Origin of the sequence: Aestuariibius violaceus (genome assembly GCF_040779325.2) — a bacterium.
Classification (GTDB): Bacteria; Pseudomonadota; Alphaproteobacteria; order Rhodobacterales; family Rhodobacteraceae; genus Aestuariibius; species Aestuariibius violaceus.
Genome location: NZ_JBFONT020000001.1, coordinates 110,173 through 165,358, shown reverse-complemented (window position 1 = coordinate 165,358; position 55,186 = coordinate 110,173). Strand labels below are relative to the sequence as shown.

The 55,186-nt window shown below is 65.7% G+C and carries 56 protein-coding genes (2 of these 56 running past the window's edge); 30 read left to right on the top strand and 26 right to left on the bottom strand.

What is annotated here, in order from left to right:
• The 6 genes from addB to regB form a co-directional block, all read right to left on the bottom strand.
• Positions 1–132 carry the beginning of a double-strand break repair protein AddB gene (gene addB / locus AADZ90_RS00845; protein WP_367311364.1) on the bottom strand. 2,805 nt of this gene lie to the left of the window's left edge, so the window shows 132 of its 2,937 coding nt (coding positions 1–132); it begins with the start codon at positions 130–132; the stop codon falls past the left edge of the window.
• Positions 132–815, bottom strand: coding sequence for a nucleotidyltransferase family protein (locus AADZ90_RS00840; RefSeq protein ID WP_367311365.1), 684 nt, complete (start codon positions 813–815; stop codon positions 132–134). Before AADZ90_RS00840 ends, addB begins: the two co-directional genes overlap by 1 nt.
• Positions 812–1,792, bottom strand: a complete 981-nt coding sequence (locus tag AADZ90_RS00835) for an aminoglycoside phosphotransferase family protein (RefSeq protein ID WP_367311366.1) — start codon at positions 1,790–1,792, stop codon at positions 812–814. Before AADZ90_RS00835 ends, AADZ90_RS00840 begins: the two co-directional genes overlap by 4 nt.
• Positions 1,779–2,249 (bottom strand): tRNA (adenosine(37)-N6)-threonylcarbamoyltransferase complex ATPase subunit type 1 TsaE, encoded by a 471-nt coding sequence (gene tsaE, locus AADZ90_RS00830; protein WP_367311367.1) that lies wholly within the window; start codon positions 2,247–2,249, stop codon positions 1,779–1,781. The genes AADZ90_RS00835 and tsaE overlap by 14 nt, the downstream gene beginning before the upstream one ends.
• A 40-nt stretch (positions 2,250–2,289) precedes the next feature.
• Positions 2,290–3,870 (bottom strand): PAS-domain containing protein, encoded by a 1,581-nt coding sequence (locus tag AADZ90_RS00825; RefSeq protein ID WP_367311368.1) that lies wholly within the window; start codon positions 3,868–3,870, stop codon positions 2,290–2,292.
• A gap of 103 nt (positions 3,871–3,973) precedes the next feature.
• Positions 3,974–5,332 (bottom strand): sensor histidine kinase RegB, encoded by a 1,359-nt coding sequence (regB, locus tag AADZ90_RS00820; protein ID WP_367311369.1) that lies wholly within the window; start codon positions 5,330–5,332, stop codon positions 3,974–3,976.
• Between the two features lie 140 nt (positions 5,333–5,472).
• Between regB and AADZ90_RS00815 the strand changes: the two genes are divergently transcribed.
• Entirely contained in the window at positions 5,473–6,021 is a 549-nt protein-coding gene (locus AADZ90_RS00815; RefSeq protein ID WP_367311370.1) for an ActR/PrrA/RegA family redox response regulator transcription factor, read from the top strand.
• Positions 6,022–6,315: 294 nt separating this feature from the next.
• On the opposite strand, the gene AADZ90_RS00810 is transcribed toward AADZ90_RS00815, so the two are convergent.
• The 7 genes from AADZ90_RS00810 to crtA all read right to left on the bottom strand — a co-directional run bounded on the left by AADZ90_RS00810 (position 6,316) and on the right by crtA (position 13,548).
• Positions 6,316–6,792: a GNAT family N-acetyltransferase gene (locus AADZ90_RS00810; protein ID WP_367311371.1), complete on the bottom strand. Its 477-nt coding sequence runs from the start codon at positions 6,790–6,792 to the stop codon at positions 6,316–6,318.
• A 293-nt stretch (positions 6,793–7,085) separates the two neighbouring features.
• Positions 7,086–7,688, bottom strand: a complete 603-nt coding sequence (locus AADZ90_RS00805) for an HD domain-containing protein (protein ID WP_367311372.1) — start codon at positions 7,686–7,688, stop codon at positions 7,086–7,088.
• A gap of 23 nt (positions 7,689–7,711) precedes the next feature.
• On the bottom strand, positions 7,712–8,650 hold the full coding sequence (locus AADZ90_RS00800) for a DUF5996 family protein (protein WP_367311373.1): 939 nt from the start codon (positions 8,648–8,650) through the stop codon (positions 7,712–7,714).
• Between the two features lie 27 nt (positions 8,651–8,677).
• Positions 8,678–9,547, bottom strand: coding sequence for an alpha/beta fold hydrolase BchO (bchO, locus tag AADZ90_RS00795; protein ID WP_367311374.1), 870 nt, complete (start codon positions 9,545–9,547; stop codon positions 8,678–8,680).
• Positions 9,548–11,155, bottom strand: coding sequence for a magnesium chelatase subunit D (locus AADZ90_RS00790; protein ID WP_367311375.1), 1,608 nt, complete (start codon positions 11,153–11,155; stop codon positions 9,548–9,550).
• A gap of 630 nt (positions 11,156–11,785) precedes the next feature.
• On the bottom strand, positions 11,786–12,790 hold the full coding sequence (bchI, locus tag AADZ90_RS00785) for a magnesium chelatase ATPase subunit I (RefSeq protein ID WP_367311376.1): 1,005 nt from the start codon (positions 12,788–12,790) through the stop codon (positions 11,786–11,788).
• Positions 12,787–13,548 carry a spheroidene monooxygenase gene (gene crtA, locus AADZ90_RS00780; protein ID WP_367311377.1) on the bottom strand — a complete coding sequence of 254 codons (762 nt, stop codon included), beginning with the start codon at positions 13,546–13,548 and terminating at the stop codon, positions 12,787–12,789. Before crtA ends, bchI begins: the two co-directional genes overlap by 4 nt.
• A gap of 169 nt (positions 13,549–13,717) precedes the next feature.
• On the opposite strand from crtA, the gene AADZ90_RS00775 reads away from it, so the two are divergent.
• Positions 13,718–14,566, top strand: coding sequence for a hypothetical protein (locus AADZ90_RS00775; RefSeq protein ID WP_367311378.1), 849 nt, complete (start codon positions 13,718–13,720; stop codon positions 14,564–14,566).
• Positions 14,567–14,587: 21 nt separating this feature from the next.
• On the opposite strand, the gene AADZ90_RS00770 is transcribed toward AADZ90_RS00775, so the two are convergent.
• A complete protein-coding gene (locus AADZ90_RS00770) occupies positions 14,588–15,640 on the bottom strand; it encodes an aldo/keto reductase (protein ID WP_367311379.1) in 1,053 nt (350 codons plus the stop codon).
• 208 nt (positions 15,641–15,848) lie between these two features.
• Between AADZ90_RS00770 and AADZ90_RS00765 the strand changes: the two genes are divergently transcribed.
• Genes AADZ90_RS00765 through AADZ90_RS00755 form a run of 3 tightly spaced genes read left to right on the top strand, consistent with a single transcriptional unit; the run spans position 15,849 to position 17,001 of the window.
• A complete protein-coding gene (locus tag AADZ90_RS00765; RefSeq protein ID WP_367311380.1) occupies positions 15,849–16,274 on the top strand; it encodes a cupin domain-containing protein in 426 nt (141 codons plus the stop codon).
• Positions 16,271–16,591 carry an ArsR/SmtB family transcription factor gene (locus AADZ90_RS00760; protein ID WP_367311382.1) on the top strand — a complete coding sequence of 107 codons (321 nt, stop codon included), beginning with the start codon at positions 16,271–16,273 and terminating at the stop codon, positions 16,589–16,591. Before AADZ90_RS00765 ends, AADZ90_RS00760 begins: the two co-directional genes overlap by 4 nt.
• Positions 16,588–17,001, top strand: a complete 414-nt coding sequence (locus AADZ90_RS00755; protein ID WP_367311383.1) for an SRPBCC family protein — start codon at positions 16,588–16,590, stop codon at positions 16,999–17,001. Before AADZ90_RS00760 ends, AADZ90_RS00755 begins: the two co-directional genes overlap by 4 nt.
• Here the strand turns inward: AADZ90_RS00755 and AADZ90_RS00750 are convergent.
• The 5 genes from AADZ90_RS00750 to AADZ90_RS00730 form a co-directional block, all read right to left on the bottom strand.
• On the bottom strand, positions 16,998–18,110 hold the full coding sequence (locus AADZ90_RS00750; RefSeq protein ID WP_367311384.1) for a Gfo/Idh/MocA family protein: 1,113 nt from the start codon (positions 18,108–18,110) through the stop codon (positions 16,998–17,000). The genes AADZ90_RS00755 and AADZ90_RS00750 overlap by 4 nt on opposite strands.
• The gene (locus AADZ90_RS00745; RefSeq protein WP_367311385.1) at positions 18,107–19,168 is read right to left on the bottom strand and encodes a sugar phosphate isomerase/epimerase family protein; all 1,062 of its coding nucleotides are present in this window, start codon (positions 19,166–19,168) and stop codon (positions 18,107–18,109) included. Before AADZ90_RS00745 ends, AADZ90_RS00750 begins: the two co-directional genes overlap by 4 nt.
• Positions 19,169–19,359: 191 nt before the next feature.
• Positions 19,360–20,298: a substrate-binding domain-containing protein gene (locus AADZ90_RS00740; protein WP_367311386.1), complete on the bottom strand. Its 939-nt coding sequence runs from the start codon at positions 20,296–20,298 to the stop codon at positions 19,360–19,362.
• 23 nt (positions 20,299–20,321) lie between these two features.
• Positions 20,322–21,323 carry an ABC transporter permease gene (locus AADZ90_RS00735; protein ID WP_367311387.1) on the bottom strand — a complete coding sequence of 334 codons (1,002 nt, stop codon included), beginning with the start codon at positions 21,321–21,323 and terminating at the stop codon, positions 20,322–20,324.
• An 11-nt stretch (positions 21,324–21,334) separates the two neighbouring features.
• On the bottom strand, positions 21,335–22,846 hold the full coding sequence (locus AADZ90_RS00730; protein ID WP_367311388.1) for a sugar ABC transporter ATP-binding protein: 1,512 nt from the start codon (positions 22,844–22,846) through the stop codon (positions 21,335–21,337).
• Positions 22,847–22,981: 135 nt separating this feature from the next.
• Between AADZ90_RS00730 and AADZ90_RS00725 the strand changes: the two genes are divergently transcribed.
• On the top strand, positions 22,982–23,992 hold the full coding sequence (locus tag AADZ90_RS00725) for a LacI family DNA-binding transcriptional regulator (protein ID WP_367311389.1): 1,011 nt from the start codon (positions 22,982–22,984) through the stop codon (positions 23,990–23,992).
• A gap of 200 nt (positions 23,993–24,192) precedes the next feature.
• Here the strand turns inward: AADZ90_RS00725 and AADZ90_RS00720 are convergent, their stop codons facing one another.
• Entirely contained in the window at positions 24,193–24,759 is a 567-nt protein-coding gene (locus tag AADZ90_RS00720; RefSeq protein ID WP_367311390.1) for a TetR/AcrR family transcriptional regulator, read from the bottom strand.
• A 75-nt stretch (positions 24,760–24,834) separates the two neighbouring features.
• Here AADZ90_RS00720 and AADZ90_RS00715 point away from each other — a divergent pair, with 75 nt between their 5' ends.
• Positions 24,835–25,242, top strand: a complete 408-nt coding sequence (locus AADZ90_RS00715; RefSeq protein WP_367311391.1) for a RidA family protein — start codon at positions 24,835–24,837, stop codon at positions 25,240–25,242.
• A gap of 338 nt (positions 25,243–25,580) precedes the next feature.
• Here the strand turns inward: AADZ90_RS00715 and AADZ90_RS00710 are convergent, their stop codons facing one another.
• From AADZ90_RS00710 to AADZ90_RS00690, 5 genes are all read right to left on the bottom strand, one after another.
• Positions 25,581–26,117 carry an isopentenyl-diphosphate Delta-isomerase gene (locus AADZ90_RS00710; protein ID WP_367311392.1) on the bottom strand — a complete coding sequence of 179 codons (537 nt, stop codon included), beginning with the start codon at positions 26,115–26,117 and terminating at the stop codon, positions 25,581–25,583.
• Positions 26,114–27,304, bottom strand: a complete 1,191-nt coding sequence (locus AADZ90_RS00705; RefSeq protein ID WP_367311393.1) for a geranylgeranyl diphosphate reductase — start codon at positions 27,302–27,304, stop codon at positions 26,114–26,116. The genes AADZ90_RS00710 and AADZ90_RS00705 overlap by 4 nt, the downstream gene beginning before the upstream one ends.
• 4 nt (positions 27,305–27,308) lie before the next feature.
• A complete protein-coding gene (locus tag AADZ90_RS00700) occupies positions 27,309–28,610 on the bottom strand; it encodes a BCD family MFS transporter (RefSeq protein WP_367311394.1) in 1,302 nt (433 codons plus the stop codon).
• A complete protein-coding gene (gene chlG / locus AADZ90_RS00695) occupies positions 28,607–29,506 on the bottom strand; it encodes a chlorophyll synthase ChlG (RefSeq protein ID WP_367311395.1) in 900 nt (299 codons plus the stop codon). The genes AADZ90_RS00700 and chlG overlap by 4 nt, the downstream gene beginning before the upstream one ends.
• Positions 29,507–29,626: 120 nt before the next feature.
• Complete coding sequence (locus AADZ90_RS00690; RefSeq protein ID WP_367311396.1) at positions 29,627–30,160, bottom strand: SH3 domain-containing protein; 534 nt, start codon at positions 30,158–30,160, stop codon at positions 29,627–29,629.
• 252 nt (positions 30,161–30,412) lie between these two features.
• Here AADZ90_RS00690 and AADZ90_RS00685 point away from each other — a divergent pair, with 252 nt between their 5' ends.
• From AADZ90_RS00685 to AADZ90_RS00620, 14 genes are all read left to right on the top strand, one after another.
• Positions 30,413–31,270 carry a hypothetical protein gene (locus AADZ90_RS00685; RefSeq protein ID WP_367311397.1) on the top strand — a complete coding sequence of 286 codons (858 nt, stop codon included), beginning with the start codon at positions 30,413–30,415 and terminating at the stop codon, positions 31,268–31,270.
• Positions 31,271–31,648: 378 nt separating this feature from the next.
• Complete coding sequence (locus AADZ90_RS00680) at positions 31,649–33,946, top strand: DNA topoisomerase IV subunit A (RefSeq protein WP_367311398.1); 2,298 nt, start codon at positions 31,649–31,651, stop codon at positions 33,944–33,946.
• A complete protein-coding gene (locus AADZ90_RS00675) occupies positions 33,834–35,138 on the top strand; it encodes a DUF898 family protein (RefSeq protein ID WP_411996962.1) in 1,305 nt (434 codons plus the stop codon). The genes AADZ90_RS00680 and AADZ90_RS00675 overlap by 113 nt, the downstream gene beginning before the upstream one ends.
• A complete protein-coding gene (locus tag AADZ90_RS00670) occupies positions 35,135–36,274 on the top strand; it encodes a M48 family metallopeptidase (protein WP_367311399.1) in 1,140 nt (379 codons plus the stop codon). The genes AADZ90_RS00675 and AADZ90_RS00670 overlap by 4 nt, the downstream gene beginning before the upstream one ends.
• 157 nt (positions 36,275–36,431) lie before the next feature.
• Entirely contained in the window at positions 36,432–36,557 is a 126-nt protein-coding gene (locus AADZ90_RS00665) for a hypothetical protein (RefSeq protein ID WP_367311400.1), read from the top strand.
• 45 nt (positions 36,558–36,602) lie between these two features.
• Complete coding sequence (locus AADZ90_RS00660) at positions 36,603–37,997, top strand: mechanosensitive ion channel family protein (protein WP_367311401.1); 1,395 nt, start codon at positions 36,603–36,605, stop codon at positions 37,995–37,997.
• Between the two features lie 201 nt (positions 37,998–38,198).
• Complete coding sequence (gene rsfS / locus AADZ90_RS00655) at positions 38,199–38,540, top strand: ribosome silencing factor (protein ID WP_367311557.1); 342 nt, start codon at positions 38,199–38,201, stop codon at positions 38,538–38,540.
• A gap of 7 nt (positions 38,541–38,547) precedes the next feature.
• Positions 38,548–39,018, top strand: coding sequence for a 23S rRNA (pseudouridine(1915)-N(3))-methyltransferase RlmH (gene rlmH, locus AADZ90_RS00650; protein WP_367311402.1), 471 nt, complete (start codon positions 38,548–38,550; stop codon positions 39,016–39,018).
• A gap of 60 nt (positions 39,019–39,078) precedes the next feature.
• A complete protein-coding gene (gene gpmI / locus AADZ90_RS00645) occupies positions 39,079–40,593 on the top strand; it encodes a 2,3-bisphosphoglycerate-independent phosphoglycerate mutase (RefSeq protein ID WP_367311403.1) in 1,515 nt (504 codons plus the stop codon).
• The gene (locus AADZ90_RS00640; RefSeq protein ID WP_367311404.1) at positions 40,590–41,711 is read left to right on the top strand and encodes a murein hydrolase activator EnvC family protein; all 1,122 of its coding nucleotides are present in this window, start codon (positions 40,590–40,592) and stop codon (positions 41,709–41,711) included. Before gpmI ends, AADZ90_RS00640 begins: the two co-directional genes overlap by 4 nt.
• A gap of 1 nt (position 41,712) precedes the next feature.
• Complete coding sequence (locus AADZ90_RS00635; RefSeq protein WP_367311405.1) at positions 41,713–43,047, top strand: S41 family peptidase; 1,335 nt, start codon at positions 41,713–41,715, stop codon at positions 43,045–43,047.
• A complete protein-coding gene (locus tag AADZ90_RS00630) occupies positions 43,044–43,556 on the top strand; it encodes an RNA pyrophosphohydrolase (RefSeq protein WP_367311406.1) in 513 nt (170 codons plus the stop codon). Before AADZ90_RS00635 ends, AADZ90_RS00630 begins: the two co-directional genes overlap by 4 nt.
• A 96-nt stretch (positions 43,557–43,652) precedes the next feature.
• Complete coding sequence (locus AADZ90_RS00625) at positions 43,653–44,147, top strand: hypothetical protein (RefSeq protein ID WP_367311407.1); 495 nt, start codon at positions 43,653–43,655, stop codon at positions 44,145–44,147.
• Positions 44,148–44,185: 38 nt separating this feature from the next.
• Positions 44,186–45,040, top strand: a complete 855-nt coding sequence (locus AADZ90_RS00620) for a class I SAM-dependent methyltransferase (protein WP_367311408.1) — start codon at positions 44,186–44,188, stop codon at positions 45,038–45,040.
• Between the two features lie 33 nt (positions 45,041–45,073).
• Here the strand turns inward: AADZ90_RS00620 and AADZ90_RS00615 are convergent, their stop codons facing one another.
• Positions 45,074–46,390, bottom strand: a complete 1,317-nt coding sequence (locus AADZ90_RS00615) for a lytic murein transglycosylase (protein ID WP_411996961.1) — start codon at positions 46,388–46,390, stop codon at positions 45,074–45,076.
• A gap of 170 nt (positions 46,391–46,560) precedes the next feature.
• On the opposite strand from AADZ90_RS00615, the gene hmgA reads away from it, so the two are divergent.
• The 9 genes from hmgA to AADZ90_RS00570 form a co-directional block, all read left to right on the top strand.
• Positions 46,561–47,916: a homogentisate 1,2-dioxygenase gene (hmgA, locus tag AADZ90_RS00610; RefSeq protein WP_367311410.1), complete on the top strand. Its 1,356-nt coding sequence runs from the start codon at positions 46,561–46,563 to the stop codon at positions 47,914–47,916.
• Between the two features lie 42 nt (positions 47,917–47,958).
• Positions 47,959–48,819: an MBL fold metallo-hydrolase gene (locus tag AADZ90_RS00605; RefSeq protein ID WP_367311411.1), complete on the top strand. Its 861-nt coding sequence runs from the start codon at positions 47,959–47,961 to the stop codon at positions 48,817–48,819.
• On the top strand, positions 48,816–49,772 hold the full coding sequence (locus tag AADZ90_RS00600; protein WP_367311412.1) for a fumarylacetoacetate hydrolase family protein: 957 nt from the start codon (positions 48,816–48,818) through the stop codon (positions 49,770–49,772). The genes AADZ90_RS00605 and AADZ90_RS00600 overlap by 4 nt, the downstream gene beginning before the upstream one ends.
• Positions 49,769–50,116: a VOC family protein gene (locus tag AADZ90_RS00595; RefSeq protein ID WP_367311413.1), complete on the top strand. Its 348-nt coding sequence runs from the start codon at positions 49,769–49,771 to the stop codon at positions 50,114–50,116. Before AADZ90_RS00600 ends, AADZ90_RS00595 begins: the two co-directional genes overlap by 4 nt.
• Complete coding sequence (locus AADZ90_RS00590; protein ID WP_367311414.1) at positions 50,113–51,063, top strand: MBL fold metallo-hydrolase; 951 nt, start codon at positions 50,113–50,115, stop codon at positions 51,061–51,063. Before AADZ90_RS00595 ends, AADZ90_RS00590 begins: the two co-directional genes overlap by 4 nt.
• A gap of 123 nt (positions 51,064–51,186) precedes the next feature.
• Positions 51,187–52,743: an FAD-dependent monooxygenase gene (locus tag AADZ90_RS00585; RefSeq protein WP_367311415.1), complete on the top strand. Its 1,557-nt coding sequence runs from the start codon at positions 51,187–51,189 to the stop codon at positions 52,741–52,743.
• Positions 52,740–52,940, top strand: a complete 201-nt coding sequence (locus AADZ90_RS00580) for a DUF2783 domain-containing protein (protein WP_367311416.1) — start codon at positions 52,740–52,742, stop codon at positions 52,938–52,940. The genes AADZ90_RS00585 and AADZ90_RS00580 overlap by 4 nt, the downstream gene beginning before the upstream one ends.
• A gap of 135 nt (positions 52,941–53,075) precedes the next feature.
• The gene (locus tag AADZ90_RS00575; protein WP_367311417.1) at positions 53,076–53,678 is read left to right on the top strand and encodes an NAD(P)H-dependent oxidoreductase; all 603 of its coding nucleotides are present in this window, start codon (positions 53,076–53,078) and stop codon (positions 53,676–53,678) included.
• Positions 53,675–55,186 carry the 5' portion of a cation:proton antiporter domain-containing protein gene (locus AADZ90_RS00570; RefSeq protein ID WP_367311418.1) on the top strand. The gene runs 456 nt beyond the window's last position, so 1,512 of the gene's 1,968 nt are visible here — the first part of the coding sequence; it begins with the start codon at positions 53,675–53,677; the stop codon falls past the right edge of the window. Before AADZ90_RS00575 ends, AADZ90_RS00570 begins: the two co-directional genes overlap by 4 nt.

Genomic DNA, 55,186 nt, shown 5'->3' with positions numbered 1-55,186 from the left:
CAGCTCGACGCGGCCCATCGCGTCTGGCCTTTGGCCACTCAGCCGGTGGCGGAGGCCCGCGATCAGCTCGACCGGGAAATCGACGCCCGGTGGCAGGCCGAAGACGCGCGGGCCCTCTTGCGGGGGGAACATCACCCGGCGGCCAGCATCGCCTCGGCCTCGGCAATGCCCGCAGGGCGGCCGACATCGCACCAGTGGCCGTCATAAATCAGCCCATGGACGCGCCCGGCCTCGATCATCGGCTGCCAGACTTCGCGCAGGGAGAAGGCGGATTTGCCAACGGCGGCGAGCGTGTCGGTCCGGAGGATCTGCAGGCCGGTATAGACGAGGTCCGGGTGCCAGGAGATGCGGTTCTCAGTGTCGAGCGTGAAGCTGCCCTTGCCCGCATGGCCATGCGCCCGGTCGCGCGGGACGAGGAGAAGGAGCGCGTCCATCTGGTCAGGATCCCAGGCGCTGCACAGGGGGCCGATCGGGTTGGGGCCGTGCCAGACCGCATCGGAATTCATCGTCAGGACGGGATCGGGGCCGAGGAGTGGCAGGGCGTTGAGCAGCCCGCCCCCGGTTTCGAGGATCTCCGGGTGTTCGGTGATCGTCGTGATCCCGCGTCCCTCCAGGTGCAGACGCAGGACATCGGGGCGGTAGTGCAGATTGGCGATGACGTTGGGGATTTCGGCAGAGAGGATCGGGTCGATCGCGTGGTCGATCAGGGGACGGCCGGCGACCTCGATCATGGCCTTGGGGCTATGTTCGGTCAGCGCCCCCATCCGCGTGCCGAAGCCTGCGGCGAAGACCATGGCAGAGCGGGGTTTGGTCACTTTTGCGCCTCCTTGATCGCGGGGAAGGCGGCATGGATCGGCGCGGCGATCTCGGCCAGCGCCGGGTCGGCAAGTGCGTCGCGTAGGCGGGCGTGGAGGCGCGGCAGGAAGCGCAGATAGCCGGTGCGGCCATCGCGCTGGGCGAGGCGGTGAAAGACACCGAGGATCCGCAGATTGCGCTGGAGCGAGAGGGCGGCGATCGCGGCCGAGAGCGCCTCAGGCGGAGTGCCGGTTTCGCGGCTGAGGCGGTGAGCGAGGGCCACGCGCACGGCGGGCGAGACGTCACGGCGGATGTCTGTGATGAGCGAGACGAAATCATAGAGCGGATGCGCGATGACCGCGTCCTGGAAGTCGAGGAGGCCGGCACGAGCCAGGCCGGTTTGACCGGGGCGGAGGACGATGTTCTCCACGTGGAAATCGCGCAGGGCGGCGACGGAGGCTTCGGGCGCGTGAGTGGAGAGCGCGATGCGGACGGCGCTGAGAACGTCGTCTCGCAGCACTGCCGCCTTGGGCCCACCGGCCCAATCGACGGCGACGTCACAGATGCCGGCGGCGCTGTCGGGATCAAAAGTGGCGCGGCCGGGCATAGGGGGCTGGGCGCGTAGGTGGAGGAGCACGTCGAGCGCGATGCCGTAGAGGGCCCCCTCCTGATCCGGGGCCGCTGCGATTTCGCGTGCGAAGAGGGCATCGCCGAAATCCTCGATGAGAAGAAAGGCGTGATCCGTGTCGCTTTCGTAGATTTCCGGCGGTGACAGGCCAGCAGAGCGGAGATAGGCCGCGACATCGAGGAAGCTGCGCAGTTGCGCCGGATCCTCGGCGCGGGCATCCATCAGCAGCGCGGTGCGCCCGTCGCCACGGACAACCCGGACGTAGGACCGGCGCGAGGCGTCGCCCGCGATGCGCTGCGACCGGGCGGCGGTCCAGCCTGCGCGGGTCAGGAACTCGGCAAGATCGGGGTCGAGGTCATCCAAGGGCATCGGCAAGGCGCCCTTTCCAGGTGTCGTTCTGGGATTGGAACTGCGCCTCGCGCCCGTCACCCGCCATCGCGAGGTGGAGCGTCAGGGCGTCGGCCGGGGCCATGTCGCCCAGCCGGTCGGGCCATTCGATAAGGCAGATCGCGTCTTCCATCGCGTCCTCCAACCCGAGCTCCAGCACCTCGTCCGGGCCGGACAGGCGGTAGAGGTCGCAATGCCAGATCTCGGTCCCGTCCCGCCCTTCGTAGGTTTGAACCAGCGTGAAGGTGGGCGAGGGAATATCCTCGTCCTGCGCAAGCCGGGCGCGGATGGCGGCGCGGGCAAAATGGGTCTTTCCGGCGCCGAGCGGCCCGTCGAGGCAGAGCGTATCCCCCGCCTTCAAAACGGGGGCGACGCGGCGGGCCAGATCGGTCGTGGCCGCATCATCGGGTAGGAACCGGGGGGGAGAACACCAAGACATGGTGGGAGCATACGCTTGCGCGCCTGCCCCGCAAGATCAATCACGCATGTGCCGCGACGGTATCCAGCGATGGCGCGTGGGGCAGCGCGGTGCCTTCGATGCCGAGCCGTTCGAAGGTGCACAGCGTCGCCCCGCCCGCGATGGGAGAGCAGCGAAGCTCGAAAATGCGGCCGTCTTTCAGATGGATCGGGGCGGTCCATTCGCTGCGCTCACCGAAAGTCCCGACGAAATCCCGCAGGTCTCCCCAAGCCGGTGTCGGCAGGCAGCGGATCTGCATGTCACGGGTTGCCTCGATCGCCGTGACCTCAGCCACCGTTTCGCTGTCGGCGATATCCCAGAGCTCGGCAAAGGCGCTGTTGGAGAGCGTCATCACGCCGGTCGGAGAGAAGACGGCGATCGCATCCCGCTGGGCGTCGATGACGGACTGCCCCATGTCGATCTGCGAGCGGAAACGCCGGGTGAGCGAGATATCGGCGGAGATATCCTCGATCAGGAAGGCGACCGCGCCGTCTGGATGGGGTCGGCCGGTGACCTTGTAGGTCTGGCCTTCGGGCAGGGTCCAGTTTTCCTCGTAAGTACCCGAGCTTGCGGCGTGTTCCATGGAGGTCACAGCCTCACGCCAGCTTTTGTAATCCTTGGGCTCCGGCAGGACGCGCGCCTCGCGCAGCCGGTCGAGAAAGCCGTGAAGCGAAGGGCGGGTCGCGAGGAAACTAACCGGCAGCCCGGTAAGGTCGTGGAGCGCCGGGTTGAAGAGCACCAGCCGACGGTTCCTGTCGAAGACGGCAAGGCCCGTGGGCAGGTGGGCGAATGTCTTGGAAAGGGTCTGGATGAAATTCTGTTGCGCCGTCTCGGCCTTGACAAGTGGGCCTGCATCTTCGGCGACGAACAGCACCTCCGATCCACGATCAAGCGCCACGACGTCAAACCAGAGCGGGTCGCCCCCGTCCGGCAGGTCGACAGACAGACGCTTGCGAGACACGGCACTGGCCGTGCCGATGGCGGACAGCGCCTTGAAGAGGCGAGGCGGCGGCCAGGCGCCCAGGTGTCCATCCAGACGGTCTGCGATATCGAGATAGGACGCGTTGGCCCAGGTAATGTTGCCGCGCTTGTCTTCCTTCCAGATGAGCTGCGGGGCGTCTTCGGCGATACCGCGCAGGATTTCGACCTCTTTCTGTGCGGTTGCATGCTGGAGCGACATGTCGGTGGCGGTATGACTCTCTGGCAGCACCTCAATCCGGAGTGTGCCGCGGCAGTTTTCGGCAAGGATCCCACTGGACAGCGCGCGGTCGGTGCAGTCGACGCGGACGCGGTTCGAGGTATCGAGATCGCTGAGTGCGTCGCGGAGCCCGGGGAAATGCCCCGCCATCGCTTCAAGAAACCGGTCAAGATCGCTGCGGCCGGCGCGGGGTGGTCCGAGGAGCGCGCGGGCCTGGGGGGTGGCGTCGGCGAGGGCGTCGCCATCGAACAGAAGCACGATTGCGTCGGGGGGCGGCCGCTTGATGGTGCCGATCCGGGGCATGCGCCGTTTGTCGATGACGAGCACCGCGATAACCAGGCAAAGACTGAAAAAAGACGCGCCAGCGATCGTCAGCCCGATGGTGAGCGGTGTGAGATCAAGCATTTCGGCACTCCCGTCAGACACGGCATGGTTGTATCTGGCGAGTCACAGTCCGGGAATATGGTTAAACAGACGTTAACCGAAAAGCCTTAAATGGTTGGTGCGGTTAGGCAACGATTAGCCGGTTTTCTCCAAGGGCATCGTCGACGCCGTCGGACAATGCTTCAATCTTTTCGCGGGGCCAGGCGACGTCGACTTCCGCGCCGCCGAGGCCGTCACCCTTGGTTGAGTTTGCGAAATGCAGCGTGGCGCCCGAGCGTTCCAGCAGCGTCTTGGCGATGAACAGGCCCAGCCCCATTCCGTCATATCCCGGACGCGCGCCGGTCCGCCGCCGCCCGACGAAAGGGTCGCCGATCCGCGACAGTACCTGAGAGGGAAAGCCCGTGCCGTCATCGCTGATCCGGATGGTGATCTGAGATGCGTCCCAGACAACCTCGATGCGGACCGCCTCGGCGGCGAAATCGACCGCGTTCTGAATCAGGTTGCGCAGGCCGTGGATGATCTCTGGCCGCCTTTCGATGGTCGGCTGGCGCGCCTCGTCATTGTCGGACCAGGCGGCGATCCAGACGGATTTCCCGCGGCTCAGGTGAGGTTCCGCCGCTTCGCGCACCACAGTTTCCAGGGGGGCGCGGTGCAGGTGCAGATCGTCCTTTCCGGCCCGCCCCATGGACCGCAGGATGTCGCGGCAACGGTCGGCCTGCTGGCGGATCAGGGCGGCGTCCTCCTTGAGGTCGGGACGATCCTCAAGCTCTTCAATCAGTTCGGAGCTGACGAGTTTGATCGTGGCGAGCGGTGTGCCGAGTTCGTGGGCGGCCGCAGCGACGACACCGCCCAGATCGGTGAGCTTCTGTTCGCGGGCGAGGGCCAGCTGGGTGGCGGTCAGCGCCTCGGACATGTTGCGCATCTCGGAGGTGATGCGGTGGGCATAAAGGCCAAGGAAAACAACGCCGATCACGAGGGCCAGCCAGAAGCCGAAGACAGAGAGCGGCGGGATTTCGAGAGGCGCACCATTTGCCCTTACGATGGGCAGATTGATCTGCGCGACAAGGGTCAGGAGCAAGATCGCGACGAGGCCGAGGAGGATCGTCTGGCGCAACCGCAAGAAGGTTGCGGCGATGGTCACGGGGGCGAGCATCAGGACGGCGAACGGATTGTGCAGGCCGCCGGTGAGGAAAAGCAGGATCGCCAGTTGCACGATATCGAAAAGCAGGAGCGACACCGCCTCGCGCCCCGACAGGCGTTTGTTGTCGGGATAAACAACCATGACGGCGAGGTTCGCCACAGCGCCGAGACCCACGGCCGCGAGGCAGAGCCCGATATGGATATCGAGGTCGTAGAGCCCCCAAGCCACTAATATCGCTGCCATTTGTCCGCCGATCGCGAACCAGCGCAGGATGATCAGGGTGTGGAGGCGGATCCATCTTGCTGGCAGGCCGCCACTGGGGAGGTCGAGTGCTGCGCTCATGGGATCATTCGGTTCTTTTGCGACGATTTGACGTGATAACCATAGGGCGGGCTCACGAGAATGCGACATGGTGCCAGAGGTGGACGGAGGGACAGTGCGGCCTAAATGTTGCTCAGAAAACAGATGTATGAGGTTCTGAGATGGTTGAGCTTGCAGAGATCGGGGAAGACAGGTCCCTGCTGCTCGTCGACGATGACGAGCCGTTTGTGAAACGCCTGGCAAAGGCGATGGAAAAGCGCGGGTTCGAGGTGGAAACCGCGGAAAGCGTCGCCGCCGGAAAGGCGGTATCGACCGCGCGGCCCCCGGCCTATGCCGTGGTGGATTTGCGTTTGGGCGACGGAAACGGCCTGGACGTGGTGGAAACTTTGCGTGACCGGCGGCCGGACAGTCGCGTCGTTGTGCTGACCGGGTATGGCGCCATCACGACTGCGGTGGCTGCCGTCAAGATGGGGGCCACGGATTATCTGGCAAAGCCTGCCGATGCCTCCGACGTCATGAATGCGCTGCTGGCGCCGGGGGGAGAGCTGCCGCCGCCGCCGGAAAATCCGATGAGTGCCGACCGGGTGCGGTGGGAGCATATCCAGCGGGTCTATGAGCTGTGCGACCGGAACGTGTCGGAGACGGCGCGGCGGTTGAACATGCACAGGCGGACGCTGCAGCGGATCCTGGCGAAGCGGTCTCCACGGTAAATCGGCCTGTCGGCATTTGGTCGGCTTTCCGTCAGCTTATTGTCGGACATCGCTTCCGGGCGGGATTCTGCGGACGGCCTTGTTTTGCAGGGGTACCGGCCATCTTGTGAGCATCCAGAGGGGGCCAACGCATCGGTCTTCGCTTATGGGTCGCACGGATCCATAGGTCCGGGCTTATATCTTCCCGGAAATATCAGGTTGGCGGCGAGGTCAGCGGCCCCGGGCCGACGCAGCGCAGATCGGGGCGGGCCACGGTGACATCGTCGTAGAGCCTGACCATCCGGTCGGCGAAGGTCATGTCAGCGGAAGGGTCTTGACGACGCGATCCATCGGGGTGCCGTCCTTCAGCGGCATGGCGGGGAGGAGGTCGGTATCCGCGAAACCCATCTTGGAATAATAGGCAAGGCCCGGGACGTTGTCGGCGCGGATCTGAGCCAGGATGGTGTGGCCGCCGGCCTCTTTCGCGGCGTCGCGTGTGGCGGCGAAAAGGGCGGCACCGGCACCGCGGACGGGGTCGCGCTGGTCGGTGAAGCTGCCGATGGAGTAGAGGCCGGGTTCGCGCTGGAAGAGCGCCTGGAAACCGACGGGGCGGTCGCCTTGGAGGACTGTGTAGGCGATGTCGGGATCTTCGAAATAGTGGGCACGGAACTCGGCCTCGTCCATCTCGTCCTCGTGGGCGGTGGTGCCGCCGAGGCGGACGGTATGGTTGAAGAGATCGAGGAGCGCGGGGAGGTCTTCGGCTTGCATCGGGCGGACAGTGAGATCGGTCATGGAGCGGCTCGTCTGGGTGATTTGGGGGGACGGTAGCGTGGGGTCGCGTGGGGCGCCAGACGGTGCTGATGGGTTCAGCGGGCCATTCTTTCGCGGGAACTGGGCGGTGAGGGCCGCGCCCGACCCTGGGTGGGCGCAACCCCGATATGGTCGACGCGGTCGCCCCAAAGCATCCATGTCGGGCGAGCTGCGAATGACATCGCCATGCGCCCTCCCGGGGGGAGGGTCGGGCGCGGCCCGGCGGTGCCGCCGGGCCTGACAGGTGGACGATGTTGCGCGAGATGGCCTGGAGACTAGCAGGCCGCAAGCAGCTTTTCGTGCCGGTCTGTATAGGCGGCGCGGACCTCGGCCGGGGGGCGGAGGACGATGGAGAGGCCCTCGATATGTTTCGGGTCGGGCTTGCCGAAGAACTTGTCGGCCTCGCGCGCGGTGAAGCCCGCGATCTGGGTGGCCTCGAGCCAGGCGGAGATGCGGTCGGCCCGCTTGATGCCGCGCTTGATCTGCTGGGGCAATTTCGCGGGCAGGCCGAAGCGGATGTGTATCGCGGCCGTCAGCCGGTCGTCGAGCGCGCCGTAATCGGGGCCGACGGCGGCTTTGACCGGCGAGATCATGTCGCCGATCACGTATTCCGGCGCGTCGTGAAGCAGCGCGGCGAGCTGCCATTTGGCCGGGATCGCGGGGTAGAGGCGCCGGTAGAGCGCCTCGACCAGCAAGGAGTGTTCGGCCACGGAATAAGGGTGATCGCCGTGGGTCTGGCCGTTCCAGCGGGCGACGAAGGCGAGGCCGTGGGCGATATCTTCGATCTCGATGTCCACCGGCGTTGGGTCGAGGAGGTCGAGGCGGCGGCCGGAGAGCATTCGTTGCCAGGCACGGGGCGGTTTGGTCGAGGCGGGCATGGCGCCCGACTAGACGGTTCGGATCAGTTTGTCACTGGCCGCGGCGCGCCCGGGCTGCCGAGGGAACAGTCGAGCGCGGCGCGGTCCCATTTGCCCAGATCGGCGGCGGCGTCATAGGTCGATTGCAGGAAGGCGAGGAGCGTTTCGCGGGGGCTCGAGGCCGTCCGGACGGCGTCGTAGGGAAGGAGGAATTCACCGAGGTTCTGATCGAAGAACGCGGCGTCGGGGGCGACCGTGGCGTCGGCGAAGCCGTCGGGGGTGGGATAGGCGTAGGCGTAGAACATCGCCTCGTCCGCGCCGTTGCCGCCGGGCCAGAACCCGGCGGAGTGAACCTCGTGCGAATAGGCCTCGCGCGTGATCTCGTCCGGCAGCGCGGGGAAGCCGCCGGGATGGGTGGGCGCGGGGCGGCCGGAGAAGCGGGTGACGGCGAAGTCGAAGCTGCCCCAGAAGAGATGCGGCAGGGTGGATTTGCCGAGGAACCCGGTGCGGAATTCGCCGAAGACGGCGTCGATGGCGACGAGGGCCTGCCAGAAGTCGTGGGCGGCGTCGGGGTCGTAGGTGAGCGTGTCGGTCTGGTCCTTGAACGGGACGGGATCGGGGATTTCGTTCGGGGCGTGGTGCAGGTTTGTCGGGGCGCCGAGGCTACCCAAGGCCGCGAGGAACTGTGCGTGGAAATCGGCGACGGACATGGTCTTGAGTGCGATCGTGCGGCGGGATCCGTCGGTGCAGTCGATATGGAGCGCGTGGTCGCGGAAGTCGAACTGGGTTTCGAAGCTCTTGGTCTCTCCGTGCATCAGCGAGGACGTGAGGCCGCGGCCGTTGACGTAGAAGGTCGCGTGCCAGGAATGGTTGAGCCACGGCGTGAGGCGGATGCGGAGCTTGCCGACGATCTGGCTCCACATATGAAGCGCTTTGCCGGTCTCGGCGAAACGGGGATAGGGGATGTCGGGCCAGTGGGGCATTTGCGGCTCCTGCGCTGCGGATGACCCTTAGGTAGGGGCCGCAGGGTCAGGCGCTAGGGCGTCGCGGATAAGTTTGGCGATGGTCGCGGCGTCTTCCTCATGCGCGAGGTGGCCGAGATGTTCGAGGATGTGGAGCGTGGCGTGCGGCAGCTGGGCCGCGGCACGTTCCGAGATGGCCGGCGGCACGGTACGGTCGTTGGCGCCCGCGATCAGGGTGACGTGGGCCGGGTGGCTGGGGAGGGCTGCGAGGAGATCGTCAAGCTCCCACTGGGACATCATGGCGAGCGTCGCGTCGACATGGTCGCGGTCGGTGATGAGGCGCTTGTAGAGGGCGATGCCGGTGTCGCCGATCTGCGACCCGGTGCCTTCGATCAGGCGGCGGACGGTGCCGGGTGTGCCTGCGGTTGCGGCGAAAAGGTCGGGGACGAAGGGGGTGAGCGCCAGCATCTTGGCCATCGCGGGGAAGAGCCAGCCCGCGACGCCGTCGAACTTGCCGAGGGCGGCGTTGATGCCGATCACCCTGGCCTCGGGGTTAAGGAGCGTCAGTTGCAGGGCAAGGACGGCCCCGGCGGAGTGGCCGATATAGGCCGCAGGTTCCCACCCTTCATGGGCGCAGAGCGTGGCGATGTCTTGCGCCATGGGGGGGAGCCCGCAGCGTTGGCGCGCGCCGAGCTGGGTGAAGCCCTGGCCCGGCAGGTCAATGGCGACGACGCGGTGGGTTTCGGCCAGCAGCGGGAAGAGATTGCGCCAGCTTTGGGTCGCGCCGCCCGCGCCGTGGAGCAGGAGGAGGAGGGGGCCTGTGCCCGCCTCTTGCACGTGCCAGCGGTGGGGCGGGCTTTGGACGATGCGGGAATGGTCGGTGAGCGGCCAGTCGGTCGCGTCCTTGGGCCAGCGCATTCAGCTGTCCATCGCGCTGGTGATCGCGTCGGACAGGCGTTTCGCGTCAGCGCGGGGCAGCGGCAGGTAGGGCGCGTCCATCATCTGCGCGAGCGTCTTGAGCGCGGGTTCCGGGCGGTTGCCGGTGTCGATGACGAGGGCGTCGAGGCCGTCTGCCCGGCAGGCGCGGGCCAGGCGCTGGGCATCCTCGGCCGCTTGGGTGCGGTCGGCGGTGCCGTCGAGGGCGATGTTCGCGCGACCGTCGGTCAGCAGGATCAGGCTGGGGGTGAGGCCGCGGCCCTTGGTTTGTCTGGCGAGCGTGAGGGCGGCCTCGAGGCCTGAGGCCAGCGGCGTGCCGCCGCCACCGGGGAGCGCGGCGAGGCGGCGCTTGGTCTGGACGAGCGACCGTGTGGGGGGCAGCAGGAGCTCGGCGGTGTCGCGGCGGAAGGCGATCAGGGCGACGTGGTCGCGGCGGGCATAGGCCTCGCCCAGGAGCAGTTCGATGGCGCCTTTCGCCTCGGCCAGGCGGGCCAGCGCGGCGGAGCCGGAGGCGTCGACGGCGAAGAGGAGGAGGCGGTCGGATTTCGACTCGTAGCGTTTGAGGCGGAGGTCCGAGGGGCGGATCTGGAGCCCGTCACCGGGGCGGAGCTTTTGCCACGGGGCGGCGGCGGTGAGGGTGGCGGTGACGTCGATCCGGGAGCGGCCGTCGGGACGGCCCCGGCGCGGGGGCAGCGGACGGCCGCGGCGGTTGCCTTTGCTGCGCGCGCCGGAACCGGTGCCCTTGGCGCGCTTGGTCTTGGGGGATTGCAGGCGGGCGAGCAGGTCGGGCGGGAGCGTCGCGCGGATGGCCTCGAGCAAGAGCTCCTGCGGGAGGTCGAGCGGGGTGCTGTCGCTGGGGGGCGTCGGGTCCTGCTGGTCCTGTTCCGGTTCAGGTTGTGGTGGCTCGGGCAGGCGCGTGATCCGGTGGGTGAGGGTCAGGCGGATGGCCTCGGCCAGATCGTCTTCGTCGATTTCCGGACGGCCTTGCGACATGGCGAGGGCGCGGGCCGTGCGGAGCGCGAAGAGCGGCGCGCGGAGGCTGTCGATCCCGAGGTCGAGACAGAGCTGGGACAGGGTGGTGATCGCCTCGGGCGGGATCTTTGGTTGGTTGGCCTTGGGGGGCTTGGCCGGGTCGGGGAGCGGGTCCAGACGGGTGTCGGTGAGGTCGATACGGAAGGCGAGCCGGTCGGTGAGGGCCGAGGGCGGTCCGTCCTCGTCGGGCAGGCTTTCGTCGATGGCGATGAGAAGCGGGGCGTCGTCGGTATCGAGGCGCTGGGCGATGCGCACGGCGCGGCCGGGGGTGAGGCGCTCGGCGCCCGGGAGGAGGAGGGCGGGCGCGGATGCGAGGAGCCCCGCGCTGTGCGCGATGGTGCCGGTGGCGAGGGTCTGGGACAGGTCGAGACCGCCGAATAGCGCGGTGTCGTCAGCCTCGGGCAGGAGGCGGCGGATACTGGGGAAGCGGGTTTGGATGGCCGCTTCGGCTGCGTCGCGGGCCGGGCCGGGGCGGGCAATCAGGTGGAGGCCGCCGAGGCCCTTGGGATCGAGGGCGAGGAGGTCGAGGGCGAGGGAGAGGTCGGTGGCGGGGGTCATGGGCTAGGCCCCGCCTTGCGTCTCTCTGTGCGACGCGATGAGGGCAGCGCCCGACCCGACGGGGCGGGGTCGTGCTTGGCACCACCACACCCTCTCTTCCCAACGAATGTGCTGCTTGCGCCGTTGCAGAAGCGCCCGTCCCGTGGGGTTCGGGGTGACCGTCGCGCCAGTGGCGCGGCGAAAGCGCCCCGAGCGGTCGGGCGTTGCCCGGCGTAAACGCCGGGCGGGACGTTTGATCGGAGGGCAGGCGTGGATGGTTGGGGGCTGAGTATGCCTCTGTGCAGAACGAGCTCTCTGTCCGGCTGAGCTGCAGGAGTAGGGGAGCGCTCGACCCGACGGGGCGGCTCGGGACTATGATGCTCGTTTGGAGCGATCCTGACTGCTGAGCTAGGTTGCACCGTTGCAAAAGCGCCCGCCCCGTGGGGGGCGGGTCGGGCGCTGCCCGGCGTTGCCGCCGGGCGGAACTCTTGGGCTAAGCGCGTCTCAGGATGATAAATCGGCTGATTGCCTGGCCCGGGAAGCTCCGCTCGTTCGCGCCGGAAGCCGTCCACTGGAGCGTTTCCGGGACGGCTTGGGGCTCCGCCCGTTCGGCGCTGAAAATCCTCCACGGGAGGATTTTCCGGGCGCGCCTCACCCCAATACATCTTCCACCACCCTCTCGACCCGTGTCGTGCTGCCCGCCTCGTCCAGCGGGTCGCGGCGGAGGCGGTGGCGGAGCGCCATCGGGGCGACGGTGCGGATGTGGGTACGGGCGATCGCCGTGTCGTCGCGCCAGGCGGCGAAGGCGCGGGCGGCCTTGAGAAGCGTGAGCTCTCCCCTCAGGCCGTCGGAGCCGAGGGCGAGGCACAGCTCGGCGACGTCGCGCAGGGTGTCCTCGGAGGGCGTCAGGTCGCGGAGCGTCTTGCGCGCGGTTTCGATGCGGTCGCGGATCGCCGCATCCTCGGCCTGCCAGCGCAGCATGAAGGCGGCGTGGTCGGTGTCGAAGGCGTCGCGGCGGCGGATGACCTCGACCCGTGCGTCGATATCGGTGGGCGAGGCGACCTCGACCGAGAGGCCGAAGCGGTCGAGGAGCTGGGGGCGCAACTCGCCCTCCTCCGGGTTGCCGGAGCCGACCAGCACGAAGCGGGCGGCGTGGCGGATCGAGAGGCCATCACGTTCCACCACGTTCTCGCCCGATTGCGCGACATCGAGGAGGAGGTCAACGATGTGGTCCTCGAGCAGGTTGACCTCGTCGATATAGAGATAGCCGCGATTGGCCTGGGCGAGGAGGCCGGGCTGGAACGCCTTTTCGCCGAGCGTCAGCGCGCGTTCGATGTCAAGCGCGCCGGTCACGCGGTCCTCGGTCACGCCGAGGGGCAGGTCGACCACGGGGGTGGGCCGGGTCGTGACCTTGCGCGACTTCACCTCGGCCCAGTCGGGGATCTCGGCCTCGCGGGCGGAGTGGACGGGGCAGCCGTCGACCGCCTTGATGGGCGGCAGGAGGGCGGCCAGAGCGCGGACGGCGGTGGATTTTCCGGTGCCGCGGTCGCCGAAGACCAGCACGCCGCCCAGCGACGGGTCGATCGCGGTGAGGATGAGGGCGCGCTTCATCTCTTCCTGGCCGACGATGGCGGAGAAGGGGTAGGGCTGTCTCATGAGCGGAGCCTTTCGAGGGGGGAGGAGCCGTTCCATGTCCCGGTGTCGGAGAGGATTGCGAAGCGGGCGTAGAGTTCTTCGCGGAACCAGCCTTCGTCGCGGACGGCGCGGATGGCGGCGGCATGGGGCCCGGTGCGGGCGAAGGCGGCCATGGTGGCGGTGTCGGGCCAGATCGAGAAGGTGACCTGGTGCAGCCACGGCACCTCGCCGATCCCGATCTTGAAGGCGACGTTGGGATCGGCGCCGATCATGGCGGAGATATCGGGGACACGGCCCCAGAAGCGGGTGAGGATGCGGGGCTTGATCGTGGCCCGGGTGAGCGCGGCGACGGGGCCTTTGCCCGGCTCGGGCGCAGGGTCGGTCGGCTTGTCGGGCATCGATCCGGGGCGCGGCCGGTCGGGCGGGAGGCCCGCGGGTTTGAACGGGGTCTGGCCAGACCACTGGCCGCGGACGGATTGGGTGGAGAGGAAGACGGTCCAGTGTTCGAACGCCCGGCGGCGGTAGCGGTGGAAAAGCGGATGCGTCGCGATCCGGTCGCGGGCGGTGGCCTCATCCGGCCAGGTGGCGAGGATGGCGTAGACGGCGGTGTTGGGCACGGGCGTGAACCCTTCGCCGATCCCGGAGCCGCAGAGCTTCCAGAAGCCGATATCCGGGATCTTCGGCAGGGAGAGGCGGGCCGCCCCCATCATCCCGAGCGCCCAGAGCCGCGCAGAGAGCGGCCCGAACCGAAAGAAGCTGAGGCTGACGGTCTGCGCCATGGGCGACTCCGCATGTGTCAACTTATGTTGACACACGGGAAAGGGTTGGGGAAGGGGGTTGGCTGTTGGCTTGTGTTTGCGCTGGGAGGTAAGGGCAGGCTCGGATGCTTTGCTGTCCGGTGGCTGGGATGACGTTATAGGATAGTGGGTCAGAAGGGCTGGCAGCGAGATGAGGAAACCGTACTCCAAGGCTGATTGGCGGAAGATCAATGCGAGGAAAGCCGCGGCGATCGAGGAGGACAGGGGCGCGCGGGCAGCACGGTTGATCCCCGAGATCGTCGAGCTCTGGACGGAGATCATCAAACAGGCGTTGCCAAATGTCTCGCCTGGGGACAGGCCGTGCAGCTATCGGCCGTGGGCCGAGGCGCTGGGAGCGGGATCCAAGGACTACCGCTGGGCCGGTGCGGTCGTGACGCAGCCGGTTGGACGGGCGGAAAGCCTGATGTGGATCGCAACAGACATCGCCCAGCCGGGCTGGCCTGAGCCGCGGCGGGATCTGATCGAATTTGCACTGGTGTTTCTGGAAGCGGACGTGATGCTTTTTCGCTCTGGTTACACCAAGCGGCATCTTATCCGGCGTTTGCAGCAATCGCCTTTGTCTGAGGCGGATGTTCGGCGTGCTAAGTTTCTTCTGAAGCGCGCCGTCGTCGTAGGAACGGGCTTGGAGGAGCAGAGAGCTTACCGCAAGCTGGCAGCGCATCTGGTGTGCCAGGGGCATCTTCAGGACCTCTCCGGTTGGCTTCGGGACGCTGCCTCGGGGGCGGTCATCACGGTCAACGGGGCGGAAGGGTCGGATTACTTCAAGATGCTTATGAACCCCGAGCTTTCGGATCGGGATCTGGATCGGCTTGTGGTCTTCGACTCCTATGGCCGTCCGAAGTCGGGGTTTCTGTATCCCGAGATGTCGAGTGTGGTGCGGGCAGGGGAAAACCTTGTGCGGACCGACCAGCGGATCAAGCGCAATGCCTACCGGATGCTGCGGGCGATCGAGGCGCGCGAGCGGTCGCGGCCGAAGTGATAGCGGAGCTGCGGAATGGGCTCAGGTCCCGAACCGCCTCCAAAAGTCCATTCCGCACCAGTCTTGGAGGAAGTTGTAGGGATAGGGCAGGGTTCCGAGGGCGGAGGCCTTGGTGAGGGCGTTCAGATCTGCCGGATCGAGCGTCAGGTCGATGGCGGCAAGGTTGTCCTTCAGTTGCGCGGTGGTTCGGGCGCCGAGGAGTATGGCGCCGACGGCCGGGCGGGAGCGGAGCCAGGCGAGGGCGATGTGGGACGGCGGGCGGGCGTGCTTGTCGGCGATCGCCGTCAGCACGTCGAGGATCGCGTGGGTTCTGTCGGTGTTGCGGATGTCGTAGGCCTCGACCCCGCGGTTCGGGTCCTCGCCGAGGCGGGTGGCTCCGCTGGGGGGCGCCTTCGCGGTGTATTTGCCGGTCAGCCAGCCGCCACCGAGGGGGGACCAGGGGGTCAGCGAGAGGCCGTTGTCGAGGCAGCAGGGCAGGACCTCAAGCTCAATGCCGCGCTCGAGGAGGTTGTATTGCGGTTGCAGGGCGACGGGTTTCGGCAGGCCGTGCGCATCGGCGATGGCGAGGATCTGCTGGAGTTGCCAGGCGGAGACGTTGGACCAGCCGATATTGTGGACCTTGCCCGCGTGGACAAGATCGCCGAGCGCGCGGAGGGTTTCGAGGACGGGCGTGTCCTTGTCCCAGCCGTGGATGAAGTAGAGGTCGATCGCCTCGATCTGCAGGCGGCGCAGGCTGGCCTCGGCCGAGCGGAGGACGGAGCGGCGGGAGGCGCCGTGGCTGCCCGGAGGCGGGCGGAACCGGCACTTGGTCGCGATGATCAGGTCGTCCATGCCGCCGCGTTTCGCGCCCCAGCGGCCGATGATCTCTTCGGAGGCCCCTGCGCTGTAGCCGTCGGCGGTGTCGATCAGGGTGCCGCCGTGATCCACGAAGAGATCGAGCTGGCGAAAGGCCTCGGCCTCGTCCGTTTCGGTGCCGAAGGTCATCGTGCCGAGGGCGAATTCCGAGACGATCGGGCCGCCACGCCCAAGGGTGTTGAGCGGCATGGCCGTAGGGGTCTGGCGGGGATCCGTCATCTTGGGGTGCTCCTGCGGGGTGGGGTGGTCCTGCGCGAGGGTAGCCTTCGGCTTGGGATGATCGAAGGCAAGCGGTTTGAAACCGTCGTTTCAAAAGTGGAAGGGCTCTGATCCCGGACATTGGGCGGCATCGATTATGTCCAGGCTTGACATGATACCTTTCAGTATCACAAAAAGAGATACCAAAAGGTATCAGATGAGAATCATCATGAAACACGTTCTGCCAATTTTGGCCCTTGTTGCCGGTGTGGTCGCCGCGCCCGCGACCGCTGAAGAGATCACGCTGCTGGGCGAGACGGACTTTGCCTGGGAGCGCACGCCGGAAGGCGTGTCCTTCGCACCGTTGCAGGGGGACCGCTTTGCAGAGGCCTATCAGGCCCTGGTCGAGCTTCCCGCCGGGACCGTCAGCCCGCCGCACGTGAAATCGGCCAATATGTACGGCGTGATGTTGCAGGGAGAGATGATCCACTACCCGAGCGATACGGATCCCGGGGCGGCGCGGCGGATCGGGCCGGGGGCGTTCTACGCCATTCCCAGCGGTCTGGCCCATGTCTCTGCCTGCGTCTCGGACATTCCGTGCGTTGCCTATCTGTATCAGGATGGGGCGTTCGACTTTGTCCCTGTGCAGCCATGACGGAGGCCGAGCAGCTGGGGTTCCGCGCGCTGGCCGATCCGACGCGGCGCAGCATCCTTCGGCTTCTGGCGAAGGACGAGATGACGATCGCCGAGGTGGCCGAGAACTTCCAGATGACCCGGGCCGCCGTCAAAAAGCACCTCGCCGTCCTGAGCGAGGGCGATCTGATCCGGGTCGAGACCGTCGGCCGGACGCGCCGGAATTCGTTCAACCCCGACGGGCTGAGGCGGGTCTTCGACTGGTTCGGGTATTTCGACGTCTTCTGGGACGATCGCCTGAGCGCACTGAAATCTGAGATTGAGAAGGACGTCCAATGACCGATCCGGTTCTGACGAAAGCCATCTATCTGAAAGCAACGCCCGCGCAGGTCTGGGCCTATCTGACCGAGCCCGAGAAGCTGGCGACGTGGTTTCACAAACCCGCCGCGCCGCTGGTGGACGGGGCCTACGAGATGTTCGGGACGGAGAGCGGCGACAAGCTGATATGGGGCGAGGTGCTGGTGGCGGAGCCCTATGCGCGGCTGGAATACACCTTCACCATCCGGCCCATGGGGGACCGGACCAGCATCGTGAAGTGGCAGTTGGAGGAGGTGCCGGGGGGCACGCGCCTTGCGTTGCGGCATGAAGGGCTGCCGGAGGGGGCGGAGGCGTTCGATCTGACGCTGGCGATGGACAAGGGCTGGGACGATCACCTCGCCCGGATGCGGGGCGAGGTGCACGGGGCCTAGAGCGCTGTCCAGGCGCAGTCGTTCCGGGCCGAGGTGACGCAGGACGTGACGAAGCGCATGCCGCGGAGGCCGTCCTCGATGCCCGGCAGAAGGGGCGCGGCGCCCGGCTGACGCAGGTCGGAGGCGGCTTCGGTGTAGAGCGTCGCGAAGGCTTCGAGGTAGCCTTCGGGGTGGCCCGGGGGGATGCGGGTCGTGAGGCTCCCGGTTCCGGCGCCGGCGCGGGTCAGCCACTGGGCGGGGGCGCCGAGCCTGGTGAAGCGGAGGCGGTTGGGATCTTCCTGCGACCATTCGAGGCCGGCCTTGTCGCCATAGATCCGGAGCCTCAGCCCGTTTTCGTGCCCCGGGGCGATCTGACTGGCCCAGAGCATGCCCTTGGCGCCGTCCTGAAGCCGCAGCAGGATATGGGCGTTGTCGTCGAGTCTGCGGCCGTCGACGAAGCTTGTGAGGTCGGCGGCGAGGTGGGTCGCCTGCGTGCCGGTGACGAATTCCAGAAGGTTGAAGGCGTGGGTGCCGATATCGCCAATCGCGCCGCCGGCGCCGGATTTCGCCGGATCGGTGCGCCAGGCGGCCTGCTTCTGGCCCGTCTCCTCGAGCTTTTCGGCCAGCCAGTCCTGCGCGTATTCGGCCTGCACGACGCGGAGGCGGCCGAGATCGCCGCGCGCCACGATTTCCCGCGCTTCGCGGATCAGGGGGTAGCCGGTGTAGTTGTGGGTCAGGAAGAACGGCGTGCCGGTGCGGGCGACGGTTTCCGCCAGCGCCTCGGCCTCGGGCAGGGTGGCGGTCAGCGGCTTGTCGCAGATGACGGGGATCCCGGCCTCAAGGAAGGCTGTCGCGACGGGGGCGTGCATGTGGTTTGGGGTGACGATGCTGACCGCCTCGATCCCGTCGTCACGGGCGGCTTCCGCCCGGGCCATCTCGGCGAAGTCGGCATAGGAGCGGTCGGGGGCGACGTTCAGTTCGGCAGCGGAAGCATGGGCGCGGGCGGCGTCGGACGAAAAGGCGCCCGCGACGAGCTGCCAGTGGCCATCGAGCCGGGCGGCGATGCGGTGGACCGCGCCGATGAAGGCGCCCTGCCCGCCGCCGACCATGCCGAGGCGCAGCGGCCTCATCGGTCGATCCCCAGCATGGCGCGGTTCCGGGCGGTGTCGGTTTCGGCGCCCGCGAAATCGTCGAAGGCCTTGTCGGTCAGCTCGATGATGTGGCGGGCAATGAAGGGCGCGCCCTCAGCGGCGCCCTGTTCGGGCGATTTCAGGCAGCATTCCCATTCGAGCACCGCCCAGCTGTCGTAGCCATACTGCGCGAGCCGGGAAAAGATGCCGGGGAAATCGACCTGCCCGTCGCCGAGGCTTCGGAACCTAGCGGCGCGGTCGACCCACCCAGCATAGCCGGAATAGACCCCCTGCCGCCCGGTGGGGAGGAATTCGGCATCCTTGACGTGAAAGGCGCGGATGCGGTCGTGGTAGAGGTCGATGAAGGCGAGGTAGTCGAGCTGCTGGAGCAGGAAGTGGCTGGGATCGTAGTTGATCGCGGCGCGGGGGTGCTGGCCGGTCGCATCGAGGAAGCGTTCCCAGGTGGCGCCGTCGAAGACGTCCTCTCCGGGGTGGATCTCATAGGCGATATCGACGCCGTGCGCGTCATAGACATCGAGGATCGGGCGCCAGCGGCGGGCGAGTTCGGCGAAGGCCTCCTCGATCAGGCCCGCCGGGCGCTGGGGCCAGGGGTAGAGGAACGGGAAGGCGAGTGAGCCGGTGAAGCTGACGGAGACATCGAGGCCGAGGTTGCGCGAGGCGGTCGCGGCTTTCTTCATCTGGTCGGTGGCCCAGGCCTGGCGCGCTGCGGGCTTGCCGTGGAGTTCGGCGGGCGCGAAGGCGTCGAAGGCCGTGTCATAGGCGGGGTGGACCGCGACGAGCTGGCCTTGCAGGTGGGTGGAGAGCTCCGTGATCTCGACGCCGGCCTCGGCGCAGAGGCCCTTGACCTCGTCGCAATAGGTCTGGCTGCCCGCGGCCTTGTCGAGGTCGAAGAGGCGCGTATCGAAGGTGGGGATCTGGACGCCCGTGTAGCCGAGGCCTGCGGCCCATTTCGTGATGGCCTCAAGGCTGTTGAACGGCGCGTCGTCGCCCGCGAATTGCGCCAGGAAGAGGCCGGGGCCTTTCATGGATCGTGTCATGCTCTCATCCTCTTCATCGCGCCGATCAGATGCTCCGCCCGGCGGCACGCCGGGCAGCGCCCGACCCTCCCCACGGGAGGGCGCTTTTGCTAGGTCGCAAACCGCCTGCCCCTCAGGCGAGTGAAAACGGCTTGCAACGCAGAACCGGAGCAGCGCCCACCCAGGGTCGGGCGCTGCCCTCTTCGCTCAGCTCAATACGGCGAGTCCGCGTAGTAGAACGCCTCGGCATTGTCCGAGGTGATCAGCGGTGAGGCGAGGTTGAAGGTGCCTTCGACCGGGCCGTTCGACATGAAGCGCGCGACGGTCAGGTCCATGGCCGTGGCGATCATCGATGGCGGGTAGAGGACGGTCGCCGGGATCGTTTCGCTGCCATCGGCCACGCCGCGGATAACGGCCGCAGCCCCGCCGCCGCCGACGAGGAACATCTCGTCCTCGCGGCCCGCTTCGCGGATCGCCTCGAGCGCGCCTTGCGCCATGTCGTCATCGGCGGCCCAGACGGCGTCGATCTCGGGGAAGCGGGTCAGGTAGTCCTGCATGACCTCGAAGGCGTCGTCGCGCGACCAGTTGGCGTGTTCGGCGGCCATGAGTTCGATGCCGGAGCCTTCGATCGCCTCTTCAAAGCCCTGCATCCGCTGGTCGTCGATCACGGTGGGGATGCCCCGCATGGCGACGACATTGCCCGAGCCACCCAGACGGTCGACCATGTATTCGCCGGCCGAGCGGCCGAAGCCCACATTGTCGCCCGCGACATAGATGTTCTGGATCGAGGGATCAGCGAGGCCGCGATCGACGACGGTGATGAAGGCGCCGCTTTCGGCGACCTGGCGGACCGGGTCGGTCAGCGGGTCGGATTCGAACGGCAGGATGACGAGGGCGTCGATCTGCTGGACCGCGACCATGTCTTCCAGCGCGTTGGCCTGTTCGGTCGCGGAGCCTGCGGCGTTGATGACGATGTCGAGCCCTTCATGGGCGGCCTCGAGGCGCTTTGCGGCCTCTTCGGCGTGCCAGTTGAGCCCGCCTGCCCAGCCGTGGGTCGCCGCCGGGATGGAGACGCCGATGGTGACGTCCTCTGCCGCCGCGCCGGTGGCCATGGCGGCCGACAGGGCGAGGGCTGATACGAAATGTTTCATGGATTTTCCTCCCTTCATGAACACTACGATGACTTGCGGCTGAGGCCCCGCTGCAGGAACACGGCCGCGATGATGATGACGCCCTGGACGGCGCCGTTGAGATAGTTCGAGATCAGATCGGTCAGGTTCAGGATGTTGCCGATCAGCGTGAGGATCAGCGCGCCTGCGACGGTGCCGCCGATGCGCCCGTAGCCGCCTTTGAGAAGCGTGCCGCCGATGATGACGGCGGCGATCGCCTCAAGCTCCCACAACACGCCGGTCGAGGCGGAGGCGGAGCCGAGGCGGGGGACGTAGACGATGGTGGCCAGCGCCACGCAGGCGCCCTGGATCATGTAGGCGTAGAGCTTGATGCGGTCGGTGTTGATGGCCGAATAGCGCGCCACATCCTCGTTCGCGCCGACCGACTGGACGTGGCGGCCGAAGGCGGTGTTGTTGAGGATCACCCAGCCGGCGAGCGCCGTCAGCGCAAAGAGGATGACCGGCACCGGCAGGCCAAGGATGTCGCCGTAATAGACCGGCCGGTAGAGGCTGCGCACGTCGCTGTCGAGCGAGAGCGTGCCGCCATCGGCAAGCCAGGTGACGAGGCTGCGGTAGATGCCCATCGTGCCGAGCGTAACGATGAAGGCCTCGATCCCGCCGCGGGTGATGAAAAGCCCGTTGATGAAGCCTGCGCTGGTCCCGATCAGGGCACCCGCGGCGATGCCGGCCAGCACGATCAGCCAGATCACGTCGGTCATGCCGAGCATCCAGTTCATCAGGATGATCATCATGCCCGCGGTGAAAGCCGCCATCGAGCCGACGGAGAGGTCGATCCCGCCCGAGGAAATCACGAAGGTCGCGCCGATGGCGATGATGCCGATGAAGGCGGCGCGGGTGAGGATGTTCAGCAGGTTTGCTGTCGACAGGAAATTGTCGTTGAGAAAGGCGCCGATCACCAGCAGCAGGACCAGCGCCGCGAGCGGGCCCAGCATCTTCCAGTCGAGGCCGCGCAGGGGCCGCTTGGGGGCTATGGTCGTGTCGCTCATGGCGGTCTCCCTCACGCCGCCTTCGGGGGCACGAGGCCCGAGGCGTGGCGCATGATGATCTCTTCTGTGATGTCGGTGCCGGTCAGGCAGCCGGTGGTGCGGCCCTGGTGCATGACGACGACGCGGTGGCTGAGGCCGATGATCTCGGGCAGCTCGGACGAGAGGACGATGACGCCTTTACCCTCTGCCGCGAGGCCCGCGATGAAGCCGTAGATCTGCGATTTCGCGCCGACATCGATGCCGCGGGTGGGTTCGTCGATGATGACGATCTCGGGGTCGGCCTCCAGCACCTTGGCAAGCAGGAGCTTCTGCTGGTTCCCGCCCGAGAGCGACCCGGCGGTCATTGCCGGGCTGGCGGCGCGCAGGTCGACCTTTTTCGCGGCGGCATCGAAGGCGGCGCGTTCGGCGCGCTTGTCGAGGAACGGTTTCCCGAACCGGTCGAGCGCGAAGAGCGAGAAGTTCCAGACCAGATCGTTCTGCAGCAGCAGGCCCTTCCCCTTGCGGTCCTTCGTCAGGTAGGCGACGCGGGCGGCCTTGGACTGGCGGGGATCGGTGAAGTGGACCGTCTCGCCGCGCAGGGTGATGGTGCCGCCTGTCGCGGGCGAGAGGCCGATCAGCGCTTCCATCACCGCCGTCCGGCCCGCGCCCTGGAGCCCGGCGAAGCCCAGCACCTCGCCCCGGTGCAGGGTGAAGCTGGTGTTCCGGACGCCGGGGGCGGAGAGGCTTTCGACATCCAGCAGCGCGGGCGCATCGTCTGCGGGAGCGGGAATATCGGGGTAGAAGTCGGTCAGTTCGCGACCAACCATCATGCGTGCCATGTCATCGGGGCTGACCCCCGCGGCCGGGATCGTCTCGACCAGGGTGCCGTCGCGCAGGACGGTGATGCGATCGGCGATCTCTTCGACCTCGTCGAGCTTGTGGGAGATGAAGACGATGCCCACGCCCTCGGCCTTGAGCCGCCGGACCAGATCGAAGAGCACCGCCGTTTCGGCCTTGGTCAGAACGGCCGTCGGTTCGTCGAGGAAGAGCACCCTGGCGTGGCGCGACATGGCCTTGGCGATTTCGACCATCTGCTTGTCGGCCACGGCGAGGTCGGCGACCGCCGCCGTCTCGGGCGCTTTGCAGTTGAGCTGGTCGAGAAGCCGCCGCGCCTCGGCCCGCATGGCGGGCTTGTCGAGGAAGGGCCCCTTGCGCAATTCGCGGCCGAGGAAGATGTTTTCCTCCACCGTGCGGAGGTCGGCGAGGTTGAATTCCTGGTGGATCAGGACGACGCCCTGATCTTCGGCGTCGCGCATGGTGTGGAAAGTGACGGGCTGGCCGTTCAGCAGGATCTCTCCGGCGGTGGGCGCCACGAAGCCAGAGAGGATCTTGACCAGCGTCGACTTGCCGGCGCCGTTTTCGCCCAGAAGCGCGTGAACCTCGCCCGTACGGATGTCGAAATCGACGCCGTGCAGCACCTCGACCGGTCCGTAGGATTTGCGCAGGCCCCGGCCCGCAAGCAGCGGGGCGCCGTTCTGGTTCATCCTCTCCTCCCGTGGCCTTTCGGCCGGATGTAAACCTTTACATAGAAATGTAATCCTTTACATTTCGATCTGTAAAGGGCTTTCTTGATCGGCGCGGTGCGCTGGCATAAGCGGGAAAGATCAGTGGGTTAGGTGATGAACAAGCGCGCAACGATCGGGGATGTGGCACGGATTGCGGGCGTTTCGACCGCCACGGTGAGCCGCGCGATCCATACGCCGGGCATCGTCACCGAATCGACCCGCAAGGCGGTGCAGGACGCGATCGCCGAGACCGGATTCACGCTGAACATCGCGGCCCGGACCCTTAGGCAGCAGCGGGCCAATGCGGTGCTGGTTCTGGTGCCGGATATCGGGAACACGTTCTTTTCCGAGATCCTCGCGGGGATCGAAAAGGTCGCCTCTGCCGCGGGTCAGACGATCCTGATCGGCGATACGGCGGGGGAAGATCGGCGCGAGCTGGCCTTCCTCGACTACCTGATCAACGGGCGCTCGGACGGGGCGCTGCTGCTGAACGGGCGGCTGCCGCAGGCGGTGGCCGAGCGGATCGCGGCCCGGCGTGGGGGACTGGCGCCGATCGTATCGGTGTCGGAGGCGCTCGACCCGCAGGTCGTGCCCCATGTGGGCATCGACAACCGGGCGGCGGCGGACCTGGCGACGACGTATCTGGTGGAGCGCGGGCACCGGGTGCTGTGCCATCTGGCGGGGCCTGAGGGGAATATCCTGACCGATCAACGGAAAAGCGGTTTCAACGATGCGCTGGACCGGGCGGGCGTCCCGGCATTTCACCTGATCCAGGGGGATTTCACGATCCAGAGCGGGATGGCGGCGGCCGAGGTGCTGCTGTCGCTGGACCCGCGCCCGACGGCGGTGTTTTCGGCCAACGACGAGATGGCGATCGGGCTGATCGCGGCGCTGGCGATGCGCGGCGTGCGGGTGCCGGAGGATGTCTCGGTGATCGGCTTCGACGATATCTCGTTCGCGCAGGCGACGATCCCGCCGCTCACGACGATCCGCCAGCCGCGGCTGGAGATCGGCGAGACGGCGATGCGCACATTGATGGGATTGATCGGGGCGGTGGAGGCGCCCGACGGCCCCGACCTGCTAGAGGTGGAGCTGATGGAGCGCGGAAGCGTCGCGGCGATCTGATCGCAAAGGCTGCATCCTAAGGGAGCTTATCCCGAACGCCTGGGCTGCCTTTGCGGGTTAAAGGGTTCACTAACGCTTCGTCGATCCTTACCGGTCAGATGCCCGCTTGGGCAGCGGTGGCGCCGCAGGGTTCCCGACGGGATCTCGCGCAAGCGCAGCTAGAAGCCGGGGGCCTGTGGCCCCAAGCCACCCCACGCCCCCTAAAGCACAGACCGGAAAACAGCCTCCACCTGATCGATCGTCGGCTTGGGGCCTTGACCGGTCGCATACATCAATCCGATCCCGTCGATGAGCCCGGCACAGGTCTCGATCGGCACATCCTCACGGCCCTCCGAGATGAGTTGCAGGAAGAACCTGATCGGCCGCTGGGCCGCCGCCGTCAAAAGCGTACCGACATCGGCCAGATCCTCCCGCCGGGCCGCCGCCATCGTCAGCTCCATCCGTGCGAGAAAGAGGGTCCGCGACTCGTCGGCATACGAGACAAGCTCGTCGGCGACATGCCTGACCGCCGCATCCATCCCGTCGGTCGCCGCGATCTCGGCAAAGCTGACCTGCAGCTCGTCGCAATCCTTCCCCAGCAGCGCGGCAAGATGCTCCGATCCCGCAATCAGCAGCGCCGCCTTCTTCGGGAAATAGTAGGACGATGACCCGGGCGGCAGACCGGCCCCCTCATCGACGGCGCGATGCGTCACGCCCTCCAGCCCGCGCGTGGCGAGAAGCTCGATCACCGCATCCAGAATGGCCGTGCGGCGCGCCGGATTCACCATTGACGTGCGTCCTCTACATATGCAGAGTTTTTCATGTCATTCACATAGAATTCCAAGAACAAGTTAGGATCATCTATGACACAGGCCCTCACACGCTTGAACCCGCCATCTCTCCCGAATGCCGCCGAGATGGGGTATTCGCAGATCACGATTGCCGAACCCGGCCGGCTGGCTTTCATCTCCGGTCAGGTCGCTTGGAAGCCAGGCGGAGAAGCTGTTCCATCCGCCCTCGCGGAACAGGCCAAAACGGTTGCCGAAAATGCCAAGGCAGCTCTCGAAGCGGTCAATGCCACGCCCCATGATGTTATCATGGCGCGTGTCTATCTGGTGGACCTGACATCCGAACGCCAGGAACAGATCATGCCGCACCTCCTTGCGATGTTCGATGGCGCGCAGCCAAGCGTCACGGGTATCGGGGTTGCGGCTTTGGCCGGGCCGGATCTCCAGATCGAGATGGAGATGATCGTCCGGCTGCCCGACTGAGCTGTTTTAGTCGGGGCGATGGCGTCCGAGGCAACGTAGGATGGGTGATTTCACCCATCATCCATGCTGGAAACAGTCTCCCCCATCCATCGGATTGTCCCTGCCGTTGCGCCGCAGCGCAGCAGAACGGTCCGTTACTGCGGGATTTCGGCCCGGCCCCCTCCGACCATATGCCGACGTTACTCCGACCAAGTGCCGACACGCCGTTTTTCAGCAAAACAAGGGTGTTTACCGGCGAATCGCCTCGGACGCACTTTGCACCACCGCTCGCGCAACGCACATTGCCGCAGCGTAGCGCAACACGGCCATCTCTGGCGTTACCCGACGCCGCGAAGCGTCTACTCGCCGGCGGCCATGAAGCTGCCGAAGATCGCGTCTGCGTGGTCGGCGAGGTAGATGCGCATCCAGGCGGTGAAGCGGTCGGGGTGGCGGCGAACCTCGGCGGAAAGCTCGTAGAAATCGATCCAGCGGGTATCCATCACCTCGTCCGGGTCGGGGTCGAGTGACAGGCCACGGGGCGTCTGGGCGAGGAAGATATCGACCACCTCATGCTCGATCAGGCCGCCGCCCACATCGGCGCGGTACTCGATCCGGTCGCGCCAGGCGGGGTAGAGGCCGGTGATCCCAAGCTCTTCCTTCAGGCGGCGCACGGCGCAGTCGGCGGGCGCCTCGTTCCAGTCCGGATGGGTGCAGCACGTGTTCGCCCAGAGGCCGCCCGAGTGATATTTGCCCTTCGCGCGTTGCTGTATCAGCACACGACTTCCGGCGGTCACGAAGACGGACACCGCCTTGTGTTTAAGGCCCTTGCGGTGAACCTCGAGCTTTTCGACGGGTTTGAGCGCCCCGTCGACCCAGGCTGGAATCATTCCGGTCATACGCGCGTGGCCGCGACGAGGCCGGTCAGGTGGGCCACGTTCTTGACCCCGATCTTGAGGTGGGCAAGGGGGCGGGCCTTGACGAGTTTCTTGTTCATGTAGGCCTCGAATGTCAGGCGCTGGACGTCGATGTCATGGCAGAGCGACACGAAGCGTTCGCGCCGGTCGTCCGAGCGGTAATAGGCGTTCTGCATGGCGCCAAGGACCCGGAAGACCTGGCCATGCTCCTTGAGGAATACCTTACGGGCGCGGGCGAGGTCACGGGCGCGTCCTGTCGCGAGGCAGGATGCCGCGGCTTGTGCGGCAACTTGGCCACCGATCATCGCGTAATAGATGCCTTCGCCCGAGGACGGGGCGACGACGCCCGCGGCATCTCCGGCCAGCAGAACGTCCTGGCCGTTGTCCCATTTGTCGAGTGGTTTCAGCGGGATCGGCGCGCCTTCGCGGCGGATCGTCTTGCAGTCGGCCAGGCCAGAGGCGACGCGCAGATCGGCGGTGGCCTGTTTGAGGTCGACGCCGTCCTGGCCGGTGCCCATGCCGACGCTGGCCTGCGCCCCGTGCGGGAAGACCCAGCCGTAGAAGTCGGGCGAGATCGCACCGTCGTAGATCACGTCGCAGCGGTCGGGATCGTAGTCGGCAAAGGCCGCGGGGGCCTCGATAATCTCGTGATAGGCGATGACGTAGGGGATGGTGTCGCCGCCCGGGACTTCTGCGCGGGCGACATCGGACCGGGCGCCGTCGGCGCCGATGACGAGCTTGGTCATCAGGCGCCTGGTCTCGCCCGTGGCCTTGTCTCGGTAGAGGACGTGGGGGCCCATGCCGTAGCGTTCGATCCTGATGAACGTGCCGGTGAGGCGGGTTGCGCCGGCCTTGGCTGCGCGGTCGCGGAGGAATTCGTCGAAATGTTCGCGGTCGACCATGCCGACATAGCCGTTCTCGATCGGGATATCGACGCGCCGCCCGGTGGGCGAGATCATCCGCGCGGTCTTGATGCGGGCGACGATCTGGCTGTCGGGGATGTCGAAATCGTGGATCAGCCGAGGCGGCACGGCGCCGCCGCAGGGCTTGATGCGGCCTGCCCGGTCGAGCAGCGCGACCTTGTGGCCTTTTCTGGCAAGCTCTTCCGCCGCGGTGGCGCCGGCGGGGCCGCCGCCCACGACGACGACGTCGAAATGATCTTCGGTCATAGCGTCATTCTCCGGCAATTGCGTGGGCCGCGCGCGGGCGCGGGGCGATAACCGCAGCGGCAAGGGCTGCGGCGGCGAGGAAGAGGGCGGCTTCGGCGAAGAAGACGGTGCCGAAGGCGGCGGGGTCGGGCAGGGCGAGGCGGGCGATATCGACAAGGCCGGTGCCGAGAAGGGCGCCGATGCCGCCTGCCAGGGCCTGGGCGGCGCCCCAGAGGCCCATGCGGGTGCCTTCGCGCCGCTCGCGGCCGTCATGGGCGAGCTGCATCATCGACCCGATGGCGGCGACGGCGAACATGCCGTTGAAGAAGCCGAGCATCGCGACGGCGGGGACGAGCGGCGCGCCCGGCCCGATCTGGCCGAGGAGGCCGATCAGGATCAGTGCGGCGGCGGAGCCGGTGCAGCCCGCGATCGTCCAGGTGCGCAGCGCACCGATCTTGAGGCCGGAGGCGAGGAGGCCGACGGTCAGCATGCCGAGGAACGCGCCGCCGTTCTGCGGACCGCCGAGCGCGGTGGATTGGCCCGGCGTGAAGCCGAAGACGAGGCCAGCGTAAGGTTCCAGGATCAGCTCTTGCATGAAATAGGCGGTCATGGAGACGAAGACGAAGATCGTGAAATGGCGGGCGGCGGGTTCGGCCCAGACCTCTGCCAGGCCCTCGCGGAAGGGGACGGGATCGGGGTCGCGGATGGCGGCGACCTTGCGCTCGATCCCCCAGACGGCGAGCGTGGTGATGACGAAGGCCGCGCCCGTGACGATGGCGACGATGCGAAGGAGGAGGGCGGGGGAATAGCCGGTGCCCGTCGCGTTTTCGGGATCGAGGTGGAGGCCGACCAGAACGGCGGTGACGGCGATGCCCGCGATCATCATCAGCCAGGTGATCGTCGCGGCGGCGGCCCGGCGGTTGGGCGCGGTCGTGGTGGCGAGCAGCGCGAGCAGCGAGGTGCCCGAGGCGCCGACGCCGAGGCCGATCAGGCCGTAGGCCGTGATGGCGAGGATCAGGCCGGGGAGGAAGGCCGTTTCCATCAGCACGACGGAGGCGGCCGCGGCCATGCCGCCCACGGCGAGGACCGCCATGCCGCCGATGATCCAGCGGGTGCGGCGCCCTTCGGTGTCGGAGCGGAAGCCCCAATGGGGACGGGTGATCTGGATGCCGTAATAGAGGCCGACCAGCAGGCCAGGGAGGATCGCCGGCAGCGACAGCTCGACCACCATCAGGCGGTTGAGGGTGGCCGTCGTCAGCAGGACGATGGCGCCGAGCGCGGTCTGCACGAGGCCGAGGCGGGCGATCTGAAGCCAGCTGAGCGTCATGCCATCCCCCTGAGCGCGAAGGCCGCGATCATCATGCCCGAGACGTAGAAGAGGACGCCGGTGCCGTTGTACCACGGCGCCCGCGCCTTGGGATCGGTCAGCAGGACGCGCATCGCCCAGAGCTGGGCGGCGAGAAGCGCGGCGATGCCTGCGGCGTGAAAGGGTTGGGACCAATAGAGCAGGAGGCCGATCACGGCGAGCTGCGGGACGGCCATGGTGAGGCAGGCGATCTTTGCGGCGCGCTCTGGCCCCTGCGTGACGGGTAAGGAAGCGATCCCTGTCGCGCGGTCGCCTTCCAGCGCCTTGAAATCGTTCAGCGTCATGATGCCGTGGGCGCCAGCGGCATAGAGCGCAGCGATGGTGATGATCTCGGGGCGGGGGGCGCCCGCGGAGAGGACCGCAGCGCCGGTGAACCACGGCACGCCTTCATAGCAGAGCGCGACGAGGCCCGGCCCCCAGAGGCCGGAGCGCTTGAGGCGGACGGGCTCGGCCGAGTAGGCCCAGGCGGCGGCGACGCCGAAAAGGGTTGCGGCGAAGCCCCAAGGGCCAAGCTGCCAGCCGAGGATCAGCGACAGCGCCGTCATGGCCAGCGCGATCCAGAGGCCCCAGCGGCCGGGCACGCGGCCCGAGGGGATCGGGCGGTTCGGCTCGTTGATCGCGTCGACATGGCGGTCGCACCAGTCATTGGCCGCCTGGCTCATCCCGCAGACGACGGGGCCCGCGAGGAAGACGCCGAGGATCACGAGATCCCAGCTGCCGGCGAATGGCGCGCCCGAGGAGACCAGCCCGCAGAGATAGGCCCAGATCGGCGGGAACCACGTCACCGGCTTGATCAGGGTGAGAGCGGCCAGCGGCTCTGGCCAGCGCCGTGCGGCAACGGGGGAGGCGACACTCATAAGTGTCAATTTACGTTGACGCTACGGGAGTCGGCAAGTGTAAAGGAAGATTGACAGGTCGCGAGATTGTCGCAGCCTGTCTTCGTTGACGCCAAAGTAAGCTCTGGGTGCGCCGGTCGCTTAGTCGGTGACCAGCCGTTCCGCCATCCAGCCGACGCGGTCGAGGTCAACAGCGCGCAGCTGTAGCCAGCCGGCGCCGTTGGTGTCGATGACCTCGACGGCATCGCCGCGGCTGAGGGTGGCGATGACGCCGTGAGAGGTGCCGGGACCGGCGCGCATGTTGACGCGGGACCCGGCAACCGCGCGCAGGTCGGCCGCCGGTTCGGCGGCGACTTCGACAACCCGCTCATCGGCGATAAAGCCTGTATCTGAGGTCGCAACGGCTGGCGTCGGTACGGGCAGCTCTTCGGCAAAGGTCTGCTCGGCGGATGCGGGAAGGATCGGCAGGGAGGCAGGGGTGAGGTCGGCCCGCGCCACGATCTCTTGTGTCGGCGCGGGGGTGACCTCTTCGGCCTCTGCAACCTCGACGACGCCTTGGTCGGCCGCCTGTGCCTCGGCCACGATTTCGGACATCGGGCGGAAATCCGACCCGCCGCTCAATTCCCACCACATCCAGGCGAGCGCGCCAAAGGTCACGATCATCAATTTGTGCATCGCAAAATACTCCGGTCTTAAAACGCTTGCAGCGTAGCATTTGAGCAATGATTCTCGGAGCCCTAAAGTTTCATCAACGTTACCGGTTCTCGTGCCTTTACCGCCGCGAATCGCCCGGATAGACGAAAAGGCATGATCGAGCCGATCGATACATGACGTCCTGCGATGCCATGCGACTATCGAATTCAATCCAGCCTATGAACTGCCCGCGCCCTCGATCTAAAAGCTCGTGGATGCTGAAGGGTCGATGCGATGAGCTATGATGTATCCGTCTGGGTTCGTGCTGACCTTGAGACGGCACGAGAAAGTCTTCAGGCACTAGGTTTGGCGGGTCAGGATCAGCTGCTGCTGGAGCGCAGCGCTTGGGCGATCTCTGCATTCGTCCATCCGATCGAACCGGAGGACATCCCGCCTGAAGTCACTGCCGTGTTTCGTGGCCCGGTTACTTTGATTGAGCTTCATCTCTCGCCGATTGGAGCCTCGTTTGCGGCATACCGGCATCTTCGAAAGATTGCTCGAGGGGTCGCTAAGACCGCTGAAGGGGCTGTCGAGGATCTTCAGACCGGGGAGGTTTGGGTGCCGCCGTCGCTGCGTTTGGCAAAGGCGGTCCGACAAGCCGTCGCGGCCGATCAGCAAGAGGGCGAGCGGGCGACCGTTTTGAGCTTCGGCTGGTGGTTCGCGCATGATCTTTTTACCGATCGGGACGGGCTTAGGGCGCTCCTCTCCGAGATAGAAGCGGTGTTACCCGAAGCGCTTCCGCGCCGATACGGTCCATACGAGCCACTCAAATACAGACGGGACAGGGATGGGATAGATCATTATCTCGATCTTCTGGTCGAGGACGACGACGGTGTTGAGGTTGCTTCGACCGCTCCCGCGCAAGACCTCAGAATATCAACGGTCAAACTTCCTGGAGAGAAGAAGCTCCATCGCGAGATCATGTTCCGGAGTCGGTATATCAGATTTGATGTGGACGGCGCCGTCCTTTCAGCCCCCGGTTATCAGGCGCATCTCATCCACGCGTTCCGGACATTGTCAGATTTTGTGCGGCCCTTCTACGGCGAGGTCCGGCCGATACGTAACATGATCCGGGCGGGGGGTGAGTGCTAGGCTGATGATTTGACGGATCAATGGCCGATACCGAACCGATATTGGTGGGGCATTCCGCATACTCCGGCATTCGGTCGCGTCGTCGGGCCGCCGCACATCGATCTTTGGCCGGAGACAAGCGCATGGGAGTCATGCGAGGCAGGTCGCATCATGGTGCAGGACGATTGGATGGCGGAGGCACACGTCGCGGGTCCATCCGGTCCGATTAAAGTGTCGGCGGAAGAACTGATGGGAAGTAGATTTGCGTGAGCCCGGACTTGGCATGTCTTGCGCTTTTTGTTCGCGCTCTACGAGCAAAGGTGCCGCAGCCGAAGTCGAAACGGCTTTTCGTAGCCGGGCACCTTTACCGCCGCGAATCGCCCGGATAGACAGGAAAACATGACCGATCTGGCCGATCCGCATTCCTCCCGCGAAACCGAAGAGCCGCTCGCCCAGGCGATCGGAGAGCGCTATCTGACCTACGCGCTGTCGACGATCATGCACCGGGCGCTGCCGGATGCGCGCGACGGGATGAAGCCGGTGCACCGGCGGATCCTTTACGGCATGCGGCAGATGCGCCTCGCCTCGAACGGGGGGTTCCGCAAAAGCGCCGGTGTCGTCGGGGAGGTGATGGGCAAGTACCACCCGCATGGGGACGGCGCGATCTATGACGCGATGGTACGGCTCGCGCAGGATTTCAACGTGCGCTACCCGCTGGTCGACGGGCAAGGCAACTTCGGCAATATCGACGGCGATAACCCCGCGGCGATGCGGTACACGGAAAGCCGCATGACCTCGGCCGGGGAGGCCCTGCTGGAGGGGTTGGACGAGAACGCGGTCGACTTCCGGCCGAACTATGACGGGCGCGAGGAAGAGCCTGTCGTCCTGCCGTCGGCCTTTCCGAACCTGCTGGCGAACGGGTCGTCGGGGATCGCCGTGGGGATGGCGACGAACATCCCGCCGCATAACATTGCTGAGCTGTGCGATGCCTGCCTGCATCTGATCAAGACGCCCGAGGCGCGCGACGACACGCTGTTGAACTACATCCCCGGGCCGGATTTCCCGACCGGCGGTGTGATCGTCGAGCCGCCGGAGAATATTGCCGAGGCCTATCGCACCGGGCGCGGGTCGTTTCGGGTGCGGGCGGTCTGGCATCAGGAGGATCTGGGGCGCGGGACCTATCAGATCATCGTGACAGAGATCCCCTATCAGGTGCCGAAATCGCGCCTGATCGAGAAGGTGGCGGATCTGCTGGCGCAGAAGAAGCTGCCGCTGCTGGCCGATATCCGGGACGAGAGCGCGGAGGATATCCGCATCGTGCTGGAGCCGCGGGCCAAGACGGTCGATCCCGAGCTTCTGATGGAGACGCTGTTCAAGGCGACGGATTTCGAGAGCCGGTTTTCGCTGAACATGAACGTGCTGATCGACGGGCTGACGCCCAAGGTCTCGACCTTGAAAGAGGTGTTGCGGGCGTTCCTCGATCACCGGCGGGAGGTGCTGCAGCGCCGGTCGCAGCACCGGCTGGAGAAGATCGACCACCGGTTGGAGGTTTTGGTCGGTCTGATCACGGCGTTCCTGAACCTCGATCGGGTGATCGACATCATCCGCTATGACGACGATCCGAAGGCCGCGCTGATCGCCGAGGACTGGACGAAAGACCATGCCCGCGCGACGTCCGAAGCGGATTACGTGCCGCCGCAGGATTTCACCGAGCAGCTGTCGGAGCTGCAGGCGGACGCGATCCTGAACATGCGGCTGCGGTCGTTGCGGCGGCTTGAGGAGATGGAGCTGAAGGCCGAGCAGGCGCGGCTGACCGAAGAGCGTGAGGAGCTGCTTTCCCTGCTTGCCGACGAGGGCGCGCAGTGGGCGAAGATTTCCGAGCAGTTGAAAGAGACGAAGAAGCAGTTCGGCCGCGACCATCCGATGGGCGCGCGGCGGACGCGGTTTGCCGAGGCTGTGGATACGCCCGACATCTCACTTGAGGCGCTGACGCCGAAGGAGCCGATCACGGTTGTCTGTTCGCAGATGGGCTGGATCCGGGCGCTGTCGGGCCATGTGGACCTGACCCGCGAGCTGAAGTTCAAGGACGGCGACGGGCCGCGTTTCATGTTCCATGCGGAGACGACGGACCGGATCCTGCTCTTCGGGTCGAACGGGCGGATGTACACGCTGCCGGGATCGAGCCTGCCCGGCGGGCGCGGCATGGGCGAGCCGGTGCGCCTGTCGATCGACCTGCCGAACGAGGCGGGGATCGTGGACCTCTTCACCCATCAGCCGGGGCGCAAGCTGCTCGTCGCCTCTGACGCCGGCGACGGGTTCGTCCTTCCCGAGGACGAGGCGCTGGCCCAGACGAAGGCGGGCAAGCAGGTGCTGAACCTGAAAGACCCGGCCAAGGCGCGTGTCTGCAAACCCGTGAGCGGCGATCACATCGCGGTGGTGGGCGAAAACCGCAAGGTGCTTGTCTTCCCGCTGGACGAGCTTCCCGAGATGACGCGCGGTAAAGGCGTGCGCCTCCAACGTTACAAGGATGGAGGCCTGTCGGATGCCACCAGCTTCACCCTGGCCGACGGCCTCTCCTGGCGCGATCCCGCCGGCCGCACGCGCACCGAGACGGCGCTGGAGGAGTGGATCGGAAAGCGCGCCTCAGCCGGTCGCATGGCCCCTCGCGGATTCCCCAGAGACAACACCTTCACCTGAGCTGACGGTCCATTTCACTGGCCGCACAGGGCCGCTGTTCAGGCTGTCAGTGAAGACATTGCTGCTGACGCTGGTGACACTTGGGCTGTACCGGTTCTGGATGAAAACGCGGTTGCGGCGCTGGTACTGGTCGGCGATCCGGCCGGGCGGCGACCCGATCGAATATACCGGCCAGCCGATCGAAAAGCTGATCGGGTTTCTGATCGCGGTCTGTATCCTCGCCTTCTATCTGGCGATCGTGAACCTGTTTCTGATGTTCGCGAGCCTTGCGATCTTCAAATCCAACGCCGTCGCCTATCTGGCGAGCTTTGGCGGGACGATCCCGATCCTGTTCTATGCGCAGTACCGCGCGCGCCGGTATGTGCTGGCGCGCACGCGGTGGCGGGGGGTGCGGTTCGGGCTGCGGCCCGCGGCGTGGCGGTATTCGGGGGTGGCCTTGTGGCAATGGGTGACGGTGATCGCGTCGCTGGGTCTGCTTTGGCCGCGGAAGACCTTCACGCTGGAGAAGTTCGTGACCGACCGGACGGCGTTCGGCTCGGCCGAGCTGCGGCAGGGCGGGCATTGGCGGATGCTGATCCCTGCGGCGTCGCATATGCTGATCGGGGTGGTGTTCACCGTTCTGACGATCCTTGCCGCGATAGAGATGGACGCGGAACAGGCGGCGTTGGGCAATTACTTCGTCACGACGCCGTTCTGGTTCCTGCTGTTTCTGACCATCCCCTACGCGGTCTTCGGGATCATCTATTACGGCGCCGCCGCGACCCGGATCATGGCGGAGCGGAAGAGCGCCGGTCCGATTGGCCTGACCTCGGCCATCCGGCCTGCGAAGATCGTGCGGATCTATGCGCTGGGCTACGGTGCGATCCTTCTGGCGATCACGCCGATCTTCAGCGGCCTGAGCTACATCACCTTCCTGCTCACCCCGTTCGACGATATGGAGCCGCCGCCTTTCGTCGAGGCGATCCCGGAGCCGGTGATCACCGCCGCGCTTGTCGTCCTTTATTTCCTGCTGTTCCTCGTCTGGTCGGCGCTGACCCATATCTTCATCACGATGCCGAAAATCCGCCATTATGCCGAGACATTGACGGTCACCGGGGCCAATACGCTGGACCGGGTCAGCCAGAAGGCCCGCGATGACTTTGCCGAGGCGGAGGGCTTTGCCGAGGCGCTGGATCTGGGAGCCGCGATATGACCGTGATCCGTGTCGGCACACAGGCCCCCCGGTTCGAGGGTACGGCGCTGTTCTATGACGGCGATGTACCGATCCCGCGGGCCACGCGGATTTCCATCGACGAGGCGGCGGATACGCTGGTGATCGAGGCCGAGGAGATCGCACCGCGGTCCTGGCCGTTGACGGACGTCCGCCAGCTGCGGGATCGGGGTGGCGACGATATGGTGCTGATGCAGGCGGGCGATCCGCTGCCGCGGCTGCTGGTCTCGGGCGCGGAGGAAAAGCGGATCATCCGGGCGCGGGCGCCGAACCTGGACCGAAGTCCGAAGATCAAGGGAAAGCGCAAACTGTTCTTTCTGGCCATCGCGGCCATCGGATCGGTCGTGCTGATGATCCTGTTCCTGGTGCCGCTGATCGCCGACGGGCTGGCCGATTACCTACCGCCCGAGGGCGAGCGCGCGCTGGGAGAGGCGACGCTGGAGCAGGTGCGATCGGCCTTTGACACGACCGGGTTCCTGCCGCTTGCGGTCTGTGAGAACGCCGAGGGGCGCGCCGCGCTGGCCAAGATCGAGACGCGGATCACGGAGGCGGTGGGCTACGAGGACGAACTGACGCTTTCGGTGCTGGATCATGAGATGGTCAATGCCTTCGCCTTGCCGGGCGGGTATATCGTTTTCTTTCGCGGGCTGATCGAGGATGCGGAGAGCCCGGACGAAATCGCCGCGGTCTTTGCGCACGAGCTGGGGCACGTGGATGCCCGCGATCCCACGCGCATTGCCTTGCGGTCGGCGGGGTCGATCGGTCTGCTTGGTCTGCTTTTCGGGGATTTCGCGGGCGGGGCGATGGTGCTGTTCCTGGTCGAGCGGATTATCCAGGCGGATTACACCCAGGAGGCCGAGGCGGCGGCGGATGCCTATGCCCATGCGGCGATGAACGCGGCCAATCTGCGGCCTGACGCGATGGCGGATTTCTTCGAACGTCTGCGCGAGGAGTATGGCGACGAGGAGGGCATCGTGGCCCATTTCCTGTCCCATCCGGCGATGGGGGACCGGATCGATGCCGCCCGTCAGGCGACCCCTGACGAAGTGGAGTTCGATGCCGTTTTGACCGAAGACGAGTTCGCCGCGCTGAAAAGCATCTGCGACTACACCTATTGACCGACATCACCGCGATTTTCAGCGCGTGACGTTCGTGAAACGTGAAATAAGGCGTATTTCCGGCAAAAAGTCGGCTATTCCGTACTCGACATCGGAAGTGACGTATGGTCATATACCGGAAGTTTATACCAAATGATTCATCTACAAGGTTATTTCCATGTCGCTTCCTCGTCTTGAAATTGCAGCGCTCGCCGTCCTCCTCCTCTGTGCCGTCTATGCCCAGGCAAAAGGCGCGTATCAGACCGCCTCGGTGCCGCCCGGAGTGACGGCCTTAGCGCACTAACCCGCAACGCTTGTGCGCTAGCCGTGCGCGGGGCACACTCGCCCCATGCAACATGATGCCGAAAACGGGGGACAAGGTCCCGGCGCGGAGGATCTGCCGCCGCCACCGACCCCTGCGGATCTGTTGGAGGTCGGGCAGTCCGTCGCCAGCCAGGCGGAGGTTTTCCTCAACAGTCTGATGCGTCCCTGGAACGCGTATCAGATTGCCATCGCCCTTGGCGTTTTCATGGTCGCGGTGGGGCTGCGCTGGGTCTTCGGCCCCCGGATGCACGACTGGATGCGCACCAAGACCGGTTGGCCCCGGTGGCGGTTGAAGGTGCTGGTCGTCATTCACAAGCGCCTGCGGATGATCTTTTTTGTCGCGTTGATCTGGGCTGCTGTCCTGATCATGCGCGAGATTACGTGGCCGTCCCGCTCTTACATGCTTGGCATTATTGCCAATCTCGCCACAGCGTGGCTGGTCGTCGCGTTGGCGACGCGACTGATTGCCAACCCGTTCGTCCGGCAGGTCGTGCGTTACGGGGCGTGGATCTGGATCACCTTGACCATCCTTGGCCTGACCGAGGAAACCGTCGCGATCCTCGAAGGGATGGCCATCGATCTGGGCGAGATGCGGCTGTCGGTCTGGCTGGCCATTCAGGCGATCGTGATGCTGGGCGTGCTGATCTACATCGCGCGCTTCCTGACGAAAACGACGAGCGAGCGGGTCAGCCGGAACGAGGACCTGTCGCCGTCTCTGCGGGTGCTGATCGTCAAGGTCCTGCAGATCGCCTTTTACGGTATCGCGGTCTTTGTCGGCCTGCGAGCCGCCGGGGTGGATCTGACCGGCCTTGCGGTTCTGTCCGGCGCCATCGGCATCGGCCTTGGCTTCGGTTTGCAAAAGGTCGTGTCGAACCTCGTCTCGGGGGTCATCATCCTGCTCGACAAGTCGATCAAGCCAGGCGACGTGATTTCGCTTGGGGATACGTTCGGGTGGATCAACTCGCTGGGCGCGCGCTACGTGTCGATCACTACGCGGGACGGAAAGGAATACCTGATCCCGAACGAGGATCTGATCACCAACCAGGTGGTGAACTGGTCCCATTCAAACGAATATGTTCGGCTCGATATCTATTTCGGCACTGCCTATCACGACGATCCGCATCAGGTGCGCAAGATCGCGATCGAGGCGGCCAAGAAAGTGGACCGGGTGCTCGATTTCCGGCCGCCGGTCTGTCACATCGTGGGCTTCGGGGACTCGTCGGTCGATTACATCCTTCGGTTCTGGATCATGGACCCCACCGGGGGGCTGACCAATATCCGCGGGAACGTCTATCTCGCGCTGTGGGATGCGTTTCAGGAAAACGGCATCTCGATCCCGTTCCCGCAGCGGGAGGTCAAGGTGCTGGAGGGCTCTCAGCTGCAGACCAGCCAGGCGGAGTTTGGCAAGGCGGCGGAATAGGGCGCCTGCGCGCATCCTCGACGTTGAAAAACGGGTCTGCCGTTGTTACTCTGGTTGCAGGTTCGGCGCCGGAACCTGATGGCGGCGCGTTGCAAGGAGGACAATGATCTGTCTCTTTCTTCCACGGCGGGTGCTTCCGCCAAGTCGGCAGGTTTCGCACAGGCGGGTGCGCAAGGAGCCGGCGACGTGACCGACAGCAAGATGAGTGAGCGCTTGCTGGAGGCCATTCTTTCCTCTCTCGACAGCGACAAGGCCGAAGACATCGTGCAGATCGATCTGCGCGGCAAGTCCGAGATGGGCGATTACATGGTGATCTGCTCTGGCCGGTCGTCGCGCCAGGTCGCAGCGATCTCGGAGAAGTTGACCGACAAGCTGAAGGCCGAGTTCGGCGTGATCTCGAAGGTCGAGGGCAAGGATACCGGTGACTGGGTGCTGATCGACACGGGCGATGTGATCGTCCATGTCTTCCGGCCCGAAGTGCGCGAGTTCTACCAGCTCGAAAAGATGTGGCTGCCTGCGGGGACCGCGGCGGCGGAAAGCTGACGCCCGAGTGCGGGTGCATATCTGCGCCGTAGGTCGCCTGCGGCGCGGACCCGAGTTGGACCTGATCGATGATTACCGGACGCGGTTCGACCGCACGGGCCGTGCCCACGGGCTCGGCCCTTTGTCGTTCGTCGAGGTCGAGGATCGGAAAGGCGGCGGGATGGCGGCGGAGGCGGTGCTGCTGGACCGGGCCGTGCCGGAGGGCGCTGCGTTGTGCGTTCTGGATGAGCGGGGCAAGGGTCTGACCTCGCCTGAGTTTGCCGAGCGGTTGGCAGAGTGGCGGGACGCCGGGCGCGGTGATGCGGCCTTTGTCATCGGCGGCGCGGATGGGGTCGACCCCGCGCTGCGGGCAAAGGCGGAACTGGTCCTGTCCTTTGGCGCGATGGTCTGGCCGCACATGCTGGCGCGCGTGATGCTGACGGAGCAGTTGTATCGCGCGGCCTCGATTCTGGCCGGGGCGCCGTATCACCGGGTGTGAGCTCCGGTGCTTTTGCTCGGGTCGCGGCCTCGTTAGAACATCGCCCAAAGGGAGCGCACCATGACCACATTGAGGCCAGTCGTCTTATGTATCCTCGATGGATGGGGCCTGCGGGAGGAGCGGGAGGCGAACGCGCCGCTGCTGGCCGACACGCCCACCTTCGACCGGATCATGGAAGGCCCGCATGCGCGGCTGATCACCCACGGGCCGGATGCGGGGCTGCCATCGGGGCAGATGGGCAATTCCGAGGTCGGGCACACGAATATCGGGGCGGGTCGGGTCGTCGCCATGGATCTGGGGCAGATCGACTTGGCGATCGAGGATCGGTCCTATTTCGAGAACGACGCGATCTGCGATTTCATCGCGACGCTGAAGGACAGTGGCGGGCGGGCCCATCTGATGGGTGTTGTCTCGGACGGGGGGGTGCATGGGCATATCAACCACCTTCTTACCACCGCACGATGGTTCGCGGATGAGGGGCTGGAGGTCGTCATTCACGCGATGACGGACGGTCGCGACGTGGCGCCGAAATCGGCGGATGGGTTTCTGGCTGCGCTGAACGAGAACCTGCCGGAAGGTGCGACGGTCGGAACCGTGATCGGGCGATATTTCGCGATGGATCGGGACAAGCGGTGGGACCGGGTGCGGAAGGCTTATGATGCCATCGTCGCGGGTGACGGGCGCTCTGCCGGGACGGCGGGTGATGCGGTCAAGGCGGCCTACGACGAGGATACAACGGACGAGTTCATCCCGGCGACGGTCATTGACGGCTATGGCGGGGTCAAGCCCGAGGATGGCCTCTTTTGCCTGAATTTTCGGGCCGATCGGGCGCGAGAGATTCTTGCGGCGATCGGGGCGCCGGAGTTCGACGGGTGGGATCGTGGAGACCGGCCCGAGCTGGTGGCGCGGCTGGGGATGGTCGACTACTCGAAGTCGCACGACGCCTATATGACGACGGCCTTTCCGAAGCAGGAGATCGTCAACACGCTGGGTGCGTGGGTCGCGCAGCACGGGTTGCGTCAGTTCCGGGTCGCGGAGACGGAGAAGTATCCGCATGTGACCTTCTTCCTCAACGGCGGGAAGGAAGAGCCGGAGGAGGGAGAGGATCGCAAGATGCCCCCCTCACCGGATGTCGCGACCTATGACGAGAAGCCCGAGATGTCGGCCGGGGAGGTGACGGACGCTTTCGTGGCTGCGATCGAGGAGGGCTACGACCTGATCGTCTGCAATTATGCCAATCCCGATATGGTCGGGCATACGGGTGACCTTGAGGCTGCGATCAAGGCCTGCGAGGCGGTGGATCAGGGGCTGTCGCGGGTGGCTGACGCGCTGGACAAGGCGGGTGGAGCGATGCTCCTGACGGCGGATCACGGCAATTGCGAGGTGATGATCGACCCCGAGACGGGCGGCCCGCATACATCGCACACTCTGAACCTTGTCCCGGTCGCCCTTTATGGCGGGCCGCAGGGGGCCGGACTGAAGGACGGGCGGCTTTCGGATCTTGCGCCGACGCTGCTGGCGCTGATGGAGCTTGAGCCGCCGGAAGAGATGACGGGGGAGAGTTTGCTGACGTGATCCGGCTTGCCGCCCTTTTGGTCGCGCTGTCCGGCGGCGCATCGGCCCAGACCGATCCGGCCGATATGGCGCGCGCAGCCGCCGCGCAACTGATGAGCGCGGAAGGGGCGCTTTCGACTGCGGAGGGTGCGCGCAACCGGATCCAGGCGCTGACCGATGTGGTGCGGGCCTATGAGGAAGGGCTTGGCGCGTTGCGCGAGGCGCTGCGGCGGATCGCCGTGCGCGAGGCGGTGCTGGTCGCCGATCTGGGTACGCAGAACCGCGATCTGGGCGAGCTTTTGGGAGCGCTCATGCTCATGGGCCGTGTGCCCGCACCGATCCTTGCAACGCATCCCGACGGTCCCGAGGGCGCAGCGCGGGCAGGTATGCTGCTGGCAGACATGACGCCTGCCCTGCGGGCCGAAGCTGCCGCGTTGACCGTCGATCTGCAGGAGTTGCGCCGCCTTGAGGCGCAACAGCAGGAGGCGCTGGCGACGTTGCAGAGCGGTATCGAGGGGGTGCAGGAGGCGCGCACGGCGCTGGCCGAGGCACTCGCCAACCGTGCGCCGCTGCCCCGCCGGTTCACGGAGGATGCGGTGGGCGTCGCGCTTTTGGCCGCCGGAGCCGATACGTTGGAGGCTTTCGCCGAAGGGCTGCCGGCCACGATTATGGACGAGACCGACACCCCGGCACCGACCGCCCTAGGCAGCGGGCTGCCCTTGCCTGTTCAGGGCGACCTCCTCCGACGGTTCGGTGAGGCGGATGCAGCGGGAGTAGAACGCCCCGGTTGGGTGGTCGCAACGGCGCCCGGCGCGCTTGTCACGGCGCCGGCCACGGCGACGATCCGCTACAACGGCCCCCTCTTGGACCTCGGGACGGTGGTCGTTCTTGAACCCGCGCCGGATCTTCTGCTGATTCTCGCAGGGCTGGCCGAAGGCTATGGCGCGGCAGGAGAGATCGTTCCGTTAGGTCATCCTGTCGGGATCGTGTCTGGTGCTGAGGGGCAAGGTGACGCTATTTTGACCGCGGGGGCCGAAGGCGCTGGCGGCGCTGGGCAAGAAACGCTTTATATAGAGCTTCGGGACAAGACGGGCCCACGGGACCCGGCGACGTGGTTCGCGATGGATGAGGATCAGTGACATGAAGAAATTCGCTTTTGCCGCGATGGTGGGGACGTTGGCGGGCGCTGTCGCGACGACACAGGTGGCCGGGCCGCTTCTGGCCCAGGACAGATCGACCAGCGTGTACGAGCAGCTTGACCTGTTCGGCGACATCTTCGAGCGGATCCGCGGGCAATACGTTGAGGAAGTGGACGAGAGTGCGCTGATTGAGGCGGCGATCGACGGGATGCTGTCGTCGCTTGATCCCCATTCCAGCTACCTCTCCCCCGATGACGCGGCGGATATGCGGGTGCAGACCCGCGGCGAGTTCGGCGGGCTTGGCATCGAGGTTACGCAGGAGGAGGGCTTCGTCAAGGTCGTCTCGCCCATCGACGGCACGCCGGCCGATGCGGCAGGCATTCAGGCCGGCGATTTCATCACCGCGGTTGATGGCGACAGCGTGCTGGGCCTGACGCTGGATGATGCGGTCGATCTGATGCGCGGGCCGGTCGGGTCAGAGATCGTCATCACCGTTGTGCGCGAGGGCGAGGATGATCCCTTTGACGTCTCGCTGATCCGCGACACGATCAAGCTGACCGCCGCGCGCGCCCGGACCGAGGGTGAAACGATCGTTCTGCGCGTGACGACATTCAACGACCAGACATTCCCCAATATGCGAGATGGCCTGGAAGAACAGATCGAAGAGGCGGGCGGTTTCGAGAACGTCAACGGCATCGTCCTTGACCTGCGCAATAACCCGGGCGGTCTGCTGAACCAGGCAATCCTGGTCTCGGACGCCTTTCTTGAAGAGGGCGAGATCGTTTCGACCCGCGGCCGGGAAGCTGCCGACAGCGACCGGATCAATGCCAAGCCGGGTGATCTTGCCGAGGGCAAGCCGATGGTCGTTCTGATCAACGGAGGTTCGGCGTCCGCCTCCGAAATCGTGGCGGGCGCTTTGCAGGACCACAGGCGGGCGATTGTCGTCGGCACCAAGAGCTTTGGCAAAGGATCGGTGCAGACGGTCATGCCGTTGCGCGGCGAAGGTGCGATGCGGCTGACGACAGCGCGCTACTACACCCCGTCGGGCCGGTCGATCCAGGCCCTTGGCATCTCGCCCGACATCATCGTGGAGCAGCCGCGCCTGCGTCCGGTCGAAGATGAGGAGACCGAGGAGGAGAATCGTCCCAGCCGGTCGGAGGCGGATCTCCGCGGCTCGCTCGTCAACGACAGCCTCAGCGAGGAAGAGCAGCAGCAGATCGAGGCTGACCGCGCCCGGGCCGAGGCGGTCGCCGCGCTGCGGGAAGAGGATTACCAGTTGGCTTACGCGATCGACATCCTCAAGGGGCTGAACACGCTGGCTGCGGATTTCGAGTGACGCCAGAGGAGATCACGGCGCTGCCGTACCGGCCTTGCGTTGGCGTCGTCCTCGCCAACGCGCATGGCAGGGTCTTCATCGGGCAGCGCAGTGACTGGTCGGAACCGGCCTGGCAGATGCCGCAAGGCGGGATCGACGAGGGTGAGACCTTGCGCGAGGCGGCCCTGAGGGAGCTTCGGGAAGAGACCGGCGTCACCGCCGATCTGGTGAAGGTCGAGGCGGAAACCCCTGATTGGTTGACCTACGACTTTCCCCCCGCGATCGCGGCGAAGCGTTGGAGCGGACGGTTCCGTGGGCAGACGCAGAAATGGGTGCTTCTCCGGTTCCTGGGCGAGGACGCGCAGATCGACATCGCGACAGAGCATCCCGAATTCTCCGAATGGCTGTGGGCCCGGCCGGATGAGGTGCTGGACAGGATCGTGCCGTTCAAGCGGGCGGTCTATGAGCAGGCTTTGGACGCTTTCCGCCCGCAGCTGGAAGCGCTTTCCGAAATGGGACGGGCCGTTTGAGCTCTCTAGTTGCCGTGCAGTTATTGAATGTCAGAGCGGGCTTGGCTGAAGAACGGCTCAAGCGCCCTTGCCGACCGCGATAGAAAGGCTTTTTTCATGATGCTACGCACATCCGTCGCCGCCCTCATGCTCGCAGCTTTCGCGACGCAGGCCGCAGCACTCAGCTGCATGAGACCCGACATCGCGCGGACGTATCAATACGCCGCCGAGAGTGAAGACCTCTACAGCGTCGTGATGGGGGAGTTCGTCTTCGACGAAAGCGCGATGCCCGACGCTGTCCTGTCCTCGGCCCGCGGGTTCGATAAGGACGTAACCGAGATTCCCGCGCGGTTCACCGGGCGGCAGCTCAGCCGGAACGGGTTCGCCACCGATTACGATGTCGAGGTCGTGCTGGAAGTTCAGTGCCTTGGACAGTGGTGCGGTGGCATGGCGGAGGGGGAGACTGTGATCGCTTTTCTGCGTCATGGGGGTGAGACGCCCGTCCTCGACGTCACGCCCTGCGGCGAGACGGTCTTTACCGACCCGGATCAGGCTCAGATCTCGATGGCGATCTCCTGCATCAACGGCGGTACCTGCGGCCCGGCTGGATAGCCCTTCCCTCCACCCGGCTCCTGCGTTAGGCGACGCGGATGGCGCGGAAAAAACTGAATACCCAGGCCGTGGGCCTCGATGCGGGTCTTGGTCTTATCCATTGGCTGACCGGCCGGGAAGACATGCATTACGGCCTTTGGGATGGTCTGGATGTGTGCGCCGCCAATCTGGGCGCGGCCCAAGTGGCCTATTCCGAGCGGCTGTTGTCGATGCTGCCCAAAGGGTCCTTCCGGATCCTCGATATCGGCGGCGGGGCAGGAGAAACGGCCAAGCGGCTGATCGCGCTGGGCCATAACATCGATATCGTCGTTCCCTCGCCGCTTCTGGCGGAGCGGTGCCGTACCAATGCGCCCGAAGCGACCGTCTATGAGGCGCGCTTCGAAGACGCAGCTCTCACCGGGCCTTACGATCTGTGCCTTTTTTCGGAGAGTTTTCAGTACATCCCGCTTGCCAAGGGGCTGGCGAAGTGCCTGACGCTGCTGGCCGAGGATGGGCACATCCTCCTCGCCGATTGCTTTCGGAGCGAGGCGTATAGCGTCGACAAGATGCGCGCCAAGGTGGGCGGCGGTCACCGGCTGGGTGCGTTTCGCGAGACGCTGGAGGGCCTGCCCCTGACAGTCGAGGAAGAGCATGACGTGACCGAGGCTGCTGCCCCCTCGGTCGAAATCGAACAGGCGCTTTTCAACGTGATCGGCGACGCGCTGACGCGGATCGACGCGGAGCTTCAGGAAAAGCGTCCGGCCAGGCGCTGGGCGATCCAGCGCCTGCTGCGCCTCGTGCTGTCGGAACGCAGCCGCGGCCGTCTGAAGCAGCGCCTGATGGAACAGACACGCAATCGCGAGACCTTTGCGGAGTATAACCGCTATCTGATGATGCGCCTTGCCCGAGCGTAGGGTGGCCCGCCGCCGAGACCGGCGGCGGAGACCTTAGCGCAGCCGTTCCAGCAGCGAGATCGAGGCGTAGCCGTCCGGCGTCAGCCCGTTCGAGCGCTGGAAGGATCGGATCGCATCGATCGTTTTCGGCCCGATCCGGCCATCGATACCCTGGGTCGAGAAGCCGGCATTCGTCAGCCGCTCCTGCAGCTCCTTCCGTTCGGTATAACGAAGCGCCCGGTCGTTGCGCGGCCAGCCGAAGCGGATGGGACCGGCGCCCGCGATCCGGTCGCTGAGGTGGCCGACGCCGATGACGTAGGCGTCGGCGGTGTTGTAGCGCTCGATGACAGAGAAATTCTTGAAGATCATGAAGGCCGCACCTTCGGCGCCTGCGGGCAGAAGGATCGACGCGCTGCCGTGATCGCGCACCGGTTGGCCGTCGATGCCAGTGATCCCGAGGCGCGCCCAGTCGGACGGCATCTTGGTGATCGACCGGTTGGCCTGGGTGTAGTCGAAGCCGTTGGGCAACCGCACTTCGACCCCCCAGGGTTGGCCCGAGATCCAGCCGAAATTCTTCAGATAGGCCGCGGTGGAGGCGAGCGCGTCGGTCGGATCGTCCGACCAGATGTCTCGCCGTCCGTCGCCGGTGAAGTCGACCGCGTAGGAGAGATAGGAGGTCGGCATGAATTGCGTATGCCCCATCGCGCCGGCCCAACTGCCTGTCATCCGGTCGGCTGTCGTGTCGCCGCTTTGCAGGATCTTGAGTGCGGCGATCAGCTGTTCCTCGAAGAACGCGCCCCGCCGCCCGTCATAGGCAAGCGTCGCCATCGCGCCGATGATCGGCGTGTCCCCGCGGACCGCGCCATAGGCGCTTTCCAGCCCCCAGACGGCGGCGACGACCTCTTTCTCGACGCCGTATTCCGCCTCGATCCGGTCGAGGACGGGACCGTGGCGTTCGAGCGCCGCGCGTCCGTTGCGGATGCGCGTGTCGGAGACGGCGCTGTCCAGATAGTCCCAGAGCGTCTTGGTAAACTCCGACTGGTTGCGGTCGCGCTGGATCACGTCGGCGTTGTAGCGCACGTTGCGGAAGGCGGCATCGAAGGTCGCGTCAGAGATGCCTTGCGCCCGAGCGCGGGCGCGGAACCCGTCGATCCAGCGGTTGAAGCCTTCGTTCGACGTGGCCTGCACGTTCATCACCGCCGCCTCCTGTTGGTCTTCTGGTCGGGCGACGGCCGGGGCCGGGCTTGGTCTGAGCTGTGGCCGTAGAACAGCACCCACGGGCGCGGCGCTTTTGGCCATAACCGCCGGCCGCATTTCGGGCCGGAGGGAGGATGCGGGCCCTGTCGCCTGCACCGGCGCGGCGACGGTCATTGCCGCAATCGCGCAAAGGGCACGCCGAAGCGCGCGGGGAAACTGCTCTTTATACCTCATGGTCATGATTCTAACGCGATTGGGCCGTTCGGGGAAGCGATCTGATGGGCCAGATCGCCCCTTGCGGCCTTTTTTCCAGCGCTTATCCTTGGGCGCGGGAGGATCGTCCGATGAATGTTCAGACCCAACCGCAGGTCAGCGATAGCGCACGGACCGGCGCGCCGCGCGGCTACATGCCGGGTTTCGGCAACGATTTCGAGACGGAGGCGCTGCCCGATGCGCTGCCGCAGGGTCAGAATTCGCCGCAGAAGTGCAATTACGGGCTCTATGCCGAGCAATTGTCGGGAACGCCCTTTACCGCGCCGCGTGGCCAGAACGAGCGGACGTGGTGCTACCGGATCCGCCCGTCGGTGCGGCATCAGTCGCGCTGGGTGAAGACAGAGGTGCCGGGCTGGAAGACGGCGCCGCATGTGGTGGATGACGTGATTTCGCTGGGTCAGTACCGATGGGATCCGATCCCGGTCCCGGACGAGGCGCTGACCTTCGTGACCGGTATGCGGACGATGACGACAGCGGGCGATGTGAACACGCAGGTCGGCATGGCCGCGCATGTGTACCTTGCGACCGCGTCGATGGAGGACGATTACTTTTATTCCGCCGACAGCGAGCTGCTGGTCGTTCCCCAGGCCGGGCGGCTGCGGTTCCACACAGAGATGGGCGTCATGGATGCCGAGCCGCAGGAGATCGCGATCCTGCCGCGCGGCATGGTGTTCCGTGTCGAAGTTCTGGAGGGGCCCGCGCGCGGCTTCGTCTGCGAGAATTATGGGGCCAAGTTCGACCTGCCCAACCGCGGGCCGATCGGCGCGAATTGCCTGGCCAATCCGCGCGACTTCAAGGCGCCGGTCGCGGCCTTCGAGGACCGGGAGGTGCCCAGCCGGATCACCATCAAGTGGTGCGGGCAGTTCCATGTGACCGAGATCGGCCATTCGCCTTTGGACGTCGTCGCGTGGCACGGGAACTATGCGCCGTGCAAGTACGACCTGCGCACGTTCTCGCCGGTGGGCGCCATCCTGTTCGACCACCCGGACCCGTCGATCTTTACGGTGCTGACAGCGCCATCGGGCGTGGAAGGCACCGCGAATATCGATTTCGTGCTGTTCCGCGACCGCTGGAACGTGGCCGAGCACACCTTCCGCCCGCCCTGGTATCACAAGAACATCATGTCCGAGCTGATGGGCAACATCCACGGGATCTACGACGCCAAGCCAGAGGGGTTCGTGCCGGGGGGGATCTCTCTTCATAACATGATGCTGCCGCACGGGCCGGATGGTCCGGCCTTCGAGAGGGCGTCGAATGCGAAGCTGGCGCCGTCCAAGCTGGAAGACACGATATCCTTCATGTTCGAGACGCGGTTTCCGCAGCATCTGACGCGGTTCGCCGCCGAGGAGGCCCCGCTGCAGGACGATTACGTCGAATGCTGGGACGGGCTGGAGAAGAAGTTCGACGGGACGCCCGGGCTGAAGTGACGGGATCTTGAGTATTTTTGGCCAGATGAAGAGGGCTCATTTGTGCTGAGCGACCGTCTGGTCTTGCTGGGCACGAAGGGCGGCCCGGCGATCCGTGCGGGCGGGCCGAATCCCACCTCGCATCTTCTGGTGATGGACGGTCGGCCTTTCGTCATCGATTGCGGGCTGGGGGTAACCCGCGGGCTGGTGGAGGCGGGGCTGGAGCTGCGGGATCTGCGGACTGTGCTGATCACGCATCTACATTCCGATCACGTGCTGGAGCTTGGGCCGCTGATCCATACTGCCTGGACGGCGGGGTTGTCGCACGAGGTTGAGGTTTGGGGGCCGGTCGGGAGTGCGGCCTACTGGGACGGCTTCTGTGCCTCAATGGCGTTCGACATGGGTCTACGGGTTGCGGATGAGGGACGGCCGCCTTTGGGGGAGATGGTGCGGGTGCGGGAGTTTTCCGAAGGGCCGCTGGCGCTGGATGGCGTCAAGGCATCGGCGCTGCGGGTCGCCCATCCGCCGGTGACGGAGTGCTTCGCGCTGCGGCTGGAGGTGCCGGGATGGTCGATCGTCTTCGGGGCCGACACGGCCTATTTCCCGCCCCTGGCGGCGTTCGCGACGGGGGCCGATCTGCTGGTGCATGAGGCAATGCTGATGGCCGGGGTCGATGCGCTCTGCGCACGGGTCGGCAACGCGGAGCGGCTGAAGGCACATCTGCTTGCCAGCCACACGCCACTTGAAGATGCGATCCGGATTGTGCAGGAGGCCGGGGTGGGTCAGCTTGTGCTCAACCATCTGGTGCCGTGCGATCTGCCGGGCTACGGACGGGACGTTTGGGAAGCGGCCGCCGGTGCGGCCTGGCCAGGTGGGCCCGTTCTGGTGGGGTATGACGGACTGACTTTGGAGCGCGCGGCATGAAGCTCGCCACGATTGATAACGGAACGCCGGACGGCACGGCTGTGGTCGTGTCCGACGATCTGTCGTCCTGCGCCCGGCTGGGGATGTCGATGCAGCAGGTGCTCGACCGGTGGGACGAGGTCGAGTGGCCGGAGCCTGCGGCACCGTTTGATATCGCGGAGGCTCTGGCGCCGTTGCCGCGGGCGGTGCAGTTCCTCGACGGGTCGGCCTATGTGAACCATGTGGAGCTGGTGCGGCGCGCGCGGGGGGCGGAGATGCCGGAGCGGTTCTGGACGGATCCCCTGATGTATCAGGGCTGTTCCGCGCCGTGTCTGTCGGCGACGGCGCCGATCGCGACCGATCCAGACTGGGGAACGGATTTCGAGGCGGAGGTCGCTGTGGTGACGGGTTTCGTGCCGCGCGGCGTGTCGGTCGCGCGGGCCGGGGAAGCGGTGCGGCTGGTGATGCTTTTGAACGATGTCTCCTTACGGGCGCTGATCCCGGATGAGCTGTCGAAAGGGTTTGGCTTTGTGCAGTCGAAGCCGCCATCCGCATTCTCGCCTATCGCAGTAACGCCGGATGCCCTGCCGGGATGGGCAGAGGGCCGGCTGTCGGGCCGGGTATGCGTTAACCTTAACGATGAGGCGTTCGGGCGGGCCGAGGCGGGCGCCGACATGACCTTTGGCTTTCCGGAACTGATTGCCCATGCAGCGAAGACGCGGGACCTGCCGGCCGGAACGATCATCGGGTCGGGGACGGTGTCGAACAAGCTCAATGGCGGGCCGGGCAAACCGGTGGCCGAAGGCGGTGCGGGATATTCCTGCATCGCTGAGCAGCGGATGGTCGAGACGATCGAACGCGGAGCGGCGGCAACACCCTTTCTCAAGGGCGGCGATCGGGTGCGGATCTGGATGGAAGATGACGGCGGCCGGTCGGTCTTCGGAGATATCGATCAGGGCGTGGTGCCTGCATGAGGCTTGACCACGTTCAGTTGGCGATCGAGGCGGGCTCGGAGGATGCGCATCGGGCGTTCTGGGTTGGCTGCCTTGGGTTCGAGGAGGAGGCGAAGCCGCAGGCTTTGGCGGCGCGCGGCGGGCTTTGGGTGCGGCACGGCGATGTACGGGTGCATCTGGGCGTGGAAGACCTACATCGGCCCGCCTTGAAGGCGCATCCGGCTTTTGCGATTGCCGATATTGAGGCGTTGGCAGAGCGCTTGGAGGCGTATCCGGTCGATTGGGACGATGCGATCCCGGGGCTGCGGCGCTTCTTTACCGCCGATCCGTCGGGCAATCGGATCGAGATACTGGAGGAGAGATGAGCAAGGCATTCGCCTCGGCCGGGGATACCGCCGAGAAGGAGATCAGTTTCAGCGAGATCGGTGAGGGGCTTTATGCCTTCACCGCGGAGGGGGATCCGAATTCGGGGGTCATCGTCGGTGACGAAAGCGTCATGGTGATCGAGGCGCAGGCGACGCCGCGGCTGGCGCGCAAGGTGATCGAGGCAGTGCGGTCGGTCACCGACAAGCCGATCAGTCATCTGGTGCTGACGCATTATCACGCGGTGCGTGTGCTTGGCGCCTCGGCCTATGGGGCGGATCAGATCGTCATGTCGGACACGGCCCGGTCGATGGTCGTCGAGCGCGGGCAAGAGGATTGGGAGAGCGAGTTCGACCGGTTCCCACGGCTTTTTCAGGGGCATGAGGAGATCCCGGGACTGACCTGGCCGACGGCGACGTTTTCCGATGCGATGACGATCTATCTGGGGAACCGGCGGGTGGATATCGCTCACCTGGGCCGGGCGCATACGGCAGGCGATGCCGTGGTTTGGGTGCCGGACGAAGAGGTAATGTTCACGGGCGATATCGTCGAGTATCACTCGGCCTGCTATTGCGGGGACGGACATTTCTCGGATTGGGGTGAGACGCTCGACATGATCGGTGCGTTCGAGCCGAGGGCGATTGCGCCGGGGCGCGGGGATGCTCTGGTCGGCGAAGAGATGGTCTGGGCGGCGATCGAGAATACGCGCGATTTCGTAGAGTCGACCTTTGCTCCCGCGGCGCGAGTCGCCGCTAAGGGCGGCGATCTGAAAGAGGCGATGGCGGAGGTGCGGAAGGTCTGTGATCCGAAATTCTCGGATTTTGCGATCTACGAGCACTGCCTGCCGTTCAACGTTGCGCGCGCCTATGACGAGGCGCGGGGGCTGGATCATCCGCGGATCTGGACCGCCGCTCGGGACAAGGAAATGTGGGAGGCTTTGCAGGAGTAGAAATCTCTTCGAAGAAGAGATTTCGCGTCTGACCATCTTTGGACGAGACAGAATTTTCTAGAAAATTCTGCCTGAGCAAAATCTTCTAGAAGATTTTGGCACCTGGCCATGAGGGAGGGTTTGATGCCTTACGATTATGCGCCGTTTCCGTATCGCCGGCCGCCGGGGCTTGATGCGCCCGAGCCGCGCCATCCGGTCGTGATCGTCGGGGCGGGGCCGGTCGGCCTGGCGATGGCGCTGGAACTCGCCAATCACGGGGTGCCGTCGGTTGTCGTCGATGACAACGATGTGGTGTCGGTGGGATCGCGCGCGATTTGCTGGTCGAAGCGGTCTCTGGAGATTTTCGACCGGCTCGGCATTGCGGAGCAAGCGGTCGAGAAGGGGGTGACCTGGAAGGTCGGGCGAACCTTCCACGGTGACAGGGAGGTCTTCAATTTTGATCTTTTGCCAGAGGATGCGCACCAGTTCCCCGCTTTCGTGAACCTTCAGCAGTATTACGTCGAACAATACCTTGCCGAGCGGGCGTTGGCTGAGCCACTGGTAGATCTGCGCTTCAAAAACCGGGTGACAGGGGTCGACAAGACCTCGGGTCGGCTGGAGATCGAGACCCCCGATGGGCCTTATGCGCTTGAGGCCGAGTATGTGCTGGCCTGCGACGGCGCGCGCTCGCCGTTGCGCGACATGCTGGGGCTCAGCTTCGAAGGGCAGACCTTTGAAGAGCGGTTTCTAATCGCCGATATCGAGATGGCAAAGGACAGCGCGCCCGGCGGCGACACGCCCGAGCGGCATTTCTGGTTCGAACCGACATTTCACCCCGGCCAGTCCGCGCTGCTCCACAAGCAGCCCGACAACATCTACCGGATTGACCTTCAGCTTGGCTGGGACGCTGATCCCGAACATGAAAAGCGGCCCGAGGTGGTGATCCCGCGGATTGAGAAGGTCGTCGGGCATTCCGACTTCCGGCTCGATTGGGTCAGTGTCTACACCTTCCGCTGCGCGCGTCTCGACCGATTCGTACATGACCGGGTGATCTTTGTGGGCGACAGCGCCCATGTCGTGTCGCCCTTCGGCGCGCGCGGGGGCAATGGCGGGCTGCAGGATGTCGACAATCTGGGCTGGAAGCTCGCGGCCGTGCTGAACGGCGGCGATCCCGGGCTGATCGAGAGCTATGATCGGGAGCGGGTCTTTGCCGCGGACGAGAACATCGCCAACTCGGCGCGGGCGACCGGTTTCATGACGCCCGCCTCGCCGGTTGCTGCGATGTTCCGCGATGAGGTGCTTGCCTTGGCAGGGAAGACCGCCTTTGCTCGCCCGATGGTGAATTCAGGGCGGCTGTCCCGGCCGTGCATTTATCCGGGCAACCGGGCAGATGATCCTTCTCTGCCCGATGCGAGCCGGCCGGGGGCCGTGGCCCCCGATGCGCCGGAGGGCAATGGTTGGCTGCTGCCGCAGCTTGCCCGCGCGCCGCATCTGTTGGCGCTTGGATGTGCGGCGCCTGATATAGGCGTCGCGGTGATCTCACCCGAGATCACGCCCGAGATCCGGGCACGGTATCTCGGTGAGGCGGATCAGGCGATCTACCTTGTCCGCCCGGATCAGGTGGTGGCGGGACGCTGGACCTCGGCCGACGAGACGGCGATTGCAGAGGCTGTCGCGGCACTGTGGGCGGGCCAAGCATGAGCCTTGTGACCAAACCGAACCTCGACGATGGCGATGGCTTCTACGCCGATCTGCTCGCCGCGCATGACGGTCTGAGCGAGGGGGCGAGCCACCGGCTCAACGCGCAGCTTGTCCTGATCCTTGCGAACCATATCGGAGAGCGGGCGGTGCTGGCCGAGGCGCTGGCGCTTGCCCGCACCGACCTCTCCGAGACGTAGGCCCGCGCGCCTCTTCGCCCGATCTCATGGCAAGTCACCCGCCGTCGCGCCGCTGCACCGCTCTGATCCTCGGCAAGGCGTTGCATCCCGTGAACAAAACCCTGTTAAGGTCACATCGGACAGGTGGGAGCGGTCATGGCAAAGCTCATCCTTTATTACGCGCATCCGGGTCAGCGCTTTTCGCGGGTGAACCACGCGATGACCGACGCAGTGCGAGAGATCGAGGGGATCACGAGGGTTGACCTCTATGCCGATTACCCGCGCTATGACATCAATGTCGAACACGAGCAGGAGCGGTTGATCGACCATGACGTGATCGTCTGGCAGTTTCCGCTTTTCTGGTATTCGGTGCCCGCGCTTCTGAAGGACTGGATGGATCTCGTCCTTGAACCCGGTTTTGCCTACGGCGACGGGGGTGACAAGCTCGAGGGAAAGCGCGTCATGCTGGCGATCAGCACGGGCGGACCCGAGGAGTCCTACTGCAAGGACGGATACAATAACTTCGACCTGCGTACGCTGCTGGCGCCCCTCGAGCAGACGGCGCGGCTCTGCAAGATGGAGTTCCTGCCGCCCTATGTCTTCTATGGCGCTGTCGGGGCGGATGGCGAAGCGCGGGTTGCGGACCACGCCGCGAGCTACCGGCAGCTGATCGAAGCGCTGCGCGATGACCGGTTCGATCCGCAGGACATCGAGGTTCTGACCTCGAAGGTCTTCACCGGACAGGAGGCAGCGGAATGACCGAGATGCTGACGCTCGCGCTGATCTTCCTCGTTGCCGGGGTGATCATGGTGCCGATCGCAAGCCGACTGGGTCTGGGATCAGTACTTGGATACCTGATCGCGGGGATCCTGCTGAGCCCGCTTCTGTCGGTCGCCAATGTCGACGTGGTCGAGGTACAGCACTTTGCCGAATTCGGCGTCGTGATGATGCTGTTCCTGGTCGGGCTGGAGCTTGAGCCGCGGGTGCTCTGGCAGATGCGCTATCAGCTTGTGGGTCTCGGCGGGCTGCAGGTTCTGGGGACAGGTGCGGCCATTGCCGGGATCGCGGTGATGTTCGGCCAGCCGTGGAATGTTGCGATCGCCATCGGGGCAGTGCTGTCGCTATCGTCCACGGCAATCGTGCTGAAGACGTTGACGGAGAAGGGGCTTTTGCGATCGCGCGGCGGGCAGTCTTCGTTTTCGGTCCTGCTGACCCAGGACATTGCCGTCATCCCGATGCTGGCGTTTCTGCCCTTCCTCGCCATGCCGGAACTTGCTGGCCTGGCCGAGACCGGGGCAGAGCATGGCGCCGGCCATGGAGAGGAGGCCGGCACCGCCATGCTGGGCGGGATCGAGGCGTGGATCGCCGAACGGTCCGGCTGGGAACGGGCGGGGCTGACGATCGGCGCCATCGCTTCGGTGATCCTCGTCGGAAGCTATCTGACGCGGCCCGTTTTCGGTTTCATCGCCAAGGCGCGCCTGCAGGAGCTGTTCACCGCCACGGCTCTGACCATCGTCGTCGGGATCGCCGTTCTGATGACGATGGTGGGCCTCTCGCCGGCCCTCGGTACATTTCTTGCCGGGGTGGTTCTGGCCAATTCGGAGTACCGGCACGAGCTTGAAGCGGATCTGGAACCGTTCCGAGGCCTACTGCTTGGGCTCTTTTTCATTACCGTTGGCGCAGGGATCAACTTCCCGCTGCTTTGGGACACGCTGGGCACGGTCCTTGCCTTGACGCTGGGTCTTGTCCTGGTGAAGGGCGCGGTTCTCTACCTGCTGGCAGTCATCTTCCAGCTCAGGGGAACCGACCGGTGGCTCTTCACCCTCTCCCTGGCGCAGGCGGGCGAGTTCGGCTTCGTCCTGCTGAGCTTCGCGACAGCCAACGCGATCATGCCCCGAGGTGTGGCCGATCAGCTTCTGCTCATCGTCGCCCTGTCGATGCTGGTGACACCGCTTCTCTTCATCATCTTCGATCGGGCCGTCGCACCACGCTTTTCCAGCGCGCAGGAACGGGAACCGGACGAGATCGATGCCGATGGGCCGATCATCATCGCCGGTCACGGCCGGTTCGGCGGGGTCGTCAACCGGATCCTCACCTCGGCGGGCTACAAGACGGTCGTCCTCGACAACAACATCTCGCATCTTGAGATGCTGCGCGCCTTCGGGTTCCGCGTCTTCTACGGCGATCCGACGCGGCCCGATCTGCTCCATGCCGCGGGGATCGAGAATGCGCGGCTGCTCGTCGTCGCCATCGACGATCCGCACCAG

Excerpts from the sequence above, each read along its gene's own strand:
- bchO (WP_367311374.1), bottom strand. The coding sequence starts at position 9,547 with ATGCGCTGGCCCAAGGACGCGACCGACTGGCCGCTCACCGACCATTCC.
- AADZ90_RS00625 (WP_367311407.1), top strand. The coding sequence starts at position 43,653 with ATGATGCTACGCACATCCGTCGCCGCCCTCATGCTCGCAGCTTTCGCG.
- gpmI (WP_367311403.1), top strand. The coding sequence starts at position 39,079 with ATGACCACATTGAGGCCAGTCGTCTTATGTATCCTCGATGGATGGGGC.
- AADZ90_RS00720 (WP_367311390.1), bottom strand. The coding sequence starts at position 24,759 with ATGGTGAATCCGGCGCGCCGCACGGCCATTCTGGATGCGGTGATCGAG.
- AADZ90_RS00590 (WP_367311414.1), top strand. The coding sequence starts at position 50,113 with ATGAGCAAGGCATTCGCCTCGGCCGGGGATACCGCCGAGAAGGAGATC.
- AADZ90_RS00690 (WP_367311396.1), bottom strand. The coding sequence starts at position 30,160 with ATGCACAAATTGATGATCGTGACCTTTGGCGCGCTCGCCTGGATGTGG.
- AADZ90_RS00705 (WP_367311393.1), bottom strand. The coding sequence starts at position 27,304 with ATGACCGAAGATCATTTCGACGTCGTCGTCGTGGGCGGCGGCCCCGCC.
- AADZ90_RS00750 (WP_367311384.1), bottom strand. The coding sequence starts at position 18,110 with ATGAGGCCGCTGCGCCTCGGCATGGTCGGCGGCGGGCAGGGCGCCTTC.
- AADZ90_RS00620 (WP_367311408.1), top strand. The coding sequence starts at position 44,186 with ATGGCGCGGAAAAAACTGAATACCCAGGCCGTGGGCCTCGATGCGGGT.
- AADZ90_RS00670 (WP_367311399.1), top strand. The coding sequence starts at position 35,135 with ATGACCGTGATCCGTGTCGGCACACAGGCCCCCCGGTTCGAGGGTACG.
- rsfS (WP_367311557.1), top strand. The coding sequence starts at position 38,199 with ATGAGTGAGCGCTTGCTGGAGGCCATTCTTTCCTCTCTCGACAGCGAC.
- AADZ90_RS00615 (WP_411996961.1), bottom strand. The coding sequence starts at position 46,390 with ATGACCGTCGCCGCGCCGGTGCAGGCGACAGGGCCCGCATCCTCCCTC.
- AADZ90_RS00815 (WP_367311370.1), top strand. The coding sequence starts at position 5,473 with ATGGTTGAGCTTGCAGAGATCGGGGAAGACAGGTCCCTGCTGCTCGTC.
- AADZ90_RS00715 (WP_367311391.1), top strand. The coding sequence starts at position 24,835 with ATGACACAGGCCCTCACACGCTTGAACCCGCCATCTCTCCCGAATGCC.
- regB (WP_367311369.1), bottom strand. The coding sequence starts at position 5,332 with ATGAGCGCAGCACTCGACCTCCCCAGTGGCGGCCTGCCAGCAAGATGG.
- AADZ90_RS00685 (WP_367311397.1), top strand. The coding sequence starts at position 30,413 with ATGAGCTATGATGTATCCGTCTGGGTTCGTGCTGACCTTGAGACGGCA.
- AADZ90_RS00760 (WP_367311382.1), top strand. The coding sequence starts at position 16,271 with ATGACGGAGGCCGAGCAGCTGGGGTTCCGCGCGCTGGCCGATCCGACG.
- AADZ90_RS00755 (WP_367311383.1), top strand. The coding sequence starts at position 16,588 with ATGACCGATCCGGTTCTGACGAAAGCCATCTATCTGAAAGCAACGCCC.
- AADZ90_RS00580 (WP_367311416.1), top strand. The coding sequence starts at position 52,740 with ATGAGCCTTGTGACCAAACCGAACCTCGACGATGGCGATGGCTTCTAC.
- tsaE (WP_367311367.1), bottom strand. The coding sequence starts at position 2,249 with ATGTCTTGGTGTTCTCCCCCCCGGTTCCTACCCGATGATGCGGCCACG.
- AADZ90_RS00730 (WP_367311388.1), bottom strand. The coding sequence starts at position 22,846 with ATGAACCAGAACGGCGCCCCGCTGCTTGCGGGCCGGGGCCTGCGCAAA.
- AADZ90_RS00635 (WP_367311405.1), top strand. The coding sequence starts at position 41,713 with ATGAAGAAATTCGCTTTTGCCGCGATGGTGGGGACGTTGGCGGGCGCT.
- AADZ90_RS00680 (WP_367311398.1), top strand. The coding sequence starts at position 31,649 with ATGACCGATCTGGCCGATCCGCATTCCTCCCGCGAAACCGAAGAGCCG.
- AADZ90_RS00700 (WP_367311394.1), bottom strand. The coding sequence starts at position 28,610 with ATGACGCTCAGCTGGCTTCAGATCGCCCGCCTCGGCCTCGTGCAGACC.
- AADZ90_RS00600 (WP_367311412.1), top strand. The coding sequence starts at position 48,816 with ATGAAGCTCGCCACGATTGATAACGGAACGCCGGACGGCACGGCTGTG.
- bchI (WP_367311376.1), bottom strand. The coding sequence starts at position 12,790 with ATGAGACAGCCCTACCCCTTCTCCGCCATCGTCGGCCAGGAAGAGATG.
- chlG (WP_367311395.1), bottom strand. The coding sequence starts at position 29,506 with ATGAGTGTCGCCTCCCCCGTTGCCGCACGGCGCTGGCCAGAGCCGCTG.
- AADZ90_RS00585 (WP_367311415.1), top strand. The coding sequence starts at position 51,187 with ATGCCTTACGATTATGCGCCGTTTCCGTATCGCCGGCCGCCGGGGCTT.
- AADZ90_RS00790 (WP_367311375.1), bottom strand. The coding sequence starts at position 11,155 with ATGACCCCCGCCACCGACCTCTCCCTCGCCCTCGACCTCCTCGCCCTC.
- AADZ90_RS00710 (WP_367311392.1), bottom strand. The coding sequence starts at position 26,117 with ATGACCGGAATGATTCCAGCCTGGGTCGACGGGGCGCTCAAACCCGTC.
- AADZ90_RS00825 (WP_367311368.1), bottom strand. The coding sequence starts at position 3,870 with ATGCTTGATCTCACACCGCTCACCATCGGGCTGACGATCGCTGGCGCG.
- AADZ90_RS00765 (WP_367311380.1), top strand. The coding sequence starts at position 15,849 with ATGAAACACGTTCTGCCAATTTTGGCCCTTGTTGCCGGTGTGGTCGCC.
- hmgA (WP_367311410.1), top strand. The coding sequence starts at position 46,561 with ATGAATGTTCAGACCCAACCGCAGGTCAGCGATAGCGCACGGACCGGC.
- AADZ90_RS00660 (WP_367311401.1), top strand. The coding sequence starts at position 36,603 with ATGCAACATGATGCCGAAAACGGGGGACAAGGTCCCGGCGCGGAGGAT.
- AADZ90_RS00725 (WP_367311389.1), top strand. The coding sequence starts at position 22,982 with ATGAACAAGCGCGCAACGATCGGGGATGTGGCACGGATTGCGGGCGTT.
- crtA (WP_367311377.1), bottom strand. The coding sequence starts at position 13,548 with ATGGCGCAGACCGTCAGCCTCAGCTTCTTTCGGTTCGGGCCGCTCTCT.
- AADZ90_RS00805 (WP_367311372.1), bottom strand. The coding sequence starts at position 7,688 with ATGCCCGCCTCGACCAAACCGCCCCGTGCCTGGCAACGAATGCTCTCC.
- AADZ90_RS00575 (WP_367311417.1), top strand. The coding sequence starts at position 53,076 with ATGGCAAAGCTCATCCTTTATTACGCGCATCCGGGTCAGCGCTTTTCG.
- AADZ90_RS00770 (WP_367311379.1), bottom strand. The coding sequence starts at position 15,640 with ATGACGGATCCCCGCCAGACCCCTACGGCCATGCCGCTCAACACCCTT.
- AADZ90_RS00665 (WP_367311400.1), top strand. The coding sequence starts at position 36,432 with ATGTCGCTTCCTCGTCTTGAAATTGCAGCGCTCGCCGTCCTCCTCCTC.
- AADZ90_RS00810 (WP_367311371.1), bottom strand. The coding sequence starts at position 6,792 with ATGACCGATCTCACTGTCCGCCCGATGCAAGCCGAAGACCTCCCCGCG.
- AADZ90_RS00740 (WP_367311386.1), bottom strand. The coding sequence starts at position 20,298 with ATGAAACATTTCGTATCAGCCCTCGCCCTGTCGGCCGCCATGGCCACC.
- AADZ90_RS00835 (WP_367311366.1), bottom strand. The coding sequence starts at position 1,792 with ATGCCCTTGGATGACCTCGACCCCGATCTTGCCGAGTTCCTGACCCGC.
- AADZ90_RS00745 (WP_367311385.1), bottom strand. The coding sequence starts at position 19,168 with ATGACACGATCCATGAAAGGCCCCGGCCTCTTCCTGGCGCAATTCGCG.
- AADZ90_RS00800 (WP_367311373.1), bottom strand. The coding sequence starts at position 8,650 with ATGCCCCACTGGCCCGACATCCCCTATCCCCGTTTCGCCGAGACCGGC.
- AADZ90_RS00595 (WP_367311413.1), top strand. The coding sequence starts at position 49,769 with ATGAGGCTTGACCACGTTCAGTTGGCGATCGAGGCGGGCTCGGAGGAT.
- AADZ90_RS00775 (WP_367311378.1), top strand. The coding sequence starts at position 13,718 with ATGAGGAAACCGTACTCCAAGGCTGATTGGCGGAAGATCAATGCGAGG.
- AADZ90_RS00735 (WP_367311387.1), bottom strand. The coding sequence starts at position 21,323 with ATGAGCGACACGACCATAGCCCCCAAGCGGCCCCTGCGCGGCCTCGAC.